Origin of the sequence: Microbacterium luticocti DSM 19459 (assembly GCF_000422405.1) — a bacterium.
Taxonomy (GTDB): Bacteria; Actinomycetota; Actinomycetes; order Actinomycetales; family Microbacteriaceae; genus Microbacterium; species Microbacterium luticocti.
Genome location: NZ_KE383823.1, coordinates 28,488 through 84,466, shown reverse-complemented (window position 1 = coordinate 84,466; position 55,979 = coordinate 28,488). Strand labels below are relative to the sequence as shown.

At 71.7% G+C, this 55,979-nt stretch carries 51 protein-coding genes (1 of these 51 only partly in view); 27 read left to right on the top strand and 24 right to left on the bottom strand.

Annotated elements, in window-relative coordinates; genetic code table 11:
- Positions 1-2,809, top strand: the 3' portion of a protein-coding gene (gene secA, locus H577_RS0113090; protein ID WP_029146326.1) for a preprotein translocase subunit SecA. 20 nt of this gene lie to the left of the window's left edge; the window shows 2,809 of its 2,829 coding nt (coding positions 21-2,829); the start codon falls outside the window, past its left edge; its stop codon occupies positions 2,807-2,809.
- A gap of 50 nt (positions 2,810-2,859) precedes the next feature.
- Complete coding sequence (locus H577_RS0113085) at positions 2,860-4,086, top strand: pyridoxal phosphate-dependent aminotransferase (protein WP_029146325.1); 1,227 nt, start codon at positions 2,860-2,862, stop codon at positions 4,084-4,086.
- Positions 4,087-4,148: 62 nt separating this feature from the next.
- Here H577_RS0113085 and H577_RS0113080 read toward each other — a convergent pair whose 3' ends face one another.
- Entirely contained in the window at positions 4,149-4,574 is a 426-nt protein-coding gene (locus tag H577_RS0113080; protein WP_036285148.1) for an Rv3235 family protein, read from the bottom strand.
- A 151-nt stretch (positions 4,575-4,725) separates the two neighbouring features.
- Here H577_RS0113080 and H577_RS0113075 point away from each other — a divergent pair, with 151 nt between their 5' ends.
- Entirely contained in the window at positions 4,726-5,328 is a 603-nt protein-coding gene (locus H577_RS0113075) for a hypothetical protein (protein ID WP_029146323.1), read from the top strand.
- Between the two features lie 183 nt (positions 5,329-5,511).
- On the opposite strand, the gene H577_RS0113070 is transcribed toward H577_RS0113075, so the two are convergent.
- Positions 5,512-5,793 (bottom strand): helix-turn-helix domain-containing protein, encoded by a 282-nt coding sequence (locus H577_RS0113070; RefSeq protein WP_029146322.1) that lies wholly within the window; start codon positions 5,791-5,793, stop codon positions 5,512-5,514.
- Between the two features lie 99 nt (positions 5,794-5,892).
- On the opposite strand from H577_RS0113070, the gene H577_RS0113065 reads away from it, so the two are divergent.
- Genes H577_RS0113065 through H577_RS0113055 form a run of 3 tightly spaced genes read left to right on the top strand, consistent with a single transcriptional unit; the run spans position 5,893 to position 9,311 of the window.
- Positions 5,893-6,552 carry an SAF domain-containing protein gene (locus H577_RS0113065; protein ID WP_051192027.1) on the top strand — a complete coding sequence of 220 codons (660 nt, stop codon included), beginning with the start codon at positions 5,893-5,895 and terminating at the stop codon, positions 6,550-6,552.
- Complete coding sequence (locus tag H577_RS16545) at positions 6,549-7,808, top strand: CpaE/TadZ family protein (protein WP_036285145.1); 1,260 nt, start codon at positions 6,549-6,551, stop codon at positions 7,806-7,808. The genes H577_RS0113065 and H577_RS16545 overlap by 4 nt, the downstream gene beginning before the upstream one ends.
- Positions 7,809-7,817: 9 nt before the next feature.
- Positions 7,818-9,311, top strand: a complete 1,494-nt coding sequence (locus H577_RS0113055) for a sensor histidine kinase (RefSeq protein ID WP_029146320.1) — start codon at positions 7,818-7,820, stop codon at positions 9,309-9,311.
- Positions 9,312-9,624: 313 nt separating this feature from the next.
- On the opposite strand, the gene H577_RS0113050 is transcribed toward H577_RS0113055, so the two are convergent.
- Positions 9,625-9,873, bottom strand: a complete 249-nt coding sequence (locus tag H577_RS0113050; protein WP_029146319.1) for a WhiB family transcriptional regulator — start codon at positions 9,871-9,873, stop codon at positions 9,625-9,627.
- 260 nt (positions 9,874-10,133) lie between these two features.
- On the opposite strand from H577_RS0113050, the gene H577_RS0113045 reads away from it, so the two are divergent.
- The gene (locus tag H577_RS0113045; RefSeq protein ID WP_029146318.1) at positions 10,134-10,529 is read left to right on the top strand and encodes a hypothetical protein; all 396 of its coding nucleotides are present in this window, start codon (positions 10,134-10,136) and stop codon (positions 10,527-10,529) included.
- Between the two features lie 217 nt (positions 10,530-10,746).
- Here the strand turns inward: H577_RS0113045 and bcp are convergent, their stop codons facing one another.
- From bcp to aroA, 3 genes are all read right to left on the bottom strand, one after another.
- The gene (gene bcp, locus H577_RS0113040; protein WP_029146317.1) at positions 10,747-11,214 is read right to left on the bottom strand and encodes a thioredoxin-dependent thiol peroxidase; all 468 of its coding nucleotides are present in this window, start codon (positions 11,212-11,214) and stop codon (positions 10,747-10,749) included.
- 307 nt (positions 11,215-11,521) lie between these two features.
- A complete protein-coding gene (rsgA, locus tag H577_RS0113035; protein WP_029146316.1) occupies positions 11,522-12,562 on the bottom strand; it encodes a ribosome small subunit-dependent GTPase A in 1,041 nt (346 codons plus the stop codon).
- Positions 12,563-12,575: 13 nt separating this feature from the next.
- Entirely contained in the window at positions 12,576-13,925 is a 1,350-nt protein-coding gene (gene aroA, locus H577_RS0113030) for a 3-phosphoshikimate 1-carboxyvinyltransferase (RefSeq protein ID WP_029146315.1), read from the bottom strand.
- A 35-nt stretch (positions 13,926-13,960) separates the two neighbouring features.
- On the opposite strand from aroA, the gene H577_RS0113025 reads away from it, so the two are divergent.
- Together H577_RS0113025 and H577_RS0113020 are read left to right on the top strand one after the other, a co-directional pair.
- Positions 13,961-14,617, top strand: a complete 657-nt coding sequence (locus tag H577_RS0113025) for a sigma-70 family RNA polymerase sigma factor (protein ID WP_029146314.1) — start codon at positions 13,961-13,963, stop codon at positions 14,615-14,617.
- Positions 14,614-14,859 (top strand): zf-HC2 domain-containing protein, encoded by a 246-nt coding sequence (locus H577_RS0113020; protein WP_029146313.1) that lies wholly within the window; start codon positions 14,614-14,616, stop codon positions 14,857-14,859. The genes H577_RS0113025 and H577_RS0113020 overlap by 4 nt, the downstream gene beginning before the upstream one ends.
- Before the next feature lie 44 nt (positions 14,860-14,903).
- Here H577_RS0113020 and H577_RS0113015 read toward each other — a convergent pair whose 3' ends face one another.
- On the bottom strand, positions 14,904-15,806 hold the full coding sequence (locus H577_RS0113015) for a diacylglycerol kinase (protein ID WP_029146312.1): 903 nt from the start codon (positions 15,804-15,806) through the stop codon (positions 14,904-14,906).
- The gene (locus tag H577_RS0113010; protein ID WP_084516241.1) at positions 15,803-17,584 is read right to left on the bottom strand and encodes an FAD-binding oxidoreductase; all 1,782 of its coding nucleotides are present in this window, start codon (positions 17,582-17,584) and stop codon (positions 15,803-15,805) included. Before H577_RS0113010 ends, H577_RS0113015 begins: the two co-directional genes overlap by 4 nt.
- Before the next feature lie 34 nt (positions 17,585-17,618).
- Here H577_RS0113010 and H577_RS0113005 point away from each other — a divergent pair, with 34 nt between their 5' ends.
- Together H577_RS0113005 and H577_RS0113000 are read left to right on the top strand one after the other, a co-directional pair.
- Complete coding sequence (locus H577_RS0113005; protein ID WP_036285142.1) at positions 17,619-18,185, top strand: TetR/AcrR family transcriptional regulator; 567 nt, start codon at positions 17,619-17,621, stop codon at positions 18,183-18,185.
- Positions 18,182-19,744: a glycerol-3-phosphate dehydrogenase/oxidase gene (locus H577_RS0113000; protein ID WP_029146309.1), complete on the top strand. Its 1,563-nt coding sequence runs from the start codon at positions 18,182-18,184 to the stop codon at positions 19,742-19,744. Before H577_RS0113005 ends, H577_RS0113000 begins: the two co-directional genes overlap by 4 nt.
- Positions 19,745-19,898: 154 nt before the next feature.
- Here H577_RS0113000 and H577_RS0112995 read toward each other — a convergent pair whose 3' ends face one another.
- Complete coding sequence (locus tag H577_RS0112995; RefSeq protein WP_029146308.1) at positions 19,899-23,627, bottom strand: multifunctional oxoglutarate decarboxylase/oxoglutarate dehydrogenase thiamine pyrophosphate-binding subunit/dihydrolipoyllysine-residue succinyltransferase subunit; 3,729 nt, start codon at positions 23,625-23,627, stop codon at positions 19,899-19,901.
- A gap of 177 nt (positions 23,628-23,804) precedes the next feature.
- Between H577_RS0112995 and guaB1 the strand changes: the two genes are divergently transcribed.
- From guaB1 to H577_RS0112980, 3 genes are all read left to right on the top strand, one after another.
- Positions 23,805-25,262, top strand: a complete 1,458-nt coding sequence (gene guaB1, locus H577_RS0112990) for a GMP reductase (RefSeq protein WP_029146307.1) — start codon at positions 23,805-23,807, stop codon at positions 25,260-25,262.
- Positions 25,263-25,489: 227 nt separating this feature from the next.
- Positions 25,490-26,812: a hemolysin family protein gene (locus tag H577_RS0112985; RefSeq protein ID WP_029146306.1), complete on the top strand. Its 1,323-nt coding sequence runs from the start codon at positions 25,490-25,492 to the stop codon at positions 26,810-26,812.
- The gene (locus H577_RS0112980; protein WP_029146305.1) at positions 26,809-27,879 is read left to right on the top strand and encodes a hemolysin family protein; all 1,071 of its coding nucleotides are present in this window, start codon (positions 26,809-26,811) and stop codon (positions 27,877-27,879) included. The genes H577_RS0112985 and H577_RS0112980 overlap by 4 nt, the downstream gene beginning before the upstream one ends.
- 154 nt (positions 27,880-28,033) lie before the next feature.
- On the opposite strand, the gene H577_RS0112975 is transcribed toward H577_RS0112980, so the two are convergent.
- Complete coding sequence (locus H577_RS0112975; protein WP_029146304.1) at positions 28,034-29,104, bottom strand: NADH:flavin oxidoreductase/NADH oxidase; 1,071 nt, start codon at positions 29,102-29,104, stop codon at positions 28,034-28,036.
- A 44-nt stretch (positions 29,105-29,148) separates the two neighbouring features.
- On the opposite strand from H577_RS0112975, the gene H577_RS0112970 reads away from it, so the two are divergent.
- The 5 genes from H577_RS0112970 to H577_RS0112950 all read left to right on the top strand — a co-directional run bounded on the left by H577_RS0112970 (position 29,149) and on the right by H577_RS0112950 (position 32,723).
- Positions 29,149-30,036: an ADP-dependent NAD(P)H-hydrate dehydratase gene (locus tag H577_RS0112970; RefSeq protein ID WP_051192025.1), complete on the top strand. Its 888-nt coding sequence runs from the start codon at positions 29,149-29,151 to the stop codon at positions 30,034-30,036.
- 167 nt (positions 30,037-30,203) lie between these two features.
- On the top strand, positions 30,204-31,466 hold the full coding sequence (locus H577_RS0112965; protein WP_029146302.1) for a glycosyltransferase 87 family protein: 1,263 nt from the start codon (positions 30,204-30,206) through the stop codon (positions 31,464-31,466).
- A gap of 20 nt (positions 31,467-31,486) precedes the next feature.
- Positions 31,487-31,645 carry a hypothetical protein gene (locus H577_RS17740; RefSeq protein ID WP_156876658.1) on the top strand — a complete coding sequence of 53 codons (159 nt, stop codon included), beginning with the start codon at positions 31,487-31,489 and terminating at the stop codon, positions 31,643-31,645.
- A gap of 9 nt (positions 31,646-31,654) precedes the next feature.
- Positions 31,655-31,969, top strand: a complete 315-nt coding sequence (locus H577_RS0112955; protein ID WP_029146301.1) for a thiamine-binding protein — start codon at positions 31,655-31,657, stop codon at positions 31,967-31,969.
- Positions 31,959-32,723 carry an NUDIX domain-containing protein gene (locus H577_RS0112950; protein WP_051192024.1) on the top strand — a complete coding sequence of 255 codons (765 nt, stop codon included), beginning with the start codon at positions 31,959-31,961 and terminating at the stop codon, positions 32,721-32,723. The genes H577_RS0112955 and H577_RS0112950 overlap by 11 nt, the downstream gene beginning before the upstream one ends.
- On the opposite strand, the gene metX is transcribed toward H577_RS0112950, so the two are convergent.
- The gene (gene metX / locus H577_RS0112945) at positions 32,720-33,928 is read right to left on the bottom strand and encodes a homoserine O-acetyltransferase MetX (RefSeq protein ID WP_029146299.1); all 1,209 of its coding nucleotides are present in this window, start codon (positions 33,926-33,928) and stop codon (positions 32,720-32,722) included. The genes H577_RS0112950 and metX overlap by 4 nt on opposite strands.
- Positions 33,929-34,266: 338 nt before the next feature.
- On the opposite strand from metX, the gene H577_RS0112940 reads away from it, so the two are divergent.
- Complete coding sequence (locus H577_RS0112940; RefSeq protein WP_029146298.1) at positions 34,267-35,208, top strand: hypothetical protein; 942 nt, start codon at positions 34,267-34,269, stop codon at positions 35,206-35,208.
- A gap of 75 nt (positions 35,209-35,283) precedes the next feature.
- Here the strand turns inward: H577_RS0112940 and H577_RS0112935 are convergent, their stop codons facing one another.
- Entirely contained in the window at positions 35,284-36,606 is a 1,323-nt protein-coding gene (locus tag H577_RS0112935) for a bifunctional o-acetylhomoserine/o-acetylserine sulfhydrylase (RefSeq protein WP_029146297.1), read from the bottom strand.
- Positions 36,607-36,754: 148 nt separating this feature from the next.
- On the opposite strand from H577_RS0112935, the gene H577_RS0112930 reads away from it, so the two are divergent.
- Both H577_RS0112930 and H577_RS0112925 read left to right on the top strand, forming a co-directional pair.
- Positions 36,755-37,531: an SDR family oxidoreductase gene (locus tag H577_RS0112930; protein ID WP_211217936.1), complete on the top strand. Its 777-nt coding sequence runs from the start codon at positions 36,755-36,757 to the stop codon at positions 37,529-37,531.
- A 29-nt stretch (positions 37,532-37,560) separates the two neighbouring features.
- Positions 37,561-38,253 carry a uracil-DNA glycosylase gene (locus H577_RS0112925; protein ID WP_029146295.1) on the top strand — a complete coding sequence of 231 codons (693 nt, stop codon included), beginning with the start codon at positions 37,561-37,563 and terminating at the stop codon, positions 38,251-38,253.
- Positions 38,254-38,775: 522 nt separating this feature from the next.
- Here the strand turns inward: H577_RS0112925 and H577_RS16540 are convergent.
- The 8 genes from H577_RS16540 to H577_RS0112885 form a co-directional block, all read right to left on the bottom strand.
- Positions 38,776-39,147, bottom strand: coding sequence for a protealysin inhibitor emfourin (locus H577_RS16540; RefSeq protein ID WP_211217935.1), 372 nt, complete (start codon positions 39,145-39,147; stop codon positions 38,776-38,778).
- Positions 39,125-40,219 carry a M4 family metallopeptidase gene (locus H577_RS0112915; protein ID WP_036285137.1) on the bottom strand — a complete coding sequence of 365 codons (1,095 nt, stop codon included), beginning with the start codon at positions 40,217-40,219 and terminating at the stop codon, positions 39,125-39,127. The genes H577_RS16540 and H577_RS0112915 overlap by 23 nt, the downstream gene beginning before the upstream one ends.
- 21 nt (positions 40,220-40,240) lie before the next feature.
- A complete protein-coding gene (locus tag H577_RS0112910) occupies positions 40,241-41,068 on the bottom strand; it encodes an ATP-binding cassette domain-containing protein (RefSeq protein WP_029146293.1) in 828 nt (275 codons plus the stop codon).
- Positions 41,065-41,853 carry an ATP-binding cassette domain-containing protein gene (locus H577_RS0112905; RefSeq protein ID WP_029146292.1) on the bottom strand — a complete coding sequence of 263 codons (789 nt, stop codon included), beginning with the start codon at positions 41,851-41,853 and terminating at the stop codon, positions 41,065-41,067. The genes H577_RS0112910 and H577_RS0112905 overlap by 4 nt, the downstream gene beginning before the upstream one ends.
- Positions 41,850-42,725, bottom strand: coding sequence for an ABC transporter permease (locus H577_RS0112900; protein ID WP_029146291.1), 876 nt, complete (start codon positions 42,723-42,725; stop codon positions 41,850-41,852). The genes H577_RS0112905 and H577_RS0112900 overlap by 4 nt, the downstream gene beginning before the upstream one ends.
- Entirely contained in the window at positions 42,722-43,672 is a 951-nt protein-coding gene (locus H577_RS0112895; protein ID WP_029146290.1) for an ABC transporter permease, read from the bottom strand. Before H577_RS0112895 ends, H577_RS0112900 begins: the two co-directional genes overlap by 4 nt.
- Positions 43,669-45,174: an ABC transporter substrate-binding protein gene (locus tag H577_RS0112890; RefSeq protein ID WP_029146289.1), complete on the bottom strand. Its 1,506-nt coding sequence runs from the start codon at positions 45,172-45,174 to the stop codon at positions 43,669-43,671. Before H577_RS0112890 ends, H577_RS0112895 begins: the two co-directional genes overlap by 4 nt.
- 90 nt (positions 45,175-45,264) lie before the next feature.
- Positions 45,265-46,194, bottom strand: coding sequence for an alpha/beta fold hydrolase (locus H577_RS0112885; protein WP_029146288.1), 930 nt, complete (start codon positions 46,192-46,194; stop codon positions 45,265-45,267).
- Positions 46,195-46,240: 46 nt separating this feature from the next.
- Here H577_RS0112885 and H577_RS0112880 point away from each other — a divergent pair, with 46 nt between their 5' ends.
- Both H577_RS0112880 and H577_RS0112875 read left to right on the top strand, forming a co-directional pair.
- Entirely contained in the window at positions 46,241-46,717 is a 477-nt protein-coding gene (locus H577_RS0112880; protein WP_029146287.1) for a carboxymuconolactone decarboxylase family protein, read from the top strand.
- A gap of 93 nt (positions 46,718-46,810) precedes the next feature.
- Positions 46,811-47,284 carry an SIP domain-containing protein gene (locus tag H577_RS0112875; protein WP_051192023.1) on the top strand — a complete coding sequence of 158 codons (474 nt, stop codon included), beginning with the start codon at positions 46,811-46,813 and terminating at the stop codon, positions 47,282-47,284.
- A gap of 120 nt (positions 47,285-47,404) precedes the next feature.
- On the opposite strand, the gene H577_RS0112870 is transcribed toward H577_RS0112875, so the two are convergent.
- The 4 genes from H577_RS0112870 to H577_RS0112855 all read right to left on the bottom strand — a co-directional run bounded on the left by H577_RS0112870 (position 47,405) and on the right by H577_RS0112855 (position 51,655).
- Positions 47,405-47,860: a hypothetical protein gene (locus tag H577_RS0112870; protein ID WP_029146285.1), complete on the bottom strand. Its 456-nt coding sequence runs from the start codon at positions 47,858-47,860 to the stop codon at positions 47,405-47,407.
- A complete protein-coding gene (locus tag H577_RS0112865; RefSeq protein WP_029146284.1) occupies positions 47,857-48,687 on the bottom strand; it encodes an arginase family protein in 831 nt (276 codons plus the stop codon). Before H577_RS0112865 ends, H577_RS0112870 begins: the two co-directional genes overlap by 4 nt.
- A gap of 67 nt (positions 48,688-48,754) precedes the next feature.
- Positions 48,755-49,528, bottom strand: a complete 774-nt coding sequence (locus tag H577_RS0112860) for a PspA/IM30 family protein (RefSeq protein ID WP_029146283.1) — start codon at positions 49,526-49,528, stop codon at positions 48,755-48,757.
- A 123-nt stretch (positions 49,529-49,651) separates the two neighbouring features.
- The gene (locus H577_RS0112855) at positions 49,652-51,655 is read right to left on the bottom strand and encodes a TPM domain-containing protein (RefSeq protein WP_029146282.1); all 2,004 of its coding nucleotides are present in this window, start codon (positions 51,653-51,655) and stop codon (positions 49,652-49,654) included.
- Positions 51,656-51,797: 142 nt separating this feature from the next.
- On the opposite strand from H577_RS0112855, the gene H577_RS0112850 reads away from it, so the two are divergent.
- The 3 genes from H577_RS0112850 (at position 51,798) to H577_RS0112840 (ending at position 55,904) form a co-directional block, all read left to right on the top strand.
- The gene (locus H577_RS0112850) at positions 51,798-52,634 is read left to right on the top strand and encodes a DUF3097 family protein (protein ID WP_029146281.1); all 837 of its coding nucleotides are present in this window, start codon (positions 51,798-51,800) and stop codon (positions 52,632-52,634) included.
- Between the two features lie 66 nt (positions 52,635-52,700).
- Complete coding sequence (gene trmB / locus H577_RS0112845) at positions 52,701-53,357, top strand: tRNA (guanosine(46)-N7)-methyltransferase TrmB (RefSeq protein WP_156876661.1); 657 nt, start codon at positions 52,701-52,703, stop codon at positions 53,355-53,357.
- Between the two features lie 195 nt (positions 53,358-53,552).
- A complete protein-coding gene (locus tag H577_RS0112840; protein ID WP_029146279.1) occupies positions 53,553-55,904 on the top strand; it encodes an arylsulfatase in 2,352 nt (783 codons plus the stop codon).
- Positions 55,905-55,979: the final 75 nt, after the last annotated feature.

The window sequence follows — 55,979 nt, the reverse complement described above, 5'->3', positions numbered from 1 at the left end:
ACTGCTCCGTGCCGGCGAGGGCCGCCTTCTGCGGCGGCTCCAGCAGGTCGTGAAGGCCGTGAACGCGCTCGAAGACGAGTACGCGGCCCTCACCGACGACGACCTGCGGGCTGAGACGGCGCACTTCCGCGAGCGGTACGAGAAGGGCGAGTCGCTCGACAAGCTCATGCCCGAGGCGTTCGCGGCGGTGCGCGAGGCCGCCAAGCGCACCCTGGGGCAGCGGCCGTACGACGTGCAGCTCATGGGCGGCGCGGCCCTGCATCTCGGCAACATCGCCGAGATGAAGACCGGTGAAGGAAAGACCCTCGTCGCGACCCTGCCCGCTTACCTCAACGCGCTCGCCGGCCAGGGCGTGCACGTGGTCACCGTCAACGACTACCTCGCCGGGTACCAGTCCGAGCTGATGGGCCGCGTCTTCCGCGCCCTGGGCATGACCACCGGCACGATCATCTCGGGCCAGACGCCGGACGTCCGCCGCCAGCAGTACGACGCCGACATCACCTACGGCACGAACAACGAGTTCGGCTTCGACTACCTGCGCGACAACATGGCCTGGCAGAAGCAGGACCTCGTGCAGCGCGGCCACTTCTACGCCATCGTCGACGAGGTCGACTCGATCCTCATCGACGAGGCCCGCACCCCGCTGATCATCTCGGGCCCGTCATCGGGTGAGGCCAACCGCTGGTTCACCGAGTTCGCCAAGATCGCGAAGACCCTCGAGCCCGGCGTCGACTACGAGGTCGACGAGAAGAAGCGCACCGTCGGCGTGCTCGAGCCCGGCATCGAGAAGGTCGAGGACTACCTCGGCATCGACAACCTCTACGAGTCGGCCAACACCCCGCTCATCTCGTTCCTGAACAACTCGATCAAGGCCGTCGCCCTGTTCAAGCGCGACACCGACTACGTCGTGATGAACGACGAGGTCATGATCGTCGACGAGCACACCGGCCGCATCCTCGTCGGACGCCGCTACAACGAGGGCATCCACCAGGCCATCGAGGCCAAAGAGGGCGTGCCGGTCAAGGCCGAGAACCAGACCCTCGCCACCGTCACGCTGCAGAACTACTTCCGCCTCTACGACAAGCTGGCCGGCATGACCGGTACCGCCGAGACCGAGGCGGCCGAGTTCATGTCGACGTACAAGCTCGGCGTCGTGCCGATCCCGACGAACAAGCCGATGATCCGCAAGGACCAGTCCGACCTGGTCTACAAGAACGAGCAGGCCAAGTTCGTCCAGGTGGTCGAGGACATCGCCGCCCGCCACGAGACCGGGCAGCCGGTGCTGGTGGGCACGGTCAGCGTCGAGAAGAGCGAATACCTCTCGCGGCTGCTGGCCAAGAAGGGCATCAAGCACGAGGTGCTGAACGCCAAGAACAACGCCCGCGAAGCCGAGATCGTCGCCCGCGCCGGGCGAAAGGGCGCGGTCACCGTCGCCACCAACATGGCCGGCCGTGGTACCGACATCATGCTCGGTGGCAACGCCGAATTCCTCGCCGTGCAGGAGATGAAGGCCAAGGGACTCGACCCCGTCGAGACCCCCGAGGAGTACGAAGCCGAGTGGGACGCCGTCTACGAGGCGGTGAAGGCGAAGGTGGATGCTGAAGCCGAAGAGGTCGTCAAGACCGGGGGACTGTATGTGCTGGGCACCGAGCGCCACGAGTCCCGGCGCATCGACAACCAGCTGCGCGGCCGGTCGGGCCGTCAGGGCGACCCCGGTGAGAGCCGGTTCTATCTGTCGCTGACCGACGACCTGATGCGGCTGTTCCAGTCCGGCGCGGCCGAGGCCATCCTGTCCCGCACCAACTTCCCCGACGACGTGGCCATCGAATCCAAGATGGTCTCGCGGGCGATCAAGAGCGCGCAGGCGCAGGTCGAGGCGCGCAACGCCGAGATCCGCAAGAACGTGCTCAAGTACGACGACGTGCTCAACCGCCAGCGCGAGGCGATCTACGCCGACCGCCGGCACATGCTCGAAGGCGACGACATCGCCGACCGGGTGGCACACTTCCTCGAAGACACCATCAACGCGATCATCGACGACCACACCTCGGTCGGCCACACCGAGAGCTGGGACTTCGACGCACTGTGGACCGAGCTGAAGACGCTCTACCCGGTGGGTGTGACGATCGACGAGGTGGTCGCCGAGGCCGGCACCAAGGGGCGGATCACCCCCGAGGGTCTCAAGCGCGAACTGCTCTCGGACGCCAAGATCGCCTACGCCAAGCGCGAAGAGACGCTGGGCTCGGCCGCGATGCGCGAGCTCGAACGCCGCGTCGTGCTGCAGGTGCTCGACCGCCGCTGGCGCGACCACCTGTACGAGATGGACTACCTCAAGGACGGCATCGGCCTGCGCGCCATGGCCCAGCGCGACCCGCTGGTGGAGTACCAGCGCGAGGGCTTCCAAATGTTCCAGACCATGATGGGCCAGATCAAAGAAGAGTCGATCGGGTACCTGTTCAACCTCGAGGTCGAGGTGCGCCGCGAGGCCGAGGGCGAGCTGGACGTCGAGGCCAAGGGCCTGGTGGCCCCGGCGCCCGAGACGGCGCGTCTGGAGTACTCGGCAGCCAACGACGCCGGCGAGGTCGAGGTGCGCAACGAACGCGGCCAGGTGCAGCAGGCGGCCACGAACCGCATGCGGCAGGAGGCCGCCGCCGCCGCGGCGGCAGCCGCGGCCCCGGCCGAGCAGGCACCTGCCGAGCCGGCCGCCCGTGGTGCGTTCGGCCAGCCCACGCAGGCGGCGCAGCGCCCGGCATCCGGGCCCGCGCCGCAGAACCGCGCGCAGCGCCGCGCCGCGCAGAAGAACAAGTAGCGCGCCGGCGCACGGCAGGGGCGGCCGCGTGGCGGGGCTATTCTGAACGGATGACCCCGCTGCGCCCCCTCGATCAGTCGACCAAGCTCAAAGACGTCCTCTACGAGATCCGCGGGGCCGCCCTGGTCGAGGCCGGCCGCCTGGAGGCCGACGGCCACCGCATCCTGAAGCTCAACACCGGCAACCCCGCCATCTTCGGGTTCGACGCGCCCTACCAGATCGTGCGCGACATGATCGAGGCGGTGCCGTACGCGCACGGCTACAGCGAGAGCCGTGGCATCATGCCCGCCCGTCGCGCCGTGGTCTCGCGGTACGAGCAGATCCCCGGCTTCCCGAAGTTCGACCCCGACGACGTGTACCTCGGCAACGGCGTGTCAGAGCTGATCACGATGACGATGCAGGCGCTGCTGGACGGCGGCGACGAGGTGCTCATCCCGTCGCCGGACTACCCGCTGTGGACCGCGATGACCAGCCTCGGCGGCGGCACCCCGGTGCACTACCGGTGCGACCCCGAGAACGACTGGCAGCCCGACCTCGACGACATCCGCAGCAAGGTCACCGAGCGCACCAAGGCGATCGTGGTGATCAACCCGAACAACCCGACCGGGTCGGTGTACACGCGCGAGACGCTGCAGGGCATCGTCGACATCGCCCGCGAACACTCGCTGCTGCTGCTGGCCGACGAGATCTACGACCGCATCCTCTACGACGGGGCGGAGCACATCAACCTCGCCACCCTTGCGCCCGACCTTCTGTGCCTGACGTTCAACGGCCTGTCGAAGACCTACCGGGTCGCCGGATACCGCAGCGGCTGGCTGGTCATCACCGGGCCCAAGCAGCACGCGAGCGGGTTCCTGGAGGGCATCACCCTGCTGGCATCCACCCGGCTGTGCCCGAACGTCCCGGCGCAGCACGCCGTGCAGGCGGCGCTGTCGGGGGTGCAGTCGATCGATGCGCTCATCGGTCCGACCGGCCGGTTGCACGAGCAGCGGGATGTCGCGTGGCAGGGCCTGGAGGCGATCCCGGGCGTCAGCTGCTACAAGCCGCAGGGGGCGCTGTACGCGTTCCCCCGGCTGGATCCCGACGTGTACGAGATCCGGGACGATGCGAAGTTCATCTACGACCTGCTCGTGGCCGAGCACGTGCTCGTGGTGCAGGGCACCGGCTTCAACTGGCCGACGCCCGACCACTTCCGCATCGTGACGTTGCCCGAGTCGCGGGTGCTCGCCGACGCCGTGGAGCGCATCGGCAACTTCCTCGCGTCGTACAAGCAGTAGGGCACCCCGCGCCCCGGCGCGGTGACGGGCCGCACGTGCCCGGCCCGTGTGTGCAGGCCGCCTCACAGCAGGGCGAGCGAGGTCGCCCGCCAGCGGTGGTCCAGTCCCTCGAGCCGCAGCGCGACCGCCCGGGTGCGGGCCGGGCCCCCGATCACCACCACGGCCTCGACGGCGTCGTCGGCGGGCATGGTGTGGTGCACCGAGCGGATGCTGTGCACCGGGCGAGTGGCCGTCACCCCGCGGGCGCTGCGCGCCCGGGCCGCCAGAGCCGCCCGGGTCGACACCGAACGGAACACGTCCTCGGTCATCCACCGCGCCAGCTGGTGCACGTCGCGCACCCCGGCGAGCACCTCGAGCACACCCTGCGTGAGGTTGCGCAGCAGCGGTTCCGGATCCGGAAGCGCCGCCGCCGGTGTTCGCTCGGGTGCGCACGGATCGTCTTCGCGCTCTGTCCGCAGGACCGCCTCGGCCGCAGGCATGCTCGCCATGGAATGCCTCTCTCCCTCTCCCGCCCCCCTCGGCGGAAGGATGTAGGACTACCCGACCCAGTAGAGCACACAGCCGATTCCCAGGGTCATGAGAACCCTCTCACCTGTGGATAACTCCCCATGCGGTGCTCCGATCGCGTACTGTCGCGTCGTGCGCTGGGATCGGTTCTTCGAGGACCTGGAAGATCAGCTCGACTCCGAGTGGGAGGCCGAGCGCGCCGCGTTGGACTCCGAGGCCGAGCGGCTGCGCCTGTCGCGCCTGCCGTTGACCGAACGGTTGCGCGGACTGTGCGGCCCCGACGCCCCGGTGATCTCGCTCGAACTGGCCGGCGACGCCGTGCTCACCGGCCGGGTCACCGCGGTCGGCGCGGACTGGGTGGGGGTCGCGCTCGCCGAGACCCGCGCCGGCGCGGCGCTGCTGCCGGTCGATGCGATCACCGGGCTCGGCATAGCCGAGGCCGACCTGCTGCGAAGCGCCCGCGCCGACGCCGGCGGGCACCGGGGACTGAGCGAACGGATGACGCTCGGATTCGTGCTGCGCGACCTGACCCGCCGCCGCGTTCCGGTCACCCTGCACCTGCGCACCGCTCGCGCGCTGACCGGCACGATCGACCGGGCGCTGGCCGACCACCTCGACCTCGCCCTGCATGAGCCCGACACCCCACGGCGCTCCGCCGCCGTCACCGGCATGCGCATCGTGCCGTTCGCGGCACTGGCCTGGGTGCGGCTGGAATCGCCCGCGCTCATGCGCTGAGCCCGCGGCATCCCGCCCGCACGGGCTCAACCTCGGTTCGTGTCGGATGGCTGCGATCGGGGCGGGACCGGTCGACATGGGGAGCTGCACCCCGCATCCGATTGTGGCGGCGCGTCCGAGCCTGCCGTGGCGAACGGCATCCCCGCGTCCGGCTGCGGCGGTGCGTCCCAGCCCGCCGCGTCGTCAGTCGGGTCGGCGCACGGCGCCTGTGCCCCACAGCTCGGGGAAGCTCGCGGCGTTCGACTGCCGCCACAGCGCCATGCGCCGGGTCTGCTCGGTCTGCTCGTCGAGATATGCCGTGACACTGGCCTCGTCGATGCGCCACTGCGGCGGGGTGCCCACGCGCACGCCGCGCAACTGTCCCTCCATCGCGAGGGCGATCACCTCGTCCACCGACACGCCGAGCGCCTCGGCGACCTGGGCGGGGGCGACGAGGCGTACCTCATCGAGCGGGCTGTCGGGCATGCACTCATTATCGCCGCCGCACGGCCCGCGGCCCTGCTCGCTCGGCAGCCTGTGGATAACTTCCGATGCCGATTCCGGGAAAGGTCCACGATGGAGGACATGAGTGCACTCGACAACCCGTCCGGCACGGCCGGTCCGCAGCGCGGGCCGACCATGCGACGGCGCCGCGGCTTCTGGACCGACACGCGTTTCTTCATCGGAATCGCGCTGATCGTGGCATCCGTCGCCGGTGTGTGGGCCGTGGTCGCCCTGTCGCGGCAGACCGCCCCGGTCTACGCCGCCGCGCACACCATCGTGCCGGGCCAGACCGTCACCGCCGCCGACCTCACCGTCGTCGACGTCGCCCTCGGCCATTCCGCCGACGCCTACCTGGCGCCCGGAAAGGCACCGCGCGGCGCGGTCGCCACCCGTACCGTCGAGGCCGGAGAGCTCGTGCCCGCCTCGGCGACCGTGCCGGCGGCGGAGTCCGACCTCACCACGGTGGTGGTGCGCACCGACGCCGACGTGCCCACTGCGGTGCGGGCGGGCGCGGTGGTCGAACTGTGGGCGGCGGCGCAGACCGAGCGCGGTGTCTACGACACCCCACGCGTCCTGATCCCGCGGGCCACGGTCGCCTCGGTGACGCGGGATGATTCGATGATCGGCGGCGGCAAGACCGCCCTCGAGCTGGCCATCCCACGTGCCGACGTCGCCGGCACGCTGGCGGCGATCTCGGCCGGGTCGGCGCTGTCGGTGGTCCCCGCCGGAGGTGCGCGGTGACCGGCGTCGTCATCGCCGTGACCGCGCCGCGCGGCACGGCACTGGCCGACCGGCTCACCCGCGCCGGCGTGCCGGTCGCGGCCGTGGTGCGGCCCGAAGACCCCGCCGACGGTGCCGCGGCGGGGCTGATGGATGCCGCAGACGCACTCGTCCTCGATGTGAGCACCCGCACCCTCGACGCCGACCTGGTCGCCGCCTGTGACCGCGGCGGAGTGCGCATCCTGCCGTTGTGCGCCGACGAGTCGGCGGCACGGCTGGCCGCCGCGTTCGGACTGGGGCCGTGCCTGCCCGCCGACGCAGACGGCTGGGCGGTCGCCGACGCCCTCGCCGCCCCGGCGGCGCCCGAGCTCGGGCCCGCTCCGGCGGCGCCTTCCGGCCCCGGAGTCGTGGCCGTGTGGGGTGCGGCCGGCGCGCCCGGGCGCACCACCCTGGCGATCGAACTGGCCGCTGAGCTCAGCCGCGGCGGCCGGCACGTGTGCCTGGTCGACGCCGACACGCACGCGCCGTCGGTGGCGATCATGCTCGGCCTGGCCGACGAAGGACCGGGATTCGCCGCCGCCTGTCGACAGGCCGAGCGCGGCGGCCTGGACGCCGCCGAACTGGAACGGATCAGCACACCGGTCGGTGTCGGCGACGGCCGGATCGACGTGCTGCCGGGTATCAACCGTCCGTCACGCTGGCCGGAACTGGGACAGCGGCGCGTGAGTGCCGCGCTCGAGGCGTGCCGGTCATGGGCGACGCACACGGTCGTGGACGTGGCATCCCCTCTGGAACGCGACGAAGAGATCGTGAGCGACCTCGCCGACGGGCCGCGGCGCAACGCCGCCACCCTGGCCGCGCTGCAGGCCGCCGACCGCATCGTCGCGGTCGTCGCCGCCGACCCGGTCGGGGTCGCCCGCTTTCTGCGCGCCCACGCCGAACTGCGCGCCATTGTGGGCACCACACCGGTGACCGTCGTGGCCAACCGGCTGCGGCCGGGCACGCTCGGCATCGATGCGCACGGGCAGATCCGGCGCACGCTGGAGCGGTTCGCCGGCATCCGCGACGTGTGGTTCGTGCCGCAGGACCCGCGCAGCGTGGACGCGGCGCTGTTGGCTGCGCGGCCGGTCGCCGACACCGCCCCCAAGTCCCCGCTCACGCTCGCCGTACGACGCCTCGTCGCCGAGGCTCTGGTGCCGCCGCCGGCGGCACGGCCGCGACGGGCCCGGTGGCGATCGCGTGCCATGATCCCGGCCGATGCACCGGTCGCACCATAGGCTGGTCGGGTGTCGACGCTCACCGATCTCGTCTATGCGCAGGGCCTCTCCGACGAGGCCGATGTGGAATGGCTGCACCGCCTCGCCGGCGACGGGCAGCTGCTGGCCGACCTGGCCTTCGCCGACATCGTGATGTGGGTGCCGACCGCCGACGACTCGTTCACGGCGGTGGCGCACACCCGGCCCGGGGGAGCGGCGACCCTGTTCTACCGCGACATCGTCGGTGAGAAGGTGCGGCCGCAGTGGCGGGCACAGGTGCGCTCGGCGTACACCAGCGGGCAGATCGTCGACTCGGCCTCGCCGGACTGGTTCGAAGAGACCCCCACCCGGGTGCGGGCGGTGCCGATCGTGCGGGAGCGGCCGCGGGCCGGGCAGAAACCGCACGTGATCGGGGTGCTCACCCGTCACACCAACCTCGGCGAGACGCGCACCCCCTCGCGTCAGCAGATCACGTTCAACGACTGCGCCGACGACCTGTTCGGCATGATCGCCTCGGGCGACTTCCCCGACCTGTCGGCCCCGACCGGGCCGCGTCGCGGCGCCCCGCGTGCCTCGGACGGGCTGATCCGGCTCGACGTCGACGGCATGACCACGTTCGCCAGCCCCAACGCCCTGTCGGCGTTCAACCGGCTGGGCTTCGACGACGAGCTCGAAGGCGTGCCGCTGGTCGAGGTGGTCACCCAGATCCTGCCCGAGAAGCGCCAGTTCGACGAGTCGCTGCCGCTGGTCGTCACCGGTCGGGCGCCGTGGCGCACCGACATCGAGGCGCGGGGGGTTACCGTGTCGCTGCGCACCATCCCGCTGCGCGACCACGGCACCCGCATCGGGGCGGTGGTGCTGTGCCGCGACGTCACCGAGATGCGCCACCAGGAGCAGGAGCTCATCACCAAAGACGCGACCATCCGCGAGATCCACCACCGGGTGAAGAACAACCTGCAGACCGTTGCGGCGCTGCTGCGCATCCAGGCCCGGCGCACCCACTCCGAAGAGGCGCGCGAGGCGCTCACGCAGGCGATGCGCCGGGTGTCGGCGATCGCCGTCGTGCACGACACCCTGTCAGAGGGCCTGGCGCAGAACGTCGACTTCGACGACGTGTTCCAGCGGGTGCTCAAGCTCGTCGCCGAGGTGGCGGCCGGCGCGGGCACGAAGGCCAAGACGCACACCACCGGGCGGTTCGGCACGCTGCCCAGCGAGTACGCCACCCCGTTGGCACTGGCGCTGACCGAACTGGTCACCAACGCGGTCGAGCACGGGCTGGCCGGGCAGGAGGGCGACGTCGAGATCATCGCCGATCGCACCGACGACCGACTCGAGGTGCGCGTGCGCGACTCCGGCGTGGGCCTGCCCGAGGGGCAGGTCGGGCAGGGCCTGGGCACCCAGATCGTGCGCACCCTGATCCAGGGGGAGCTGGGCGGCTCGATCGACTGGCACACGCTGCAGGGTCAGGGCACCGAGGTGACCATCGACATCCCGCTGCGTTACCTCGACCTGAACCTCGGTTGAGACCACGGAGACCCTCCACCACGGGCGCGTCGGTGTGGGGGAGCGTGGCGGATGTCGGCCTGGACCGGGCGACCTGAGACGGCGCGTCGAACCGGCGCAAGCGACCGGGGATGGTGGCATCCACCCGGTGCATACCGGGTGAGGCCATGCCGTCGCCCGGTGCCGTCCGGGTACGGCGACGCCGTCGCCCGCGGGCGGGGTGGGGCTACCGGGTCAGCGGGCGCGGCGAACGCGGGCTGCGCGGCGCGTGCAGGCGCGGCGACCGGGTCAGCCTGCGGGCGCGGCGCACGGGTCAGGAGGCGCGGCGCACGGGTCAGGAGGCGCGGCGGGCGCGGGCCGCGCGGCGTTTGAGGGCGCGGCGCTCGTCTTCGGACAGGCCGCCCCAGACGCCCGAGTCTTGACCGGTCTCGAGCGCGTACTGCAGGCAGATCTCGGTGACGGTGCACCGGGCGCACACGGCCTTCGCCTTCTCGATCTGCTCGACCGCCGGTCCCGTGTTGCCCACGGGGAAGAACAGCTCGGGGTCGACGGTGAGGCAAGCGGCTTTGTCGCGCCAATCCATGTGGGGGTGCTCCTTGAGTGAGGGATGTCACGTCGTGTCGGATACGGTTTCCGGCGCGGATTCGGGTTCCGCTAGCCTGGAAGTTGTGCGAGCGACTGCTCGCCCCACGCCGCTGTGGGAGCACACAACGTTGACAATGCTTTCACAGCGCGGCAGTCGAATCAAGGGTTTTGTGTGATGACTTGCCCTGCGTGCGCTGGCAGTTCGCCCAGCGCCGGATCGCATCGACGGGCGGCATCGCCGCGGAGAGGACAGGACGGATGCGGTCGAACACCGCGGCACGCACCGGCGGGATCATCCTCGCGTGCGAGGCCGTCGGCATCCTGTGCCTGGCGGGCTGGCAGGTCGTGGCGATGCTCGCCGGCGACACCGAGTCGCTCACCAGCGCGCTCGCCCTGCTCGTGCTGACCGTGATCGGCGCGGTCGCGGTCGCCGCGTTCGCGGTGGGCACACTGCGCGGGGTGTCGTGGGCGCGAAGCGGCGGGATCGTCACCCAGCTGCTCATTCTCGCGGTCGCTCTGGGTGCGGTCACCGGCGCCTACGCGCATCCGCTGATCGGTCTGGCGATCGCCGCGGTCGGAGTCGCCGGACTCGTGCCGCTCGTGTTGGCCGTGCGCCGAGCAGGCCGTGACCGTGCCGGCACCGACCGGTCCTGATGTTCCGGCACCGACCGGCCGTGACGCGCCCGGCGCAGGCTCAGTCGATGCCGTCCGGCCGTGGCGCGCACCGGCGCAGGCATCGGTCGATTCCGCCGGACCTGCCGCACCCCGGCGCACACATCAGTCGATGCCGAGTTGACGGCGCAGCCGGCCGTGATGCGCCCGCCGCACGCATCAGTCGATGCCGCCCGGCCGTGACGCGCCCGGCGCAGGCTCAGTCGATGCCGAGTTGACGGCGCAGCCGGGCCACGTGTCCGGTCGCCTTCACGTTGTACTGGGCGAGCACGATGCGGCCGTCCTCGTCGATCACGAACGTCGAGCGCAGCACGCCTTCGATCGTCTTGCCGTAGTTCATCTTCTCGCCCCACGCGCCGTACGCGTCGTGCACGGCATGGTCGGGGTCGCTCAGCAGCGCGAAGGCCAGTCCGTCGCGCTCGCGGAACTCCCGCAGCTTCGCGGGGGTGTCGCGCGAGACGCCCAGCACCGTGTACCCGGCGGCCGACAGCGACGCGAGACTGTCACGGAAGTCGCACGCCTCGGTGGTGCAGCCCGGGGTCATCGCGGCCGGATAGAAGTAGAGCACGACCTTGCGGCCGCGCAGATCGTGCAGGCTGACGTCGGTGCCATCCTGGTCGGCGAGTGTGAAGTCGGGTGCGGGGTCACCGGGCTGCAGCTGGGTCATGGTCCCAGCCTACGGCCGGCGGGTCGCAGGACGTGCCGGTGGGTGGGCGCCCAGGCGGCGCCTTCTGCGACCTGCTCGGAGCTGGGTCTCAGAACACGCCGGTAGAAGGCGGGCGGCGCGGCGTGTTCTGCGACCGGGCGCGGGGACGGATGCCGCAGCGCGGGCGGGTGCGGACGTCGGGCGGGGCAGCGTGTTCTGCGACCGGGCAGGCGACGGATGCCGCAGCGCGGGCGGGTGCGGACGTCGGGCGGCCGGAGGCGGAGCTCGGCGCGTGGCGACGGATGCCGCAGCCGGGCGGCCCCGGACCTCAGCGCTCGGCGAAGGTGGCCAGCAGCCGCTGCAGCGAGTCCAGCCGGCCGCGCGCGGTCGGCCCGAGGCGACCGTCCTCGACGGCCTCCACGATCGCACAATCGGGCGCGTCGGGCAGGTGCGTGCACCCGCGCGGGCAGGTCTTGGCCACCTCGGCGAGGTCGGTGAACGCGTCGAGGATGTGCGCCGGATCGACGTGACCCAGCCCGAACGAGCGCACGCCGGGGGTGTCGATCACCCAGCCGTTGCCGTCGGCGCCGTGATAGCGCAGCGACACCGTCGAGCTCGAGGTGTGCCGGCCACGGCCGGTCACCTCGTTGACGTGCCCGGTCGCACGCTGGGCATCGGGCACCAGCGCGTTGACCAGCGTCGACTTGCCGACCCCGGAGTGCCCCACGAACACCGTCGCGTGCCCGACCAGGGCGGCGCCGATCTCGTCGACCGGCATGGCGCCGCGCGCGCTGGTGAACACCCGCAGGTCGATGCCCTCGAAGTGCCGCAGGAACGCGGTCGGGTCGGCCAAGTCGGTCTTGGTCACCACCAGCAGGGGGCGGATGCCGGCATCCAGAGCCGCGACCAGGTAGCGGTCGACCAACCGCTCGCGGGGCTCGGGGTCGGCGGCGGCCACCACGATCAGCATCTGGTCGGCGTTGGCGACGATCACCCGCTCCACCTGGTCGGTGTCGTCGGCGCTGCGCCGCAGCAGCGTGGTGCGCTCCTCGATGCCCACCAGCCGGGCGAGCGTCCCCTGCTCGCCCGACGTGTCGCCGACCAGCCGCGCCCGGTCGCCGGTGACGATCGGCTGCTTGCGCAGTTCCCGCGCGCGCACCGCCAGCGCGGTGTGCTCGGCGGGGCCGTCCTCGTCGACGAGCACCGTGTAGCGACCACGGTCCACGCCCAGCACCCGCCCGATCACCGCATCGGTGTGGGCGGGCCGCCGCTTGGTACGCGGCCGGTTGCCCTTCGGGTTCGGCCGCACGCGCACGTCGGCCTCATCGAACTCGGGTTCGTCGTCGTCGGTGTCGTCGAGCCAGCTCATCATGACCGTGCCGCTAGGCCGCGGCATCCCCCGACTCGTCACCGAGCATGCGCGCCCACAGCTGCGGGAACTGCGGCATCGTCTTGGCCGTGGTGCCGATGTCGTCGACCTCGACGCCGGGCACCGCCAGCCCGATCAGCGCTCCCGTGGTGGCCATGCGATGGTCGTGGTACGCCCGCCACAGGCCGCCGTGCAACGGGCGCGGCACGATGCGGATGCCGTCGTCGAGTTCGTCGGCCTCGCCGCCCAGCGCCCGCAGGTTCAACACCAGAGCGGCCAGCCGGTCGGTCTCGTGCCGGCGGATGTGGCCGATTCCGCGGAACGTGCTCACCCCGTCGGCCAGCGCCGCCAGCCCGACGAGGGTGGGGACGAGCTCTCCGGCGGCCGACAGGTCGAGGTCGACGCCGGTGAGGCGCTCGCCTGCGCTCACGTGCAGGGCGCCCCCGCGGCGGTGTGCACGGCCGCCGAACAGCGGCAGCAGTTCGGGCAGCAGCGCACCCGGCTGCGTGGAGTGCACCGGCCAGCCGGTGACCGAGACCCGGCCCGAGGCCACCATCGCGGCGGCCAGGAAGGGCGCGGCGTTGGACAGATCGGGTTCGACGGCGACGTCCTTGCCCCGGATGGGCCCGGCGGGCACCACCCATTCGGTGGGGCTCGGCCGTTCCACCACGACGCCGCGGCGACCGAGCGCTTCGATGGTCATGTCGATGTGCGGGATGCTGGGCAGCCGGTCGCCCTCGTGGATCAGATGCAGCCCCACGTCGAAGCGGGGGGCGGCCAGCAACAGCCCCGACACGAACTGGCTGGACGCGCCGGCGTCGATGGTGACCTCGCCGCCGCGGATATGGCCGTGCCCGCGCACCGTGAACGGCAGCGCCCACCGGCCGCCGTCGTCGATGTCGACGCCGAGCTCGCGCAGCGCACGGATCATCTCGCCCATGGGGCGGTGCAGCGCCGTGGCATGCGCGGCGAGGGTGACCTCGCCGTCGACCAGGCCCGCCAGCGGTGCGACGAACCGCATCACGGTGCCGGCCTGACCGCAGTCGATGTCGCCGCCCGGGGCGAACGGGGCCACCGGGGTGACCGCCAGGTCGTCGCCGAACGCGCCGTCGCCGGGCTCGGCGTCGATCTGCACACCCAGGGTGCCAAGCGCCGCGATCATGCGCACCGAGTCGTCGGAGTGCAACGGAGCGCGCAACCGGCTCGGCCCCTCGGCCAAGGCGGCGAGCACCAGTTCGCGGTTGGTGAGCGACTTCGATCCGGGCACGCTGACCACGGCGTCCAGCTCGCGCCGGGCGGTCGGAGCCGGCCAGGGGCGGGGCCCGGTCGCGGCCTGATCGGGGGAATACCGGTCGTCGGTCATCGGTTCCACCCTAACGAACCCGTGGGAGGAGCCGGATGATCGCCACCCTGACGCGCACAGACGCGTCCCTGCGCGCGCCCGTAGACTGGCGGGCGATGGACGACCAGTCTGAAGCCGCAGTCGGCACGCGCGCGCAGTTCGAAGAGCAGGCGCTCCCGTTCATGGACCAGCTGTACGCGGCGGCCATGCGGATGACCCGCAACCCGGCCGACGCCGCCGATCTGGTGCAAGAGACGTTCGTCAAGGCGTACGCGTCGTGGCACACCTTCCGGCAGGGCACGAACCTGAAGGCGTGGCTGTACCGCATCCTCACCAACACGTACATCAACACGTATCGCAAGAAGCAGCGCGAGCCGTATCAGAGCCCGATCGACGACCTCGAGGACTGGCAACTGGGCGGCGCCGAGTCGACCACGTCCACCTCGGCCCGGTCGGCCGAGGCCGAGGCCATCGACCACATGCCCGCATCGATCGTGAAGGATGCGCTGCAGTCGATCCCCGAGGACTTCCGGATGGCGGTGTACCTCGCCGACGTCGAGGGCTTCGCCTACCAGGAGATCGCCGACATCATGAAGACGCCGATCGGCACGGTCATGAGCCGTCTGCACCGGGGCAGGCGCATGCTGCGCGACCTGCTCGCCGATTACGCACAGGAGCGTGGGTACACCACCGCATCAGGGAGCACGAAATGACGGACTGCGGCTGCGAGAAAGCCAGGAAGGACCTCGAGGAATACCTGCGCCACGAGGTGTGCAAGACCGCCGAGGCCGACATCCGAGAGCATCTGGACAACTGCCCGGGATGCCGCGACGAGGCCCTCGTGTCGCGCACCCTCACCGAGGTGCTGGCGCGGTCGTGCAAGGAGGCCGCCCCGGAGGAGTTGCGCGAGCTCGTGCTGGCGAAGCTGCGTGACGCGCACACCGTCTCGGCCTGAGCCCGACCGTCTCGGCCTGAGCCACCGTCTCGGCCTGGCGCCGGTCACGACGCCGTGAACACGCGCAACGCGCCGGGAACGGCATCCACCCGCACCGGCAGCGGGCCGACGGGGTCGCCGTCGGCGTACGTGGTCACGTCGGGTGCGTCCAGCCGGATGCCGCGCACCCGATGGGTCGCCACCTCGGGCAGCGCCGTGTGCTCGCCGCGGTACAGCTTCGGCAGCAGGCGCAGCAGGTGCGCACGGCCCGCCGGGTGCACGACGGTCACGTCGAGCAGCCCGTCGGCGATGTCGGCGGACGGGCAGATCGGGATGCCACCGCCGTAGCTGCGCCCGTTGCCCACCGCGACGAGCACCAGATCCTGTCGCAGCCGCATCGTGGTGCCGTCGGGCAGGTCGAGCTCGAGCGTGAACGGCACCGCGCGCAGGGTGACGAACTCGCGCAGCAGCGCGATCGTGTACCGCGACGACCCGCGCGGCCACCGCATCCGGTTCGCCCGATCGTTCACCCGCGAGTCGAACCCGCTGGCCAGCACCGTGCCGAACAGGGTCGTGCCGCCGTCGGCGCGCACCACCCGCGCCAGATCGACGGTGCGGGTGCGCCCGGCGACCACGGCGTCGGCGGCGGCGTGCACGTCCAGCTCGTGCAGGCCGACCGAGGCGGCGAAGTCGTTGCCGGTGCCCACCGGCACGATCCCCAGCGGCACGGCGGTGCCCGCCAGCTCGGTCAGCGCCAGCGCGACGGTGCCGTCCCCGCCGGCCACGAGCACCGCGTCGACCCCGGCATCCAGTGCGATCCGCAGCAGCTGCGTCGACTCGGCGGCCGACCCGCCCGAGACGATCGAGACGGTGATCCCGTGCGCGCGCAACCGCTCCGCGGCGCGCCCGGCTGCGTCGGTGGCGGTGCCGGCGCGCGCGGCCGGATTCACCAGCAGCGCGACCCTCATCCGGCCTCATCCGCCGCGATGAGCACGCCCGGGTTCATGATCCCGTGCGGGTCGAGCGTGTGCTTGACCGAGCGCAGCACCGCGACCCCGAGCGGCCCGATCTCGTCGGCGAGGAATGGGCGGTGGTCGCGGCCCACCGCGTGATGGTGGGTGATCGTGGCGCCGGATGCCACGACCGCGCGGGACGCGGCATCCTTCGCCCGCGCCCACTGGGCGAGTGGGTCGGCGTCGGCGGCGGCCGCGACCGTGACGTACAACGACGCGCCGGCCGGGTACACGTGCGAGATGTGGCACATCACCACCGGTGAGCGCAATTGTGAGCGCAGGGCCGTGGTGACGGCGTCCTTGAGGGCGGGAAGGTCCGCCCAGGTGGTGGCGGTCTCAAGGGTCTCGGCCAGCACGCCGACATCCAGCAGCGCGTCGCGCAGGCCCGGGGACGAGAAGCGGCCGCGCTCCCACGACCGGGCGGGCTCGTCGCCGCGGTCGCGGCCGCCGTGCGCCGCGCACACCGCGGCGGTGCGCTCTCGCGCCTGTGCGGCCTGCGCGGCGGTCTCGGCCTCGAACGTGGCGACGGCCAGACATCCGCGCAGCCGGGTGAGGTGGCCGCCCAGCGCCGCGTTCACGCGCGTCTCGGTGGCATCCGAGAGCCGGATGACGGTGGGACGGATGCCACGCTGCACCAGCTCGCGCAGGGCCGCGGCGCCCGACTCGAAGTCGGGGAACGTCCACGCCCCGTAGCCGGTGGCCGCCGGGCGGCGACGCACCCGTACGGTCAGCTCGGTGATGACGCCGAACGCCCCCTCGGAGCCGAGGATCAGCTCGCGCAGGTCGGGCCCGGCAGCGCTGCGCGGCGCGCGGCCGAGGTCGAGGTCGCCGACCGGGGTGGCCACGCGCAGCCGGTGCACGAGGTCGTCGAAACGGCCGTAGCCGCTCGAGGCCTGACCGCTGGAACGGGTGGCGGCGAAGCCGCCGAGCGAGGCGAACTCGAAGCTCTGCGGAAAGTGCCCGAGCGTCAGTGAGTGCGCGGCGAGCAGCTCTTCGGCCTGGGGGCCGGTGGTGCCCGCGCCGAAGGTGGCCAGCAACGAGGTCTCATCGAGCGCGATCAGCGCCTGGGTGCGCGACAGGTCGAGCGCGAGCACCGGACGCACCCGGGCGGTCGTGGCATCCGTCCCGCCGCACGGGGTGACGCCGCCGACCACGCTCGTGCCGCCGCCGAAGGGCACCACGGCGATGCCGCGGTCATCGCACACCCGCAGCAGGGCGGCGACCTCGGCGTGTGTGCGCGGCAGGGCGACGGCGTCGGGGGCGGGATCGGTCACGCCCAGCCGGCGGCGCAGCAGGTCGGGGGTGCTCTTGCCGCCCAGGTGGCGGCGCCGTACCTCGTCGTCGCAGGTCACCTCGGCGGTCTCGCGCAGCGCGGCGAGGTCGTCGTCGCTCAGTCTGACCGGCGGCAACACCGGGGGAGCCGGCCGGGGGAGCGGATGCGGGCGCCCCCGCAGCAGCGCGGCGGCGATCGCCTTCGCGCCGGGCGGCAGGGTCGTCGGGTGCGAGCCGTCGCCCCACACATCCCAGCGCAGCGGGGCGCGCGGGGCCGGCACGGCCAGCGGCCGGGGCTGGTCGGGCGCGGGCGCGGGTCGGGCGGGTGCGGTCGCAGGCACGGCGCCTGCGGTGTGCGCGGGCGCAGACTGGTCGGGCGCCGTGTGCGGCGGCTCGGGTCGGGCGGGTGCGGTGTGCGCGGGCTCGGGTGCGGCCGGCGTCGTCGCCTCCTCCGAAGACATGGCGACAGTATGACATGAAACGTATATTTGTCACATGGTCGACGCCGCCACGGCGATCCTCGACGCCGCGCTGCACGAGGTGCAGGCGCACGGGATCCGCCGCACCACCGCCTCCGACATCGCCCGACGCGCCGGTGTGGCGCGTCAGACGCTGTACCGGCACTGGCCCGACGTGCAGACGCTGCTGGCCGCACTGGTCACCCGCGAACTCGTCGCCGTGCTGCCGCCGCCGGTGCCGCCCGGCGACCTCGACGCGCTGGTGGACATCCTGGTCGACACCGCCGAGCGCATCCGCCGCATGCCGCTGCTCGCACGTCTGCGCGACAGCGACCCGGAACTGCTCGCCCGCTATGTGCTGCAGCGGCTCGGCACGAGCCAGCACCTCATCCACGACGAACTCGCCGCCCGCATCGCCGCTGCTCAGGCGGCGGGCGTGGCGCGGGCGGGGGATGCCGCGGCCCTCGCCGCGATGACGCTGTTGATCGCGCAGTCCGCCGTGCTGTCGGCGCCGCTGGTGACCGAATGGCTCGACGAGGAGGGCTGGCGCCGTGAACTGGCTGCGGCGCTGCGCGGACACCTCGACGCCGGGGGCCGACGATGAGGGTGCTCGGTCGGACGCCGCACCCGACCGCGCTGAACGCCGCGCGCCGCCGCCGCGAGCTGGCCGCGCTCGGCGACGACCCCACCGTCGACGTCCTTGTCATCGGCGGTGGCATCACCGGTGCGGGCATCGCGCTGGACGCGGCATCCCGTGGCCTGCGCACGGTGCTCGTCGAACGGCACGACCTGGCGTTCGGTACCAGCAGGTTCAGTTCCAAGCTCGTGCACGGCGGCCTGCGCTACCTCGCGGCCGGGCAGTTCGGCATCGCGTACGAGAGCGCCGCGGAGCGCCATCTGTTGATGGCCCGCATCGCGCCGCACCTGACCGGGTCCCTCGCACAGGTGCTGCCGCTGCACGACGACGGGTATATGTCGCGCGGAGCATATATCGGTCTCGGTTACGTCCTCGGTGATGGCCTGCGTCGGGCCGTCGGCACGCCCGGCGCCGTGCTGCCGGCGCCGGGGCCGGTGAGTGCCGACGAGGTGCGCCGGCTCGCGCCGGGCGTGCGCACGTCCGGACTGCACGGCGGCGTGCGCGGGTGGGATGGCAGGCTCGTCGACGATGCCCGGTTGGTCGTGGCGGTCGCCCGCACCGCCGCCGGCTACGGTGCGCGGGTGCTGACCCGCGTCGAGGCGGTCGCGGCGACCGGTGACGGTGCCGTGCTGCGCGATGTGCTCACCGGCGAACGCCTGGCGGTGCGCGCCCGCGCGGTGCTGAGTGCGACCGGCGTGTGGGCCGGTGGCCTCGATGCTTCGGTGCGGCTGCAACCCAGCCGCGGCACGCATCTGGTGGTGGATGCTGCGCGCCTGGGCGCCGGTGACGTGTCACTGACCGCACTGGTGCCGGGCTCGTCGAGCCGTTTCGTGTTCACGGTGCCGGCCCCGCACGGGCGTGCCTACATCGGGTTGACCGACGTGCCGGTGTCCGGGCCCGTTCCCGAGGTGGCCCGGGCGACGGATGCCGAGATCGACATGCTGCTGCAGGTGATCGGCACCGTGCTGGATAGGCCGCTTCACCGCGGAGACGTTCTCGGTACGTTCGCCGGTCTGCGGCCGTTGCTGGCGGGGGATGCCGACGAGCCCAGCGACCTTTCACGGCGGCACGCGATCATCCCCTCGTCGACCGGGGTGTTGTCGGTGGTCGGTGGCAAGCTCACCACTTACCGGCGCATGGCGCAGGACGGTGTGGACGCCGCCCTGCGTCACGCGGGTCTGCCTGCGCTCGCCTGCCGCACGCACGAGGTGCCGCTGGTCGGTGCCTGGCCCCGCGCGCGGCTCGGCGAGATCGCCGCGCCGGCGCGGCTCGTGCACAGGTACGGCGCGGAGGCGCCCTACCTCTCGCGGTTCGGAGGCGGTCCGGATGCCGCCTGCGGTGTCACCGCGGCGGAGCTTGCGTGGGGCGTCGCCGTCGAGGGGGCGTTGACCCTCGACGACCTGCTCGATCGGCGCACCCGGCTCGGACTGGTCGCAGCCGATCGCGACCGGTCCGGGCCGGCTGCGGCATCCGCCTTCGGACGCGCCGGCGTCGACCCGGTCGGAGATGCCGTCGCCGCCGAGTGAGTTCGGCGCCACAGCCTCGGACACGGTCGTCGGGCACGGCCGTCGGGCACGACCGTCGGGCACGGGCACGTCTGAGAACCTGCGACATCCCGACGCCGGCGTGTTCTGAGACGGCTGTCGGCCCCTCACATGTGCGAGGGGCCGACAGTGCAGGTCAGAACGTGGTGGCCTGGTGCAGGATCTCGGCGGCCTCGGCGGCGTGCACCTTCGGCGACCCGGTCGACGGCGACGCCGACGCCGCGCGCGAGATGCGGCGCACCGGCCGGTCCAGATGCGCGGCCACCTCGAGGGCGATGAACGGCCACGCGCCCTGGTTCTCGGGCTCTTCTTGCACCCACACCAGTTCCGCCTCGGGGTACTGGGCGAGCACCTCGCGCAGTCGCTGGATCGGGGCCGGGTAGTACTGCTCCATGCGCACCAGTGCGATCTGCGGGTTCGGGTTCTTGTCGAGCTCGGCGCGCAGATCCCAGTGGATCTTGCCGGAGTGCAGCAGCACCCGCTTCACGCCGGGCTTGTCGATGCCGCGGTCATCGTCGAGCACCGGCTCGAACCGGCCGGTGAGGAAGTCGTCGACCGGACTGGTCGCGCCGCGCAGCCGCAGCATCGACTTCGGCGTGAACACCACCAGCGGCCGGCGCGGACGCGCGTACGCGTGCCGGCGCAGCAGGTGGAAGTAGGACGCCGGGGTCGACGGGCGCGCGACGGTCATGTTGTTCTGCGCGCACAGCTGCAGGTAGCGTTCGATGCGCGCCGACGAGTGGTCGGGGCCCTGACCCTCGTACCCGTGCGGCAGCAGCAGCACCACGCTCGACTGCTGCCCCCACTTCTGCTCGGCCGACGAGATGAACTCGTCGACGACCGACTGGGCGCCGTTGCCGAAGTCGCCGAACTGCGCCTCCCACAGCACCAGCGCGTCGGGGCGCTCCACCGAGTAGCCGTACTCATAGGCCATCGCGGCGTATTCGCTGAGCAGCGAGTTGTACACCCAGAACCGGCCCTGGTTCGCCGACAGGTTGGTCAGCGGGATCCACTCCTGACCGTTCTGGCGGTCGTGCAGCACGGCGTGGCGTTGACCGAAGGTGCCGCGCTGTGAGTCCTGACCGGCCAGACGCACGGCGGTGCCCTCCAGCAGCAGCGTCCCGAACGCGAGCAGTTCGCCGAACGCCCAGTCGATGTCGCCGCTCCGGCTCATCTCGCGCCGCTTCTGCAGCAGCTTGTCGAGCTTCGGATGCACGGTGAAACCGTCCGGCTTGTTCACGAACGCGTCGCCGATCGTCTCGATCGACTCGCGCGGCACGCCGGTGGTGTCGGGCTCGCCTGCGTATGCGGTCGCGGCCGTGCCGGTGGCATCCGCCGTCACCACCGGGGACGTGCCGGTCTCGGCGGCATGCGTCTCGGCGAAGGCAATCTCGAGGCGGTTCTGGAAATCCTTCTTGACGGTCTCGTACTCGTCCTCGGTGATGTCGCCGCGGCCGACCAGCGACTCGGTGTACAGCCGGCGCACCGAACGCTTGGCCTCGATGAGGTTCGTCATCAGCGGCTGCGTCATCGACGGGTCGTCGCCCTCGTTGTGTCCGCGACGGCGGTAGCAGACCAGGTCGATCACGATGTCGCGGTGGAACTCCTGGCGGTAGCGGAACGCCACCTCGGCCACGTGCACCACGGCCTCGGGGTCGTCACCGTTCACGTGCAGGATCGGCGCCTGGATCGTCTTGGCCACGTCGGTGGCGTACACCGACGTGAAGCCGTCGTTGGGCAGGGTCGTGAATCCGACCTGGTTGTTGACCACCACGTGGATGGTGCCGCCGGTGCGGAAGCCGCGCAGCTGCGACATCTGCAGCGTCTCGACCACGACACCCTGGCCGGCGAACGCGGCGTCGCCGTGCACGAGGATCGGCAGGTAGGTGAACGAGCCCATGGGCTTGCGGTCCTGCTTGGCGCGCACGATGCCCTCGAGCACGCCGTCGACGGTCTCAAGGTGCGACGGGTTCGCGGCCAGATGGATGGGCAGCTGCTGGCCGTTGTCGGCGACGAACGCACCGTCCATGCCCAGGTGGTATTTCACATCGCCCGAGCCGGACTTGTTGCCGACGGCGACCGACCCTTCGAACTCGCGGAACACCTGACCGTAGGTCTTGCCGGAGATGTTGGTGAGCACGTTCAGCCGGCCGCGGTGCGCCATGCCGATGGCGGCGCCGTCCAGGCCGGCCGTCGCCGCGCCCTGCAGGATCTGGTCCAGCAGCGGGATGAGCGACTCACCGCCCTCGAGGCTGAACCGCTTCTGTCCGACGTACTTGGTCTGCAGGAAGGTCTCGAACGCCTCGGCCTCGTTGAGCTTGCTGAGGATGCGCAGCTGCTCGTCGTGGCTGGGCTTCTGGTACTTGACCTCCATGTTGTCCTGGAACCACTTGCGTTGGACCGGGTCCTGGATGTGCATGTACTCGATGCCGATGGTGCGGCAGTACGAGTCGCGCAGCACGCCGAGGATGTCACGCAGCTTCATCTGGCGCTTGCCGCCGAAGCCGCCGGTGACGAACTCGCGGTCCAGGTCCCAGAAGGTCAGGCCGTGGCTTTCGATCTCGAGGTCGGGGTGGGTGCGCTGCACGTATTCCAGCGGATCGGTGTCGGCCATCAGGTGGCCGCGCACCCGGAACGAGTTGATCAGCTCCTGCACCCGTGCGGTCTTGTCGACCCGCTCGGCCACGTCGACCTTGATGTCCTGCGCCCAGCGGATCGGAGCGTAGGGGATGCGCAGCGCGGCGAAGATGTCGTCGTAGAAGCCGCGCTCACCGATCAGCAGCTCGTGCACCTTCTTGAGGAACTCGCCCGACCCGGCACCCTGGATGACACGGTGGTCGTACGTGCTGGTGAGCGTGATCGTCTTGCCGATACCGAGCTCGTTGAGCGTCTTCTCGCTCGAACCCTGGAACTCGGCCGGGTACTCCAGGGCGCCCGCGCCGATGATGCAGCCCTGGCCGGACATCAGCCGCGGCACCGAGTGCACGGTGCCGATGCCGCCCGGGTTGGTCAGCGAGATCGTCGTGCCCGCGAAGTCGGTGGCGGTCAGCTTGTTCGCCCGCGCCCGCTTGACCAGGTCTTCGTACGAGGCCAGGTACTCGCCGAAGGTGAGCGTCTCGGCGCGCTTGATGCTCGGCACCAGCAGCGCACGGGTGCCGTCCGGCTTGGGCACGTCGATGGCGATGCCGAGGTTGATGTGCGCCGGCGCGACGACCGACGGCTTGCCGTCGACCTCGGCGTAGTACACGTTCTGGCTCGGGAAGTCCTTCAGCACCTTGATGAGCGCCCACCCGATGATGTGGGTGAAGCTGACCTTGCCGCCGCGGGTGCGGGCCATGTGGTTGTTGATCACGATCCGGTTGTCGATCATGAGCTTGGCCGGGATCGTGCGCACGCTCGTCGCGGTCGGCACCGTGAGCGAGCGGTCCATGTTCGCGGCGAGGGTCTTGGTCATGCCGCGCAGCGGCGTGACGACATCCTCGTCGCCGTCGTCGGCCCCGTCGTCACCGGTCGAGGGCCGCACCTTGGGCGCCTGCGCCGGGATCGGCTGCGGCGCCGCCGGCTTGGCGGTGGTGCGCGCCACCGGCTGCTGCCCGATCACCGGCACCGGTGCGGTCACCGGGTTCGCGTCGGCGGAGGGGGTGGTCACCGGGGCGACCGTGGTGGCCGTGTCACCGGAGGCCGCGGTGCCGCTCGAGGCGACGCCGGTGTCGACCGGGTGATAGTCCTCCAGAATCGGCCACCATGACTTGTCGACGGAGTTCCTGTCCTTCGTGAACTGCTCGTAGAGTTCGTCCACGAGCCACTCATTGGCCCCGAACTCTCCCTCGCTCGAAGTCCCGACGCCGCTGGTCTGGCTCGACACGTTCGTTCGCCTGCTTTCCTCGCTGAGATCTGGAGTTGTACGGGGCTGTCACAGCCCGTGCACACGACTGTCAAGCGTAGCCCAGACACCTGGACGACCGCTCGGGGCGCGACCGTGTATACCGGGCACGATTCGGCATCACTTTCGTGCCCGGAAGGAATGGCTAGCCTTGACGCCATGGAGTTCTACGGCGAGCAGCCCGCGGTCGATCTGACCTACTCGGATGTGTTCCTGGTGCCGCGCAGATCCGACGTGTCCAGCCGCCTGGACGTCGACCTCGCCCCGGGCGACGGTACGGCGGCGACGATCCCGCTGGTCTCGGCCAACATGAACTCGGTGACCGGAGCCCGCCTGGCCGCCACGCTCGCCCGCCGTGGCGGGCTCGGGGTGCTGCCGCAGGACATGCCCTTGCAGGAACTGGATGCGGCGATCCGGTGGGTGAAGGCGCAGCCGGTGCCGTGGGACACGCCGATCGTGCTGCCGGCGCACGCGACGGTCGCCGATGCGGCGCGACTGCTGCCACCGCTGGAGGGCTACGGCATCGTGGTGGCCGACCGTCCCGTCGAAGGAATGTCGATCGACGACGTGCGCGGCGTGGTGCCGGCCAGCCGGCTGGGCACCGCACTGCCCGACGCACGCCTGGGCGACCTGGTGCACGCGCGGCCGACCGCGATCGACGCCGAGGACGTGGCCGACGCACGGCACGCGTTCGACCTGATCGTCGACAGTGGCGCCGAGACGGTGTGCGTGCTCGCGCACGGCGCGCTGATCGGCACCCTGTCGCGGCGCAGCGCGCTGCGGGCGACGCTGTACACGCCGGCGGTCGACGCCGACGGCCGGCTGATCGTGGCGGCCGCGGTCGGCATCAACGGCGACACCCAGGCCAAGGCGAAGGCGCTGATCGCGGCCGGGGTGGACGTGCTCGTGGTCGACACCGCGCACGGCCATCAGGACGGGATGCTGCATGCGCTGCAGGACGTGGCCGCGGTGGCCGGTGGCATCCCGATCGCCGCAGGCAACGTCGTCACCGCCGAGGGCGTGCACGACCTCGTCGCCGCGGGCGCCTCGATCGTCAAGGTCGGGGTGGGGCCGGGCGCGATGTGCACGACCCGGATGATGACCGCGGTCGGCCGGCCGCAGTTCTCGGCGGTGCTCGAGAGCGCGCAGGCGGCGCGGCTGATGGGCGCGCACGTGTGGGCCGACGGCGGGGTGCGCTACCCGCGCGACGTGGCGCTGGCGCTGGCCGCCGGTGCGTCGTCGGTGATGATCGGTTCGTGGTTCGCGGGCACCGTCGAGGCGCCCGGTGAACTGCAGACGGATGCCTCGGGCCGCGCGTACAAGGAATCGTGGGGCATGGCCTCGACCAAGGCGGTGCGCGCCCGTTTCGGGCGCCTGGACGTCTACGAGCGGGCGCGCAAGGAACTGTTCGCCGAGGGGATCTCGTCGTCGCGGATCTACCTGGACCCGCTGCGACCGGGCGTCGAGGACCTCGTCGACATGATCACCTCGGGGGTGCGGTCGTCGTTCACCTACGCCGGCGCGCGCACGCTCGCCGAGTTCCAGGACCGGGCACGGGTGGGCCTGCAGTCCGCCGCCGGGTACGAGGAGGGCAAGGCGCTGCCGGTCAGCTGGTAGCGCCCGGCGTGCCGCCTACGCGACCGCGCGGAGCCCGAGTCACGCGACTGCGCCTGTTCGCAGCATCCGCGCCATCGATCGACGGCGCGCTCGCCGATATGTGGCGCAGTGGTGTGAACGGGATGCCGCACGGGGCCCTGCCGTAAACTTGTCGGCACGATGGACGACCCGCCGAGTTGCAGACGCCCGCCCCACGACCCCGCATCCTTGCACGGGGGTGACGCGTGATGGACTACGTCATGCTGGGCGTGGGGCTCTTGCTCACGGTGGGCACCGGCCTGTTCGTGGCCAGCGAGTTCGCGCTGGTCAACCTCGACCGCGCCGACCTCGAGGCCCGGCAGGAGCGCGGTGAGACGCGGCTGCGCCTCACGATCGCGGCGCTGCGCAAGACGTCCACGCACCTGTCGAGCGCGCAGCTGGGCATCACGCTCACGACGCTGCTGACCGGGTACACGATGGAGCCGGCGATCTCGAACCTGCTGCGCCCGCTGTTCGATGCGTGGGGCATGCCGGATGCCGCATCCCGGCCGGTCGCGGCGGTCATCGGTGTGGCGATCGCCACGATCCTGTCGATGATCCTCGGCGAGCTCGTGCCGAAGAACTTCGCCCTCGCCCTGCCGCGGCGCACGGCCAAGCTGGTGCTGCCGTTCCAGGTGGCGTTCACCGCGGTGTTCCGTCCCGCGGTCGCCGTGCTCAACGGCTCGGCCAACGGTGTGCTGCGTGCGATGGGCATCGAGCCCAAAGAAGAGCTGTCGGGTGCCCGCACCGCGTCGGAGCTGTCGAGCCTGGTGCGCCGCTCGGCCAGCGCCGGAGTGCTCGAGCAGGACACCGCCACCCTGCTCGACCGCAGCCTCACCTTCTCGCGCCTGACCGCCGCCGACGTGATGACCCCCCGGCCCAGCATGCACGCGGTGGCCGCCGACGACAGTGCGGATGACGTCATCCAACTCGCCCGCCGCACCGGGCACAGCCGCTTTCCCGTCTACGACGACTCGATGGACGACATCGTCGGCATCGTGCACCTGAAGGCGGCCGTCAGCGTGCCGCGCGAGCGCCGCGCCGACGTGCCGGCGGCCGCACTGGCGTCCGAGCCGCTGCGGGTGCCCGAGGCGGTGCACCTGGACGGGCTGCTCGCCGAGCTGCGCTCACGTGGCTACCAGCTGGCGATCGTCGTCGACGAGTACGGCGGCACCGCCGGCATCGTGACCCTGGAAGACCTCGTCGAAGAGATCGTCGGCGAGGTGCTCGACGAGCACGACCGGCGCCGTGCCGAACTGGTGCGCGGCGGTGAGACGGTCACGTTCCCCGCCGACTGGCGCCCCGACGAACTGCGCGACCGGGCCGGGGTGCGCGTGCCCGAGGGCGACGCGTACGACACCGTCGGCGGCTACATCATGAGCGTGCTCGAGCGCATTCCGCAGGTCGGCGACGAGGTGCACATCGAGGACGGCACGCTCGCCGTCACCCGCATGGACGGCCGCCGCATCGACCGGGTCACTTTCACGCCGGTGCCGCATCCGGTTCAGCCCGAGGACGGGGGCCGGCGATGAGCGACTGGGCCGGGATCGTCTGGCTGGTCATCCTGCTGGCGTGCAACGCGTTCTTCGTGGCCGCCGAGTTCGCCGTCGTCTCGGCGCGCCGCTCGCAGATCGAGCCGCTCGCCGAGCAGGGCTCGCGCGCGGCCAAGACCGCCCTGTTCGCGATGGAACACGCCACGCTCATGCTCGCGACCACGCAGCTGGGCATCACGATCTGCTCGCTGCTGATCCTGAACGTGTCCGAGCCTGCGATCCACCATCTGCTCGCGGTGCCGCTGGGGCTGACCGGCGCCGGTGAGGCGGTGGTGGATGTCACCGCCTTCGTGATCACCCTGCTGCTCGTGTCGTACCTGCACGTCGTGTTCGGCGAGATGGTGCCGAAGAACCTCGCCTTCTCGATCCCCGACCGGGCCGTGCTCATGCTGGCGGCGCCGCTGGTGTGGATCTCGAAGCTGTTCCACCCGGTCGTGGTCGCGCTGAACTGGATCGCCAACCACATCGTGCGCCTGTTCGGGGTCGAGCCGAAGGACGAGGCATCCTCGACCTTCACCCTCGACGAGGTCGCGACCATCGTGAACCGGTCGCGCATCGAGGGCGTGCTCGACGACAGCTCGGGCACCGTCGCCGCCGTGGTCGAGTTCACCGACAAGAAGGCCGCCGACATCGCCGTGCCGCTGCACGAGCTGGTGACGCTGCCGCGCACCACGACACCGGCCCAGATCGAGCGTGCGGTCGCCCAGCACGGGTTCTCGCGGTACGTGATCGTCGACGAGGCCGGTCGGCCCACCGGATACGTGCACCTGAAGGACGTGCTGCGGGCGGCCGAAGACCCGGACGCGCCCGCCGATGTCGCCCGACCGATCCCGGCAAAGCGCATCCACCACATGGTTCCGGTGCTGGCCACGACCGACCTCGAGGACGCCCTGGCCCTCATGCGCCGCGCCGGCCGCCACCTCGCCCAGGTGCGCGACGCGGACGGGCACATCACCGGGGTGCTGTTCCTCGAGGATGTCATCGAGGAGTTGATCGGCGAGGTGCAGGATGCCACCCGCCGCGGTCACCGCGGAAACGGGCGCTGACCCGGGTCGAGGCCGCCGCCGCGCGAGCGGGTGCTGACCTGGGTGAGGCCGGTGCCGCGCGAGCGGGCGCTTACCTGGGTGAGGCCGGTGCCGCGGGATCGGGCACGGCTGCGCCTCGCGCCGCCGCCGTCACCGCGATCGTCGTCGATGCGGCTCAGCGCCGCGGGCGCGCCCGCAGGTACTGGGCGGGCCAGTAATCGATGTCGACGCCGAGCTCGCCCGCCGCGCGCAGCGCGAAGTGCGGGTCGCGCAGCCACTCGCGCCCAGCCATGATCGCGTCGGCGTTGCCCGCGGCGAGGATCTGCTCCGCCTGAGCGGCGTCGTCGATCATCCCCACGGCGCTCACCGCGACGCCCGCCTCACGCCGCACGCGGGCGGCGTAGCCGACCTGGTACCCGGGCCCCACCGTGATGCGCTGGTGTGCGACGAGCCCGCCGCTGGAGATGTCGAACATGTCGGCGCCGTGCTGGGCGGCCATACGCGCGACGTGCACGGTGTCGGCGACATCCCATCCGTCGTCGGCGGCGTCGGTCGCCGAGAGACGGACCAGCACCGCGGCGTCGGGCGCCGCCGCGCGCACCGCGTCGACGACGCGCAGCAGCAGCCGCGCGCGATTCTCGAGCGACCCGCCGTACTCGTCGTGGCGCCGGTTGCTGAGCGGCGAGAGGAACTGGTGCAGCAGGTAGCCGTGCGCACCGTGCACCTCGAGGACGGCGAAACCGGCCGCGACGGCCCGCTGTGCTGCGGCACCGAACGCCGCCACGATCTCGTCGATCCCGTCGGCATCGAGCGCGCGCGGTGTCGCGAACCCGTCGTACGCGATCGCCGACGGTGCGACCGTCGGCCACCCGCCGTCGGCGATCGGCACCGACCCTGACCGCGGGTCGAAGGGGCGCCAGGTCGACGCCTTCCGTCCGGCGTGGGCGAGCTGGATGCCCGGGACCGCGCCGCGAGCGCGGATCGCGGCGGCGATGGGCGCCCATGCGTCGCGGTGCGCGTCGCTGTAGATCCCGGTGTCCTCAGGTGAGATGCGACCCTCCGGGAGCACGGCCGTCGCCTCGGCCATGACCAGACCCGCACCGCCGCTCGCGAACTGCGCGAGGTGCACGTGGTGCCACTCCTGCGGCATCCCGTCGACCGCGCTGTACTGGCACATCGGCGACACCCAGAGCCGGTTGCGGAACACGATGTCGCGGATCTGCAGGGGCGAGAAGAGGATGCTCATTCGGGTGCTCCGGGTGGCGGGACGCCGCGAGGTAGGGTGGCGCCATGGTCGACGCGCACGATGCTCGCGAATGGTCGATGGGTGATGCGGCGGCGTACCTGCGCGCGCCGGTCGCCGATGATGACAAGTATTCCCGAGGTGTCGTGGGCGTGCGCACCGGGTCTGACACCTACCCGGGGGCCGCGGTGCTCGGAGTCGAAGCGGCATGCCGTGCGGGCGCGGGAATGGTGCGATATCTGGGCCCGCGACGGGCGAGCGAGTTCGTGCTCCACCGCCGGCCCGAGGTCGTGACGGCGCACGGACGCGTGCAGGCGTGGGTGACGGGCTCGGGGATGGATGTCGCAGCCAGGCCCGCTCCCGTGACGGCGGTGCTGCGCCACATCGCTGCGGGCGCGCTGCCCGTCGTGATCGACGCGGGGGCTCTCGACCTCGCTCCCGATGCGTCGGCGCCGGTCGTGGTGACGCCGCATGCGAGCGAGCACGCCGCGCTGCGGCGACGTATCGGCCTCGACGATGCGACGCCGAAGAGCGACGACGCGCGGGCGGCGCAGGCGGCCGAGACCGCCGCGGCGATCGGGGTCGCGGTGCTGCTGAAGGGCGCCGTCACGATCGTGGCGACACCCTCCGGCTGGACGACGCGGGTCTCGTCCGGAACCGCCTGGCTCGCCACCGCCGGCACGGGCGACGTGCTCGCCGGAGCGTTGGGAGCACTGGTCGCCGCGGCCCAGGCGCGTCGGGAGGCGGACGGCGGGACGCTGGATGCCGAGGCTCTCGGCCCGCTCGCCGCGACGGCGGCCTGGGTGCACGGCCGCGCGGGCGCGATCGCGGCCGAGCGCAACGGCGGCGGACGAGGGACCGGCCCGATCACTGCGCTCGACGTCGCCGACGCGCTGCCCGCGGCGATCGCGGCAGTGCTCGCCACGCCGGAGTGATGGCGGCTGCCGCCTCGTCCCCCGATGCGGCGGCAGGATGAGGCACGCCCTCACCGCGATTGAAACGGGCTCGGCGCGCCGCCGGCGGCGACATCCTTCGTGGCGAGCCGCCGCATGCCCGAGGCATCCCACAGTCTGCGCTGAAGGCACCACTCTAGACTTGCGGGATGTCGAGGCGGGCGATTCTGTGGGTGGCGTTCGCCCTCGTGCACGTCGGGGTCGCCACGCTCGGTTTCGTGCTGCCGAATCAGCCGATGGGCGACGTCTACCTCGTGTACGAGCCCTGGTCGAACAGGGCCCTCGACGGCGCCGGCATCGTCGGCATCACCGAGGGGTGGGTGTACCCGCAGCTCGCGCTCGTGCCGATGGTGCTCGCACACGGGCTGTCCTGGATCGGCGGCTACACGATCGGCTGGGTGCTGCTCGTCACGCTGTGCGACGCGCTCGCGTTCGGCCTGCTGGTCGGGCGGGCGCGCTCCCGCGGCCGTTGCGTGGCCGCGTGGTTCTGGCTCGCGTCGATCGCGCTGCTCGGGCCGATCGCGCTGTACCGCATCGACGCGATCACGGTGCCGCTGGCGATCGCCGGATGCCTGTGGCTGGTGGGTCGGCCGTGGCTCGGCTCGATCCTGCTCGCCGTCGCGACCTGGATCAAGGTGTGGCCGGCGGCGCTGCTGGCCGCCGCCGTGATCGCCGTGCGCCGTCGGCTCGCCGTCGTCGGCGGAGCCATCGTGGTGTCGACGCTGACGCTGGGCGCGGTGGCGGCGGCGGGCGGGCTGCGGTACGCGTTCGGTTTCATCGGCGACCAGACCGGCCGCGGGCTGCAGCTGGAGGCGCCGATCAGCACGCTGTACCTGTGGCGCGCCGTCGCCCGGATCGACGGCTCGTTCATCTACTACGACCCCGACATGCTGACGTTCCAGGTCACCGGACCGAACGTCGACGTGGTCGTCGCGCTGATGACGCCGCTGCTCGTGCTGGCGGTGGGGGCCGTTGCCGTTCTCGGTGCGATGAAGGCGCGGCGGGGCGCATCCTTCGCCGTGCTGTTCCCGCCGCTCGCGCTCGCCCTGGTCACCGGGTTCATCGCGTTCAACAAGGTCGGGTCGCCGCAGTATCTCACCTGGATCGTGGTGCCGCTGGTGACAGGCCTCGTGCTCGACCGGCGGCGTTGGCGGTCGCCCGCCGCACTGGCGCTGCTGATCGCGGCGCTTACCCAGCTGGTGTATCCGCTCACCTACAGCGGACTGCTCGCCGCGCAGCCGCTGCCGGCGGCCCTGCTCACCGCGCGAAATCTGCTCGTGGTGGTGCTGTTCGTCTGGGCGGTGGTGCGCCTGGCGCGCGTGCCGGTGCGGTCCGCGTCGGGTGTCGCGGCGGCGAGGGATGCCTCGCTCCGCGCGGCGCGGTCGCGTCCCGCCTCGCGGTCGGTGCGGTAGGTGCGAGAGCGTCTGGGCTCGTGACCGGCGCGGTCGCGTCGAGCCTCGTGACCGGCGCCGCGGCGTCGAGCGTCGTGACTGGCGCGGTGGCGTCGGGCCTCGTGACCGGTGCGGTGGCGTCGGGCCTCGCGCCCGGCAGGGTCGCGTCGAGCCTCGCGCCCGGCACGGTCGCGCGGTAGCGTCGAGGCATGCTCATCGCGTTCTCTGTCGCCCCCAGCGGAACCGGCCGGTCGGACGGGTCGGTGCACGACGCCGTCGCCGCGGCGGTCCGTGTCGTCCGTGAGTCCGGCCTGCCGCACCGCACGACCTCGATGTTCACCGAGATCGAGGGGGAGTGGGACGAGGTCTTCGATGTCGTCAAGCGCGCCACCGAAGCGGTGATGCCGTTCGGGTCCCGCGTGTCGCTGGTGCTGAAGGCCGACATCCGTCCCGGGTACACCGGCGAGCTCGACGCGAAGGTGGAGCGGCTGGAACGCGCACTCGGCGAGCCGGATGCCGACTGAGCCGGGCTCGGACCCGGGCGCCGACCGCGCCTTGCGCGACCTGCGGTCTGCGGTGGATGCGGCACCCGCCGACGACTCCGAGCTGCGCGTGGCCGGAACCGCGGTGCTGGTGCGAGGCGGCGACGCCGGACCCGAGGTGCTGATGATCGAGCGCCCCGACCGCGGCTCGTTCGCCGGCGCCTGGGTGTTCCCCGGCGGGGGTGTCGAGCCGGCCGACCTGCGCGCCGGGGACGCCGAGCAGTCCGACGCACGCCGGGCTGCCGCGCGCGAGACCGCCGAAGAGGTGGGACTTCGCATCGCGCCCGAGCACCTGCATCCGTTCAGCTGCTGGACCCCGCCACCGGGCATCCCCAAGCGCATCCGTACGTGGTTCTTCGTCGGCGCCGTCACCGATTCGGTGGTGACGCCGGCCGTGGCCGAGGTGGTCGAGGCGGCGTGGGTGCGTCCGGCCGACGTGCTCGACCGGCATGCTGCAGGCCGGGTCGTGCTCTACCCGCCCACCTGGGTGACGTTGTACGGGCTGACGGGCGCCTCCGACGCGGCGGAACTCGTCGCGCGGGCGCGAGCAGCCGGTGTGCGCACGTTCCACACCCGGGTGCGTCGCTGCGAGACGGGCACGGTGTTCTGCTGGGAGCCGGATGCCGCGCACGATGCCGGGCCGGACGCCACGGGTGCCGCGACCCTGGATGTGCCCGGGCCACGCCACCGGCTGCTGACCGACGCGTTGCCCTGGCGGTACGTGGTGTCGGATTAGGCTTCGAGCAGCCGGCGCAGGTGCGCGCCGACCCGGTCGGTCTCGATGAGAAAGCCGTCGTGGCCGAAGTCGCTGGCCAGCACGACCGCCTCGTCGCCGTCGAGGGTGTTCGGGATGCCGCGGGCGATGCGGTGCTGGCCCTCCACCGGGAACAGCCGGTCGGTGTCGATGCCGAGCACGAGCGTGGTGGCCGTGACCCGGGCCAGCGCATCCTCGATGCCGCCGCGGCCGCGGCCGACGTCGTGCGAGTCCATCGCCTCGACCAGCCGGATGTAGCTGTTCGCATCGAACCGCCGGGTGAACTTGTTGCCGTGGAAGTCGAGGTAGGACTCCACCGCGAACCGGCCGTCGTCGCCGAGCGGCGACACGTCGGACTGCCACGAGCGCCGGAACCGCATGTTCAGCTCGGCGGGGCTGCGGTAGTTCAACAGCGCCATCCGCCGGGCCAGGGCCAGCCCGCGGTGCGGGCCGTTGCCCGAACCTGCGTCGTAGTACTCGCCGTCGGCGAACCGCGGATCGATCTGGATCGCCTCCAGCTGCACCGAGTTCAGGGCGATCTGGTCGGCCGTGTTGAACGGCGGTGCCGACAGCACCGCTAGCCTGCGCACCCGTTCCGGCGTCGAGATCGCCCACTCCAGCGCGTGCATGCCGCCCATCGAGCCGCCGACCACCGCCGCCCACACATCGATGCCGAGCAGGTCGGCCAGCCGCTGCTGCGCGGCGACCTGGTCGCGGATCGTCAGGTAGGGGAATCGCGACGCCCACTCATAGCCGTTCGGGCCGATACTGGCCGGACCGGTCGAGCCCTGGCATCCGCCCAGCATGTTGGGCGCGACCACGAACCACCGGTCGGTGTCGATGGGGCAGCCGGGTCCGACCACGTCCTCCCACCAGCCGGCCGTGGGATGCCCGGGCCCGGCCGGTCCGCGCACGTGGCTGTCGCCGGTGAGGGCGTGCAGGATCAGCACGGCGTTGTCGCGCGCGTCGTTCAGCTCGCCCCAGGACTCGTAGGCCAGGCGCACGAACGGCAGCTCGGCGCCCGTCTCGGTGCGGAACGTGCCGAGCCCGGCGAACCGGCGGTTGCCGACCGGGTCGCCGTCACGCCACGCCCCGGTCGCCGGCGGGCGGCCGAGCAGCGATCGGGCGTCGGCCTCCGTCACCGGCGCGCTGGGCACCGTGTCTTCGGAGGTCTGCTGCCAGTCCATGGGTCCATTCTTCCGTGTCGGCGCCGGTGGCCCCGGCCTGTTACGGGTGTCGGGTGACGCTCGGGCGGCGGTGCGCGCTCCGGTGGCGGGCTGACGGCGGTGCGCTCGTCGGCGGCACGCCGACAGCGGTGCGCTCTCCCGCGTCATCCGGTCCCACCTTCGGAGGATCGCACGAACCTCGGACCGTTCGGGCCGAAACCCTCCGAACCTCGTGGCATCCTCCGAAGTCTGTGAGCCAGAAACCCGGGTGCGGGCACAACGCAGCCGCGGTGCCGACGACGGATGCCTCGGGCCGGCCCGTCGGCGCAACGTCGGGGGTGCGGCGTAGCCTCGCGCGCATGGACGCAGCGATGGAGTATCTGATGTCCGGCGACCCGGCGATCCGCTGGCAGGTCATGCGCGATCTGCTCGACGCACCCGCCGACGAGGTCGCCGCCGAGCGCGCGCGGGTCGCCCGCGAAGGGTGGGGCGCGCGTCTGCTCGCAGAGCAGGGGGAGGACGGCCTCTGGGACGGCGGTGTGTACCGGCCCGGCTGGGTCGACGAGTCCCGCCCGATGTACGACGCCTGGACGGCGACGCACTTCAGCCTGCAGCAACTCGTCGATCTCGGGGTAGACCCGACCGATCCGGCCGTACGCACGGCGATCTTGCGCGTGCGCGAGAACGTGCGGTGGGATGCCGGTGAACCGTACTTCGCGGGCGAGACCGAGCCATGCCTCAACGGTGTCGTGCTCACCATCGGCGCGTACTTCGGCGAGGCCGACGAACGCCCCGTGCACTCATTGCTCGCCCGGCAGCTGCCCGACGGCGGGTGGAACTGCTGGGCCGAGTACGGCGCGCGGGTCGCGTCGTTGCACTCGACGATCTGCGCGCTCGAGGGACTGCGCGACTGGGAACAGGCCACCGGCGGGACCGCCGTCGTCCGTGCGGCGCGGCATCGCGGAGAGGAATACCTGCTCGAACGAGGACTGATGCGCCGCCGCAGCACGGGCGAGATCATCGATCCGCGGTTCACGATGGCCTCGTATCCGGTGCGATGGTTCTACGACGTCCTGCGCGGCCTCGAGTACATGCGTCGCGCCCGGCCCGAGCGCGACGCACGCTGCGCCGAGGCCGTCGAGCTCATCCGTTCCCACAGTGACGGCGACGGACTGTGGCACCTCGAGAACGTCCACGAGGGCCCGACGCTGTTCGACATGGAAGGGGTGCCCGAGGGCCTTCCGAGTCGCTGGGTCACGCTGCGGGCGCTGCGCGTGCTGCGCTGGTGGGATGCGGCATGACCGTCGCCAGGGTGCGCAGACGACGGATGCCTCGGGCCGGCCCGTCGGCCGAGCCGAGGCATCCGCAGGCCGGGCTCAGACGCGCGCGGCCTCACGCACCTCGTGCGCCGCGGCCAGAGCCTGGGCGAGGTCGTCCTTCAGGTCGTCGACGTTCTCGAGGCCCACCGACAGGCGCACGAGACCCGGGGTCACGCCGCTGGAGAGCTGCTCCTCAGGCGAGAGCTGCGAGTGGGTGGTCGAGGCCGGGTGGATCACCAGCGAACGCACGTCACCGATGTTGGCGAGGTGGCTGAACAGGGTGAGGTTGTCGACGAACGCGCGGCCGGCGTCGACACCGCCGGTCAGCTCGAACGACAGCACCGCCCCCGCGCCCTTCGGCGCGTACTTCTGGGCGAGCGCGTGCCACGGCGAGCTGGCGAGGCCGGCGTAGCTGACCGACGCGACGTCGTCGCGTGATTCGAGCCACTCGGCGATCTGCTGTGCGTTCTGCACGTGTCGCTCGATGCGCAGCGACAGCGTCTCGATGCCCTGGATGAGCTGCCAGGCGCTGTTCGGCGAGATCGCCGGGCCGAGGTCGCGCAGCAGTTGCACCCGCGCCTTGATGATGAACGCGATGCCGTCGCCGAGCACCCCGGTGTAGCTGACGCCGTGGTACGACGGGTCGGGCTCGGTGAGCCCAGGGAAGCGGTCGGCGTGCTGCGACCACGGGAAGGTGCCCCCGTCGACGATGGCGCCGGCGATCACCGTGCCGTGGCCGCCGAGGAACTTCGTGGCCGCGTGGATGACCACATCCGCGCCGTGCTCGAACGGGCGGATCAGGTACGGGGTCGCGATGGTGTTGTCGACGAACAGCGGCAGCCCGTTCTCGTGCGCGATGTCGGCGACGGTGCGGATGTCGAGCACGTTGATCTTCGGGTTGCCGATGGTCTCGGCGAAGAACAGCTTGGTGTTCGGCCGCACCGCGGCGCGCCATGCCTCGGCGTCGTCCTGATCCTCGACGAAGGTGGTGTGGATGCCGAGCTTCTCGAGTGTGTAGCGCAGCAGGTTGTAGGTGCCGCCGTACAGTGCGGACGAGGCGACGACGTGGTCGCCCGCGCCGGCGACGTTGAGGATCGCCAGGGTCACCGCCGACATGCCCGACGCGGTCAGCAGTGCTGCGGTACCGCCCTCGAGCGCGGCGAGGCGCTGCTCTACGACGTCCTGCGTCGGGTTCTGGATGCGGGTGTAGATGTTGCCGACCTCGGCCAGCGAGAACAGGTTCGCGGCATGCTCGGTGTCGCGGAACACGTACGAGGTGGTCTGGTAGATCGGGGTGGCGCGGGCCCCCGTGACGGGGTCGGGCTGGGCGCCGGCATGGATCTGAGCGGTCTCGAACCGCCAGTTCTCGGGTGCGGACATCGGGTTCTCCTCGGGTTCGGCGTCGGCCTGGGATCGCGGGGCGACAGGTTCGAGAGTACGGATGCGGCCTCGTTGTCAACAACGAGGGGGAAATGTGACGTAACGTGCCGGCGCGACGTGCCCGAGGCGGCGGCGTTACCGTGGAGTCATGACCAGACGAGCAGTGGTGACCGGGGCCAGCACCGGGATCGGCGAGGCGACCGTGCGGGCGCTGCGTGGCGGTGGGTGGGATGTCGTGGCCGTCGCCCGGCGGGCGGAGCGCTTGGCGGCACTGGAGTCCGAGACCGGGGCGGTGGCGTACGCCGCCGACCTCACCGTGCCGGCCGACGTCGACGCGCTTGCTGAGTGGCTTGACGGGTCGGGGCCGGTGCACGCGCTGGTGCAGGTGGCCGGCGGCGCCCGCGGCGCCGACCGGGTCGAGGACGGCAGGCCCGAGGACTGGCGGTGGATGTTCGAGGCGAACGTCATGGCCACGCAGCGACTGGTCGCGGCGCTGCTGCCGCTGCTGCGGCGGGCCGCGGCATCCGACTCGCACGCCGACACCGTGTTCGTGACCTCGACCGCCGCACAGGGGGCGTACCCGGGCGGGGCGGGATACAACGCCGCGAAGGCGGGGGAGTCGATGCTCGTGCACGCGCTGCGGCTGGAGCTGAACGGCGAGCCGATCCGGGTCGTCGAGATCGCGCCGGGTCTGGTGCACACCGAGGAGTTCACGCTCAACCGCCTCGGCGGCGACCGGGCCGCGACCGAGAAGGTGTACGAGGGCGTCGAGGCGCCGCTTCGCGCCGCCGACGTCGCCGACGTGATCGCGTATGCGATGAACGCGCCCGGCCACGTGAATCTCGACCTGGTGACGATGCGCCCGGTCGCCCAGTCTGCACAGCACCTGTTGGCACGCGGGCCGCTGCGTGTGAAGGGCGAGTGACGGGCGCCGCGACCGCCTACGCTGGTCGCGTGGCGATGACCCTTCCCGAACTGGCCGATGCCGGACTGATCGACGCCGGGTGGGCGCGCGAACTCGCGCCGGTCGCCGGCGACATCGCGGCGCTGGGCGACCGGCTGCGTGCCGAGGTCGCCGCGGGGCGGCACTACCTGCCGGCCGGCGACCGCGTGCTGCGGGCGTTCGCACGGCCGCGCTCGGACGTGAAGGTGCTCATCGTCGGACAGGACCCGTACCCCACCCCGGGGCATCCGATCGGCCTGTCGTTCGCGGTCGACAGGCATGTGCGGCCCCTGCCGCGCAGCCTCGCGAACATCTACCAGGAACTGCGCGACGACCTCGGCATCCCGCCGGCCGCGCACGGCGACCTGTCGGCGTGGAGCGACCAGGGCGTCATGCTGCTGAACCGTGTGCTCACCGTCGCGCCCGGGGCCCCGGCATCCCATCGCGGCTGGGGCTGGGAGAAGGTCACCGAGCACGCGATCCGGTCACTGGTGGATCGCGGCGGGCCACTGGTGGCGGTCCTGTGGGGGAGGGATGCCGCGAACCTGCGGCCGCTGCTGGGGAACACGCCGATCATCGCATCGGCCCACCCGTCGCCGCTGTCGGCGAGCCGTGGGTTCTTCGGTTCGCGGCCGTTCTCCCGCGCGAACGAACTGCTGGCGGCGCAGGGCGCGGACCCCGTGGACTGGCGCCTTCCCGACTGACGGACGGGCGCCCGGGTGTCACGAGATCAGGAGATATCGCGGATGCAGGAGGTTTCCGGCCAGATCGTCCTGATGCGGTGATATCTCCTGACCCGGTGCTGCGGGGTCGGGGCTGTCACGAGATCAGGAGATATCGCGGACGCAGGAGGATTCCGGCCAGATCGTCCTGATGCGGTGAGATCTCCTGATCTGGTGATGTCGACTGATCCGGTGATATCGGCTGATCCGGTGATGCGGAGCCTGGGCTGTCACGAGATCAGGAGATATCGCGGATGCAGGAGGTTCCGGCCAGATCGTCCTGATCCGGTGATATCTCCTCATCTGGTGATGTCGCCTGATCCGGTGATGCGGGGTCTGGGCCACGAGATCAGGAGATATCGCGGATGCAGGAGGATCCGGGCCAGATCGTCCTGATCCGGTGATGTCGCCGGATCCGGTGACGGGATGCTGCGGCCGGGCGGATGCCGAGTGGCCGGGCGGATGCCGAGTGGCCGGGCGGATGCTCAGTGGCCGGGCGGATGCTCAGTGGCCGGGGTCGTCGGCGGGGCGGCCGGGGTCGTCGTCGGGGCGACCTGGGTCGGGGCGGTCGCGTTCGAACGCCTGCACCTCGGTGACGAGGTCGCGCCAGGGCCCCTGCAGCCGGGTCTCGGGCAGCTCGGTGCGGTGGTCGTCGTCGCCGAGCCGGGCTTCGATCCGCCAGACGAACCGGTCGGCGCCGCCGGCGTCCGCCTCGCCGGGCTCGTTCCACGGACACTGCCGGATCAGCGCGACCCAGTGCCCCCGTTCGGGCTCGGGCGGTTCGGCGCGCCACTGCCGGCGCAGCCCGGCGATCCCGCCGCTGCGCACCACCGTCACCTCGACGACGGGCGGTTCACGATCCTGCGGTGTCTGCATCGGTGAGCACGCCGACGCCCGTCCAGGCCGAGCGCACGGCGGCGACCTCCTTCGATTCCTCACCGTACTCCGCCGCGGCGGCGGTGAGGGTCGCTGTCGCGAACGTCGCGAAGTCGGCGTCGCGCGGCAGCGAGCCGCCGGTCACCGTGCGGTACCAGATCAGACCTGCCGTCTGCCAGGCCTTGCCGCCGATGGCGGTCGCCGTCAGATAGAACGCGTGGTTCGGGATGCCGGAGTTGATGTGCACGCCGCCGTTGTCGTCGGTGGTCTGCACGTACCCGGCCATCGTCGCCGGCTGCGGGTCCTTGCCCAGCACGTCGTCGTCGTAGGCGGTGCCCGGCGCCTTCAGCGACCGCAACGCCACCCCCTGCACCTGGTCGGTGAAGATCCCCTCGCCGACCAACCACGACGCCTGATCGGCGGTCTGGCCGAGATGGTACTGCTCGGTCAGCACCCCGAACACGTCCGAGATCGACTCGTTGAGCGCCCCGGACTGCCCCTGGTAGTCCAGGCCACCGCTGGACTCGGTGACCCCGTGCGTCAACTCGTGCGCGATCACCGTGATCGACCCGGTGAACCCGGTGAACACGTCACCGTCGCCGTCGCCGAACACCATCCGTTCGCCGTTCCAGAACGCGTTGTCGTAATCCTGGCCGTAGTGCACGGTGGCATCCAGTGCCAGACCGTGCCCGTCGATCGAGTCGCGGTGGTAGGCGTCCCAGTAGAAGTCGAAGGTGATGCCCAGCCCGTCGAACGCCTGGTTCACCGTGGCATCGGCCACCGGCGCCTGGTCTTCGGTGCGCACCACGTCGCCCGGCAGCGTCTCGGTGTTGTGCGCGTCGGCGATCGTGCGGTCGGGCGACGGGGCGGTCTCTGCCACGAGCGTGCCGCCGTCCACGCTCAACTCGAGCGCGGTACGGTGCGGCCGATAGCTGCGCGGTGCGAGCAGAGTGTGGTGCGCGGCCCGCGCGGCCCGCGCCAGATGCGGCTTGTCGGTGGCCGCCACCCGATCGAGCAGGAACGGCGGAACGATCCCGTACCACGTGCCCAAGCCCACACCTGCGTTGTCCATATCCCGAGGGTAACCCCGGGTTCAGACACCGGCACCCGGGTCGATGACCGGAATGGATGCCAGCAACCGCCGCGTGTAGGCCACCTGAGGCTCCAGCAGCACCTTCTCGGTCGGTCCCTCCTCGACGATGCGGCCGTCCTTCATCACCACGACCTCGTCGCACAGGCTCTGCACGACGCCGATGTCGTGCGAGACCATGATCAGGGTCAGCCCGTCGCGCTGACGCAGCCGGCGCAGCACCTCGAGGATCTGCGCCCGCACGGTGACATCCAGCGCCGACAGCGGCTCGTCGCCGATCAGCAGGCGGGGGCGGTGCACGATCGCCCGCGCCAGCGCGATGCGCTGCCGTTGCCCGCCCGAGAACTCGTGTGGGAAGCGGTTCGCCATCTCGGGCTCGAGTCCCACGTCGACGAGCACGTCGCGCACCCGGTCGCGGCGGCCGGCCGAGCCCGGAGCGCCGTCGCCGGAAAGACCCAGCGCCCACAGCGGCTCGCCCACGATCCGTCCCACGCTCATCCGAGGGTCCAGCGACGCGTACGGGTCCTGGAACACGATGCCCGTCTGCCGGCGCAACCAATGCAGCGCACGGGCGCCGGAGGTGGCATCCACCGCCTGCCCGTCGAAGACCACGGTGCCCGAGGTCGGCGCGTCCAGCGCCAGCAGCAGCCGCATCAGCGTCGACTTTCCCGACCCGGACTCGCCGATCACGCCCATCGCGGTGCCCTCGCGCACGTCGATGTCCGCGTCGGCCAGCGCCGTGGTGACCGCACGCGGCCCGAACATCCTCACGCGCGGCCCCCGGTAGCGCCGGGTCAGTCCGCGTGCCTGCAGCAGAAAGGATGACGTCATGCCCGGCCCTCCGGCTTCCACACCGTCGCGGTGGCATCGCGCAGCAGCCCCTGCGCCACCGGCGAGGTGGGGGCGGTCAGCAGGGTGCGCACCGGCGCCTGCTCCACCACCCGGCCGTGATCGAGCACCACGGCGTCGGCGGCGATCTGCGACAGCACCGCGAGGTCGTGGGTGATGAACACCAGCGACATGCCGTCGTCGGCGACCAGGCCCTGCAGCAGGTCGAGGATCTCGGCCTGGATCGTCACGTCCAGCGCCGTCGTGGGCTCGTCGGCGATCAGCAGCCGCGGCCGGCACGCCAGTGCCATGGCGATCGCGACCCGCTGCCGCTGCCCGCCCGAGAGCTGGTGCGGGTACCGGTCGACGATCCGCTCCGGATCGGGCAGGTGCACCCGGGCCGCCTCGGCGATCGCGCGCCGGCGGGCCTCGCGCCGTGAGATGCGCTCGTGGATGCGCACCGCCTCGGCGATCTGCCGGCCGACGGTGCGGATCGGGTTCAGGGCGGTGCGCGGCTCCTGGAAGACGATGCCGATCTCGTCGCCGCGGATGCCGGCCAGCTGCCGGTCGGGCATGCCGATCAGTTCGCGATCGTTCCACCGGATGCTGCCGGTCGCGCGCGCCCCGTCGGGCAGCAGACCGAGGATCGCGAGTGCGGTCAGCGACTTGCCCGATCCGGACTCGCCGACAAGACCCAGCCGTTGCCCGTCGGCGACGTCGAACGAGACGCCGTCGACCACGCGGCGGCCGCCGATGTGCACAGTCAGGTCGCGCACGCGCAGACTCATGCGACCACCTCCGGCTGTGGCATCCGCGCGCCGTCGTCACGGCGCGACAAGGTGGGGTCGGTCGCCTCGCGCAGCGCGTCACCGAGCAGGTTCAGGCCGAGCACAGTGAGCGTGATCGCCAGCCCTGGCCACAGCACCGACAGCGGGTGCACGGTGAGGAACTGCTGCAGCTCGGCCAGCAGCAGCCCCCAGCTGGGCTGGGTGACCGGCGCCCCCACACCCAGGTACGACAGGCCCGCCTCGGCGAGCACGGCGACGGCCATGCCCCACGACAGCTGCACGATGAACACCGGCGCCACGTTCGGCAGCAGATGTCGGTACAGGTTCTGCGCCGGGGTGAGTCCGCTGGCCCGCCCGGCCAGCACGAAGTCGCTGTGCAGTACGCGGCGCAGCTCGGGCCGGGTGACCCGGGCGATGTTCACGCCGAAGCCGATGCCGACCGCCCAGATCACCACCCACAGCGACCGCCCCCAGATCGCCGAGATCATCAGCGCGATCAGCAGCACCGGGAATGCGATGAGGATGTCGACCAGCACCGCCACCGACTCGCGCACCCACCGGGCCGCCAGGGCGCCCAGCGATGCGAGCGCGATGCCGACCACGGTCGCGATCAGCGCCGCGCCCACCGCGACGAACACGGTCGTACCCGCCCCGCGCATGAGAAGGCTCAGGATGTCACGACCCGAGCCGTCGGTGCCCAACAGGTGCGGCCAGCCGGGGCCCTGCCACCGCGCCGCGATGTCGACGTGCTGCGGGTCGAACGGGGTCCAGACCCAGGCGATCAGCGCCGTGGCCACGACCACGGCCGCCACCACCAGGCCGAACCGCCCGGTGGACAGGCGCCAGAGCCGGCGCAGCCAGGAGCCGGTCATGCCGCCTCCCGTTGCCGCGGGTCGATGGCGCGGTGCACCAGGTCGACCGCGAACCCGATCACCAGCACGAACCCGGTGAGCACGAGCAGTTCGCCCTGCACTTTGACCAGGTCGCGGTTGCCGACGTCGGCCACCAGCATCCGTCCGATGCCCGGCAGCGAGAACAGCTGCTCGATGACGACGGCCCCGACGATGATGCCGGCCACCTGCAGGCCGAGCACCGTGATCACCGACAGCGCCATGCTGGGCAGACCGTGCCGGATGAGCGCCTGGGTGCGGGTGAGCCCCTTGGCGGCGGCGGTGCGCACGAAGTCCTGGCCCACCGCCTGCAGGGTGGCGCTGCGCACGAACCGCAGCAGCATGGCGCCCTCGACGATCCCGATCGTCAGCGCCGGCAGCAGTAGCGACCGCAGCGCGAGGCCGGGCTGATGCCACCCGGCGCGGGGAAAGCCCTGCGCCGGCAGCCAACCCAGCCACACCGCGAACACCACGACGAGCATCATGCCCGCCCACACCACCGGCACCGCGGCCAGTGTCTGCGCGGCGACGTTCAGCGCGGTGCCGCCCGCCCGGGCGCGCAACACGGCGGCCAGCACCCCCAGCGGCACCGCGATCACCAGGGCGATCGCCATCGCCAGAAGACCGAGCGGCACGGTGACCTGCGCCTTCTGCACCAGCTCGCCCAGCACGGGGCTGCCGGTGATCAGCGACCGGCCGAAGTCGCCGCGCAGCACGCCGCCGATCCAGGTGGCGTACTGCACCGGCAGGGGATCGCCCAGGTGGAGCTGCCCGCGGATGGCCGCGACCTGCTCGGGGGTGCTGTTGGTGCCGGCGATGAGCTGAGCCACGTCTCCGGGCAGCACCCGGAGGGTGAGGAAGATCAGCACGCTGGCGACGAACAGCCCGACCACGAGCAGGGTCAGTCGCGTCAGCGCGTAGCGGATCACTCCGTGCTCTTGGCGATCTCGGCGAGGTTGAGGCGTTCGTTGACGTTCACGGACGGCATACCGGTGATGTTAGTGCCCACCGCGACCACGGACGCGCCGTTGTACACCCAGTCCGCGGCCATGTCCTCCGACACGATGCGGGCGGCCTGCCGCAGCAGGTCGGCGGCTTCGTCCTCGCTGGTCGCGCTGAGCGAGTCCTGGTACAGCTGCTGCACCTTCGGGTTGTCGTAGGTGAAGTAGTAGTCCGGGTTCGCCCAGTTCTCGAAGTCGCGGGCCTCTGTGTGCAGCACGAAGCTGAGGTCGTAGTCCTTGTTGACGTACACGTCGTTGAGCCAGGTGGGGAACTCCACCGAGTTCACCTTGAGGGTGATGCCGACCGCGTGCAGGTCCGAGACGAGGATCTGCGGGATGGTGGTGCCGTAGCCGTTGTAGATCGTGAGCGTCAGCGTGATGTTCTCGGCACCGGCATCCTTCAGCAGCTGCTTCGCCTTCGCCGGGTCGTACGGCACCAGCGACGACAGGTCTTCGTAACCGGGGTCGAGCTCGGGGATCGGTCCGTACAGCGTCTGGCCGGCGCCGAGCGCGGTGATGACGGCCTTGTGGTCGATCGCCTGCCGGATGGCCTGGCGCACCCGCTTGTCCTTCAGCCACCGGTTGTGGCTGTTCATCGCCAGGGTGCCCTTGTCGGTGGACTTTCCGAGCACGAGGCGGAAGTCGCCGTTCTGCTCGATCTGCTGCTTCAGGTTCGCGTCGAACCCGGTGACCACGTCGACCTCGCCGGCCTGGGCGGCGTTGAGCGCGGCCTGCGTGTCGGGGATGTAGTCGAAGACGATCTCTTTGACCTTCGCGGGCGTGCCCCAGTACTTGTCGTTGCGTTCGAAGGTGATCGAGTCGCCCTGCTTCCAGCCGGCCAGAAGGAACGGGCCGGTGCCGTTGGTCGCGGTCTTGTAGTCGACCGTGTCGCCCTTTTTCAGGATGACGCCTGCCCGGCCGGTCAGGTTCCACAGCAGCTGCGAGTCGGGCTCGTTCATCGTGATCGTGATGGTCTGACCGTCTGCGGTGACGTCCTTGACACGGGCCAGCGTGTCGGCGTCGGTCCAGCCCTTCTGGGTCTTGTGCTGGGTCAGCGACCACACCACGTCGTCGGCGGTCAACGGCTGACCGTCGGCGAAGGTGACGCCCTCGCGCAGCGTGAACGTGTAGGTCAGCCCGTCGGGTGAGACCTGGTACTCGCTGGCCAAGGCCGGAACGATCTTCTGCTCGGGCGTGCGCGAGACCAAGCCCTGGTACACGTTGTCCATCAGGATCTGGTCGAGCGCGGCACCCGAGGTCTGTCGGATGTCGAGGTTGCTCGGCTCGAGCACCAGCCGGATCGCGACCGAGGCGTCGGGGTCGGGGGTCCCGGTGCCTGTGGGGGTCTGAGAGTCGCCGGTGCAGCCGGTCAGCGCGAGCGTGGCCGTGGCGACCAGGGCGGCGGCCGCCAGCAGGGTGCGACGAAGCATGGGGGTTCCTTTCGCGGGCTGGCACAAGCCTAGACGGCGTGCGGGGAGGTCACCGAGTCATCTCGACCGGTGACGGATGCGCGGGGCCGCTCACCCGGCGTCGGCGAGCGCGCGCAGCATCCGGCCGAGCCGGGCGGGCATCTCTTCGTGCACGTTGTGGCCGGTAGGCACCGTCACCACCTGGGCGTGGGGCAGCCGCCGGGCGAAGTCGTCGGCTTCGGCGCCGGTCACATAGCCGTGGTCGCCGCGGATCAGGGTGATCGGCGCGGTGACCGCGTGCAGGTCGGCCCACCCGGCATCGGCGAGCACGGTGGCCACCGCGTCGGGCGCGCCCGAGGCGGCCCGGGCGGCGGCCAGGTGGGCGAAGTGGTGCTTCCACTCCACCCGTCCGTCGGCACGCACCCGCGAGTTGAGGTAGACGCCGCGGGTCGCGGCGGTGCGCGAGCCGCCCAGGCCGAAGCTCAGCGCCCGCTCCACCAGCTCGTCGCGGCTGGCCCAGTCGGTGGGGCCGGCGAAGAACCGGGCGATCTGCTGCGCGTTGCCGGCCGGGTCGATGCCGGGGGTGATGTCGACGACGACGAGCGAGCGCACCAGGTCGCCGGCCTGGGCGGCCACCGTCGCGGCGGTCAGCCCGCCCAGGGAATGGCCGACCAGCAGCTGGGGGACCGTGGTCCACGCGCGCATCCCGGCCACGGCGTCCGGTGCGAGCGTCGAGGCGACGTAGGCGAGGTCGTCGCGCCACGACGAGTCGCCGTGGCCGGGCAGGTCGACGGCCAGGGCGGGCAGGCCGAGCGCGAGGATCGTGGTGTCCCAGGTGTGCGCGTTCAGGCCCGCCCCGTGCAGGAAGGTCACCACCGGGCCGGCGTCGGGCCGGTCCGTCGGCGCGTAGCGCAGCGCCGACAGCCGCCGTCCGTCGGGCAGGGTCAGTGTCAGCCGCTCGGCTGCGGGCACCGGGCCGGCGATGCCGATCTCGGCCGCCTGGGCGGGCAGGAACGAGAACTCGTCGAAATCGTCGTCGATCACCGGCCCATTCTGGCACCTCGGACGCGGCCGCTAGGCTGGCGCCATGAGCGAGCAGCCCCGCGTGCACCTGTCCCGTTCGGCCAAACCGGCCTACCAGGCCCTCGACGCGTTCGCGAAGACCGTGCGGCAGCAGGCCGGCGACGCCGGGCTCGACGACCGGATGGTCGAGCTGGTGCAACTGCACGCGTCGCAGCTGAACGGCTGCGCCTATTGCGTGCGCGTGCACGTGGAGCGGGCGGTGGCGGCCGGGCTCGACGCCGACGTCATCGCGCAGTTGGCCACGTGGCGCGAGTCGGGGGTGTTCACCGACCGTGAGCGGGCCGCACTCGAACTCACCGAGTCGTTCACGTTCATCCACGAGGCCGGCATCCCCGACGACGTGTACGACCGGGTCGGCGGCATCCTCTCCGAGCGGGAGTACGTGGCGCTGAGCTGGCTGATCGTGTCGATCAACTCGTTCAACCGCATCGCGATCGCCGGCCGTTACCCGGTTCCCCCGCGCTCCGCGACCGGGGAGTGAGCCCGCATCGGTCGCACACGGGACCCCACGCAGTCGTACACGGAGCTCACACAAGGGTAGGCATGCCTAACCTTGCGCTAGACTGGCCTGGTCATGACCACCGACGCCTCCACCCGCACCCCGATCAGCGCCGTCGCGCGCCGTCGCGCACGCCGCGGCGTTGTGCAGCATCTCATCGCCGCCGACGAGTCGTCGCTCGGTGAACTGCAGGCGCTGCTGGCCACGCTGCCGGTGTGCGCCACCGGGCGGGTGTTCGTCGAGGTGCCGGATGCCTCGTGGATCGGTGCGCTCGCCGCACCCGGCCGGATGACGGTGACCTGGTTGGACCGCTCGGCCCGCAGCGGTGAGCCCGGGTCGGGACGCGCGTGCGCGCGCGGTCAGGCGCTGACGCGTGCGGTCTCGGCGTGGGCCGACGAGATGATGTGCGCCCCGGGGGACGCCACCCGCGTGTTCCTGCTGGGCGGGTACCTCGGCACCGCACAGATCGTCGAGCACCTGGCCGAGCGGCTGGGCCGGGCCCCCGGTTCGGTGCACGCACCGCAGTGCTACGGGCTCGGCACCCGCTGATCGCATGATCGCCCGTCGCGCGCGCTGACCGCGTGACCGCCCGTCACCCCGCTGACCGCATGATCGCCCGTCGCGCGCGCTGACCGCGTGATCGCACGTCGCGCCCGTTGACCGCGCCGGTCACGCCCCGCGCGGCACATAGTTGCCGTCTTCGAGACCGGCCTCGATCTCGAACCGGTTGCGCAGCGGGTCGCGCCCGGCCAGCAGGTACAGCACGGGCATCAGAAAACCGTAGCGGCGCCATTGCCGGGCGTGCACGGCCTCGTGGCGCAGCACCGCGTCGGTGGGGTCGTCGTCGCCGGTGAGGAAGCAGCATCCCACGCACACCCCGCCCCGGCGGAAGGTGCGCTTCGGCATGCCGCGGAACACCCACAGCCCGTGCCGCCGTTCGATGCGTCCGGTGCTCCAGATCGCGCCCCACACCCAGCCCACGGCCGTGCCGTACACCGCGCCGGCGTGGCTGATCGGCGAGTCCAGCAGCGCCGCCGGAATGAACCGATCGATCCGGCGGCCGCGCGCCACCGCCTGCTCGGCGCGTTCGGCCCAGCCGGGCTCGGGGGCGGGGATCGGGCTCATGCCAGCGCCCCGACCAGGCGCAGGATCGCGCCCAGGTCGGCCACGGCGTCGGCCGGCGTCGGGGGTGAGAACCCGGTGATCGCCGACCCGCACAGCCTTGCCGACTGCCGCAACGCCTGGATGCACGCGGTGACCGCGGCCACGTCGGGGCCGAACGGCTCGGGGTCGCTCAGCCCGACCATCGCGGACGGGTCGAGCACGTCGAGGTCGATGTGCACGAACACGGACGTCGCGTCGCCGACGGCCGCGACCACGGCTGCCGGGGTCAGCTCGTCGGCGGTGATCACACTCAGCCCCAGCCTGGCGGCGACGCGCTCTTCGATCGGGTCGATCGCGCGCACCCCGGCCAGCACCACCCGTGAGGGGTCGAGGCCGTGCTCGGCGGGGCGGGGCACGGCGTCGTCGACGAGGGCCCGCACCGCCATCGTGTCGAACGCGCCGGTGGGGGAGGTGTCGGCGTCGTGCAGGGCTGCGTGCGCGCTGAACCACACGACCGCCGCACCCGGGTCGGGAGCGGCGGTGGTCGCTCCGGTCGCGGCCAGCGCCGCCGTGGTGGCCACACCCGCATCGCCGCCGACGCTGAGCACCGGTTCGCCCGAGTCGGCGAGCTCTGCGAGGGCGGTCAGCTGCACGCGTGCGCAGTGCTGCAGCGCGCTGAGCCGGTGCACCCCGGAATCGAGCGACTCGCCCGCCTCCAGCGGCACCTCCACGGTCTGACAGGCCGCGCGGGGCAGGTCGCCGGCGATCGCCTGGGCGCCGTCGACGAGCTGCATCGCCCGCGCCGACGACGAGCCCTGCCATTGCGGCACGACGAGGAAGCGGGTCATGCAGACCTCCCGTTCGGGATGCCGCGGGAGGGTGCTCCCGCGGCATCCGGGTCACGCATCGTGGGTGTCACGCACCCGGCGTGTAGGGAACCGACGGGGCGTCGATGGCGCCCTGCGCGGGCGCGGCCTGCCCGCCGGTCTTCAGCGCGGCCAGCCGCGCCTCGACCTCGGTCAGCTCGCCCATGTCGTCGAGCTGGTTGAACTGCGCGTCCAGGCTCGAGGCGGCCAGCTCCTGCTTGCCGGTGGCCAGCGCCTCTTCGCGGCGGATCTTCTCTTCGAACCGGCCGAGCTCGCTGGTCGGGTCCATGACGTCGATCGACTTGACGGCGTCGGCGACCTTGTTCTGCGCCTCGGCGGTCTTCTGCCGCGCGACCAGTTCGGCCGACTTCGCCTTCAGCTGGTCGAGCTTCTGCTTCATGCCGTTCAGGCCGTCCTTGAGCTGCTCGACGGTCTTGTTCTGCGCGGCCAGCTGCGGCTCGGCGGTCTTCGCCTCGTTCTCGTGCTGGATCTGGCGCTGCAGCGCCACCTTGGCCAGGTTGTCGAACTTGTCGGCCTCGGCGCCGTTGCCGCCCGCGCGCAGCTCGTCGGCCTTGCGGCTGGCGGCGAGGGCCTTGCGACCCCATTCGGCGGCGGCCTGCACGTCCTCTTCGTGGTCGCGCTCGAGAAGGCGCAGGTTGCCGATCGTCTCGGCGATCGCCGACTCGGCGTCGGCGATGTTGTTGGTGTAGTCCCGCACCAGCTGGTCGAGCATCTTCTGTGGGTCCTCGGCGGAGTCCAGCAGCGCGTTGATGTTGGCGCGCACGAGCGTGGAGATCCGTCCGAAGATGGACTGCTTTGCCATCGGTTTGCCTTTCTGTCGGGTGTGTGAGGTCTTCTGTTCCGGGTGTGTGTCGCTCGTCGAGGTCGTGTCGTTCGTCGCAAGGTCGCGTCGGGTCTGCCGTGCTCTTCCGGTCTGGTCGCGGGTTCAGAACCGCCCGCCGCCGCCGATCCGCCCGCCGCCACCGATGTGGCCGCCGCCGCCGATCCGCCCGCCGCCGCCACCGAATCCGCCGAACCCGCCGCCACCGAATCCGCCGACGCGCCCGCCGCCGCGCCCACCGCTGAGCAACGAGCCGAGCACGATGCCGCCGAGCACGGCGCCCATGTTGGTGCCGCCGCTCGTGCCGGACGCGGCACCGAACCCGCCGAAACCGCCCACGTCGTTCTGTGCGGCCTGCAACGCGAGCCCGGCGAGCTGGTCGGCCCGCTGCGCGTGCACCAGAGCCTGTGCCGGATCGGACGCCTGCATCTGCTGGGCCTGCACGAGTTCGGCGCCGGCTTGGGCGAGCCGGGTGCGGGCATCGGCGCCGATCGCACCGCGGCGGGTGGTGAGGAAGTCCTCGGCCGCCGAGACCTGGGCCTGAGCCCGCATGAGCGTCTGGCCGAGCACCTGCTGTGCGCGGCGCTGCTGCTCCTGCGCGTCGCGCACGCCCTGCACCACCTGGTCGATCTGGGTGTTCACCGCCTGCAGCGCCTTGAGCGTGGCCAGCGGATGCCGGGTGCCGGCCGCCAGGTCGGCCTTGGCGGCATCCACCTGGCTGCGGGTGGCGGCGACGGCCTTGGCCACGGCCCCGTCCTGGTCGGGAAGGCCGGACGCGGCGGCGATGTCGCCCTCGAGCTCTGGGATGAGCGCGGCGATCTGCTTCTCGGCCTCGGCGAGGTCGCCGCCCAGTGAGGTGATCGCCTGTTCCAGCTGGGCGGCCTGATCGGCGGCCTGATCGGCGGCACGGATCGCCACCGCCGCCTCACCGGTCTTGCCGGCCGTGACGGCGGCGTCCGCCGCCGCCAGCTGCTCATCGGCGAACGACAGCCGGTCGCGGGCCTGGGTCACGTTGTCGGCCACCGTGGTCAGGGCCTCGGGGGCGTACCCGGTCTGCAGCTGCGCGAGGGCGGAGGCCGCGGCATCCACCCCGTCGGCGGCCTGCTGCCGGCGCTGCCGTGCGGCGGCCAGGGCGGCGGGGGCGTTCTGCTCCAGCTTGCGCAGCTGGTCGAACGCGGCCGCCTTCTCGTCGAGGTTGTGGGCGGCATCCTCGCACAGCTGGATGATCTGCGTGTTCCAGGTGCGCACCTCGTCGGGCGTGTCGGCCTCGGTGTCGTCGAGCTTCTGCTTGAGCGCGAACGCCTGGTCGAGGGCGGCCTTGGCCTGCGCGAGCGCCGTGGCGAACTCGGCGGTGGCATCGTCGCCGAACTCGGCGCGGGCGAAGCCCAGTTCTTGTTCGCTGGTGCGCACGGCGTCGTCGGTCTGCACCAGCGCCGAGCCGGCCCTGCGGGCGAGCTCTTTCGGGTCCAGCTTCTGCAGCGCGGGCCCGGTCGCCGTGGCCTTTTTGCGGCGGGCGCGCACCAGCACCACGACGAGCACGATCGCGACGATGATCACGAGCACGATCAGAACGGCCGTGGCCACGCCGCCCGAGCCGCCCGAGCCGGCGGAGGACGTCCCCGAGCCCGAGCCGCCGCCGGCGGCATCCGTCAGCCCGTCGGCCGTTGCGGCGACCGCCCCCGCCCAGTCGCCGCTGCGCAGCTCGGGCTGCACCTGCTGCTGGCCGATCTCGATCAGCTGGTCGGCCGAGACCGGGCCGTCCGCGGAGCCCGACAGGTAGTACTGCCGCGAGCCGACGGCGACTGCGAGCAGGTACTGGTTCGAGCCGAGACCGTTGTCGGTCGCGACCTGGTCGGTCCATTCCTGCGCCGACGACGGGTCGGTGAACGTGTCGACGTAGACCGCCCACAACTCCATGTCGGTCTCGTCGGCGAAGCGCTGGGCGGCCTTCTCGGCGTCGGCCAGCTGCGACTCGCTGAGCACCCCGGCGTCGTCGAGCACGTAGTCCGCGCCGAGCATCACCGGCGCGGTGGCGGTGGCCGCCACGGCCGGGCCGATCACGAGGGCCGCGCACACCGCGACGATCGCCATGAGCCGACGTCCGCGCATCGGTCCCCCTTCTGCCCGCGTGCCACGCCCGTGCGGGCCCCTTCCGCGAGTCTATGCAGAGGGGGCGACACTGCGGTAGGGGGCGCGTGTCGGCCGGCCGCGGCGCCCGGCGGCGGATAGGATCACCGGTTCGGGAGGCGAGATGGACGACCGCTACGGCACGGACGTGCTGGCATCGGGGTGGCGCGACCGGCACCGGCGCGAGCTGGACCGGATCGAGGCGACGCCCGGAGCGGTCGTCGAGGTCGCCGAGGACGGCTTCTGCGGCGCCGTGGTTTCGACCGGTCAGGGCCTGGTCGAGCTGGAGGACCGGCACGGCCGGCGCCGGATGTTCCCGCTCGGCCCCGGGTTCCTCGTGGACGGCCAGGCGGTGATCCTGACTCCGCCGATGGCGAAGGTCGACCACGCGCCGCGGCGGACGGCATCCGGTTCATTCGCCGCCGCCGACGCGCGTGCCCGCGTCGCCCGCGCGAGCCGCATCTTCGTCGAGGGCAGGCACGACGCCGAACTGGTCGAGAAGGTGTGGGGTGACGACCTGCGTGCGGAGGGCGTCGTCGTCGAGTACCTGCAGGGCGTCGACCTGCTCGACGCCGCGCTGCGCGAGGACCCGCCGTCGCAGGCGCGGCGGTACGGGGTGCTCGTCGACCACCTGGTGCCCGGCTCGAAGGAGGCGCGCATCGCCGAGGCCGTCGAACGCGGACCGCACGGGGCGCACGTGCGCATCGTGGGGCATCCGTTCGTGGACGTGTGGCAGTGCGTGCGTCCGGCCGCGCTCGGCATTCCGGCCTGGCCGGTCGTGCCGCGCGGCGTGGAGTGGAAGGTGGGGGTGTGTCGGGCGTTCGGCTGGCCCGCCGCCGACCAGGCCGACATCGCACGGGCGTGGCAGCGCATCCTCGCCCGGGTCGGGTCGTACCGCGATCTGGAGCCGGCACTGCTCGGGCGGGTCGAGGAGCTCATCGACTTCGTCACCTACCCTTGACGGGTGCATGAGCCCGATCCCGCCTTCCGCAAGCAGCCCGTCTCGTTCGTGCGCCGCAGCGGCCGGATGAGCCCGGCGCAGGAACGCGCCTGGTCCGAGCTGTCGCCGCGGTACCTGATCGAGGTGCCGCGGGCGGTCGCCTCCACGAGCGTGGCGCACGGATCCGAGCTGGATCCGGCCGAGGTGTGGGGACGCACCGCCCCGCTGATCGTCGAGATCGGGTCGGGACAGGGGCACGCGATCGTGCACGCCGCGGCAGCGCGGCCCGAGGCGGACTTCCTCGCGGTCGAGGTGTTCAAAGCCGGCCTTGCCCGCACCATGAAGGACGCCGACGCGGCCGGAGTGGGCAACCTCCGGCTGGTCGAGGCGAACGCGCCCGAGGTGCTCACGCACCTGGTGCCGGCGGCATCCGTCGACGAACTCTGGGTGTTCTTCCCCGACCCCTGGCACAAGAAGCGGCACACCAAGCGCCGGCTGGTCACGGCCGAGTTCGCCGCCCTCGCCGCGCGCGCGCTGAAGGCGGGCGGGATGCTGCGGCTGGCCACCGACTGGGAGGACTACGCGCTGCAGATGGCAGAGGTGATGGATGCCGCGGACGGCTTCGCGCGTGCGTTCGAGGGCGAGTGGGCGCCTCGCTTCGACGGGCGCGTGATGACCGCGTTCGAGCGCAAGGGCCGGGCCGCCGGCCGCGAGATCCGCGACCTCGCGTACACACGGATCTGACCATCGGGGACGGGCTCTGTACCACGCGGCGACGGCGGGCCGGGGCGTTGTGATGCCGGCGCCGGGCCGGGGGATTCTCCTGTCTCGCCCGCCGTTGCGCCCGGCTCTACGATGAGACACCACGCACAACATCGGAGGGTCGCGCATGTCATCCACGGCACAGCAACGGTCGGTCATGGCGGAAGGGCGGCGCCGATGACGCCGGCGTTCGGCGGGCGGATCGCCACCGACGTCCGCGACTCGGTTCCGGACTGGGCGCCGTACCTGGAGCCGTCCGCACCCGAGGGTGCCCCGAACATCCTGTTCATCGTCTGGGACGACATCGGGTACGGCGCCTGGGACCTGTACGGCGGCCTCATCCAGATGCCGACCATGCGGCGCATCGCCGAGCGCGGCGTGCGCTTCTCGCAGTTCCACACCACGGCGTTGTGCTCGCCGACGAGGGCTTCGCTGCTGACCGGCCGCAACGCCCAGAGCAACGGCATGGGCACGATCGGCGAGATGGCCGACGGGTTTCCGGGACTGTCGTGCCTGATCCCGCGCGAGAACGGCATGCTTCCCGAGGTGCTGCGCGAGCACGGCTACAACACGTTCGCACTCGGCAAGTGGCACTTGAGTCCGGCGGTGGAGATGGGCATGGGGGCGTCCAAGCGCACGTGGCCGCTCTCGCGGGGATTCGACCGCTTCTACGGATTCCTCGGCGGCCTGACCGACCAGTGGTACCCCGACCTGACCTACGACAACCACCCGGTCGAACCGCCCGCCCGTCCCGACGAGGGCTACCATCTGTCGGCCGACCTGGCCGAGCGGGCGCTGGAGTTCCTGCGCGATTCCCGCTCGGCGGCACCGGCGAAGCCGTGGTTCGCCTACCTCGCCCCCGGTGCCGGCCACGCACCCCACCATGCGCCCCGGGAATGGAGCGACCGGTATGCGGGTGCCTTCTCGATGGGATACGAGCGGTATCGCGAGATCGTGCTCGAGAACCAGAAGCGGCTCGGGTTGGTGCCCGACGACACGGTGCTGCCGCCGCTGAATCCCTACCGGGATGCCGCGGGCCCCGACGGTCAGTCGTGGAACGAGAGCGATCTGGTGCGGGAATGGGACTCGCTCTCGGCCGATGAGCGCCGCCTTCTGGAGCGGCAGGCCGAGGTCTTCGCCGGGTACCTCTCCTACACCGATCACCACCTCGGCCGGGTTCTGGACTTTCTGGAAGAGACCGACCAGATCGAGAACACGCTCATCGTCGTGATCAGTGACAACGGTGCGAGCGCCGAGGGCGGGCCGGCCGGCTCGGTGAACGAGAACCGCTGGTACAACGGCATCCCCGAGGACCTCGACCTGAACCTGTCGCTGCTGGGCGACCTCGGCCTCGAGAACACGCATCCCCACTATTCGAACGGGTGGGCGATGGCGTTCAACACGCCGTTCAAGATGTACAAGACGTACGCCTCCCTCGAAGGCGGGGTCGCCGATCCGCTGCTGGTGTCGTGGCCCGCCCGCGTCGCAGCCCGCCCCGAGCCGTGCCACGAGTACGTGCACGTGATCGACGTGGTGCCCACGGTGCTCGAGGCACTCGGCATCCAGGCGCCCCGGACGGTGGCCGGCATCGACCAGTCCGAGATCGAGGGCGTGAGCTTCTTGCCCGCGCTGGTCGACCCGGCGGCGACGACGGATAAGTCGGTGCAGTTCTACTCGATGCTCGGCACCCGCGGCATCTGGTCGCAGGGCTGGCATGCCAGTGCCGTCCACGCGCCGACGCCGTCGGGCTGGGGACGGTTCGACGAGGACCGGTGGGAGCTGTATCACCTCGACGAGGACCGCAACCAGCTGCACGACCTGGCTGCGGAGCATCCCGAGAAGCTCGACGAGTTGAAGCGTCTCTGGGACGAGCTGGCGCGGCGCTACAACGGTTACCCGATCGACGACCGCAACTCGGAGGAGATCCTCGCCGTCGAACGGCCCAACATGACCGGGCTCACCGACACGCTCGTGCTGTACCCCGGATGCGCACCGATCTCGGAGCACGGCGGCGGCGTCGAGCTGCCGCACCGGTCCTTCGGCATCACCGCGGATCTCGAGATCGACGACCCCGCGCAGGTCTCCGGGGTCGTCTACTCGCTCGGCGCCCGATTCGGCGGGCACGCACTCGTGGTGCGCGAGGGTGCGCTGCGATACATCTACAACTGGCTGGGCGAACTCGAACAGGAACTCGTCTCGACGGTGCCGCTTCGCTCGGGGCGCCATGTCGTCGAGGTGCGGTACGAGATCGACGGGCAGGTCGACGGATCACCGCACGGGATGGCCACCCTGACGATCGACGGCGAGACGGCCGCACGCCAGCGCATCCGCACCCAGCCGGGGTACTTCAGCCTCGCGGGCGAGGGCGCGACGGTGGGCCGCGAGGTGGGGCAGCCGGTCTCGGCGAGCTACGCGCCGCCGTTCCCGTTCACCGGCGGAACCATCCATCACGTGGTGGTGCGGCTGCTCGGCACCGGCACGACCCGGGACGCCGACGCCCGCGTGGGCGAGGCGTTCGCCCGGGATTGACGTGGGCGCACGCTGACGCGCCGCGCCGAGCCTCGGCGGCGGGGACCCCGCCTGACGCAAACACTGAGATGCGAG

Bases quoted from the DNA above. Each gene is read 5' to 3' on its own strand.
- H577_RS0113085 (WP_029146325.1), top strand. From the start codon at position 2,860: ATGACCCCGCTGCGCCCCCTCGATCAGTCGACCAAGCTCAAAGACGTC.
- H577_RS0113080 (WP_036285148.1), bottom strand. From the start codon at position 4,574: ATGGCGAGCATGCCTGCGGCCGAGGCGGTCCTGCGGACAGAGCGCGAA.
- H577_RS0113070 (WP_029146322.1), bottom strand. From the start codon at position 5,793: ATGCCCGACAGCCCGCTCGATGAGGTACGCCTCGTCGCCCCCGCCCAG.
- H577_RS0113065 (WP_051192027.1), top strand. From the start codon at position 5,893: ATGAGTGCACTCGACAACCCGTCCGGCACGGCCGGTCCGCAGCGCGGG.
- H577_RS0113050 (WP_029146319.1), bottom strand. From the start codon at position 9,873: ATGGATTGGCGCGACAAAGCCGCTTGCCTCACCGTCGACCCCGAGCTG.
- H577_RS0113045 (WP_029146318.1), top strand. From the start codon at position 10,134: ATGCGGTCGAACACCGCGGCACGCACCGGCGGGATCATCCTCGCGTGC.
- bcp (WP_029146317.1), bottom strand. From the start codon at position 11,214: ATGACCCAGCTGCAGCCCGGTGACCCCGCACCCGACTTCACACTCGCC.
- rsgA (WP_029146316.1), bottom strand. From the start codon at position 12,562: ATGAGCTGGCTCGACGACACCGACGACGACGAACCCGAGTTCGATGAG.
- aroA (WP_029146315.1), bottom strand. From the start codon at position 13,925: ATGACCGACGACCGGTATTCCCCCGATCAGGCCGCGACCGGGCCCCGC.
- H577_RS0113025 (WP_029146314.1), top strand. From the start codon at position 13,961: ATGATCGCCACCCTGACGCGCACAGACGCGTCCCTGCGCGCGCCCGTA.
- H577_RS0113020 (WP_029146313.1), top strand. From the start codon at position 14,614: ATGACGGACTGCGGCTGCGAGAAAGCCAGGAAGGACCTCGAGGAATAC.
- H577_RS0113015 (WP_029146312.1), bottom strand. From the start codon at position 15,806: ATGAGGGTCGCGCTGCTGGTGAATCCGGCCGCGCGCGCCGGCACCGCC.
- H577_RS0113010 (WP_084516241.1), bottom strand. From the start codon at position 17,584: ATGTCTTCGGAGGAGGCGACGACGCCGGCCGCACCCGAGCCCGCGCAC.
- H577_RS0113005 (WP_036285142.1), top strand. From the start codon at position 17,619: ATGGTCGACGCCGCCACGGCGATCCTCGACGCCGCGCTGCACGAGGTG.
- H577_RS0113000 (WP_029146309.1), top strand. From the start codon at position 18,182: ATGAGGGTGCTCGGTCGGACGCCGCACCCGACCGCGCTGAACGCCGCG.
- guaB1 (WP_029146307.1), top strand. From the start codon at position 23,805: ATGGAGTTCTACGGCGAGCAGCCCGCGGTCGATCTGACCTACTCGGAT.
- H577_RS0112985 (WP_029146306.1), top strand. From the start codon at position 25,490: ATGGACTACGTCATGCTGGGCGTGGGGCTCTTGCTCACGGTGGGCACC.
- H577_RS0112980 (WP_029146305.1), top strand. From the start codon at position 26,809: ATGAGCGACTGGGCCGGGATCGTCTGGCTGGTCATCCTGCTGGCGTGC.
- H577_RS0112975 (WP_029146304.1), bottom strand. From the start codon at position 29,104: ATGAGCATCCTCTTCTCGCCCCTGCAGATCCGCGACATCGTGTTCCGC.
- H577_RS0112970 (WP_051192025.1), top strand. From the start codon at position 29,149: ATGGTCGACGCGCACGATGCTCGCGAATGGTCGATGGGTGATGCGGCG.
- H577_RS0112965 (WP_029146302.1), top strand. From the start codon at position 30,204: ATGTCGAGGCGGGCGATTCTGTGGGTGGCGTTCGCCCTCGTGCACGTC.
- H577_RS0112955 (WP_029146301.1), top strand. From the start codon at position 31,655: ATGCTCATCGCGTTCTCTGTCGCCCCCAGCGGAACCGGCCGGTCGGAC.
- H577_RS0112950 (WP_051192024.1), top strand. From the start codon at position 31,959: ATGCCGACTGAGCCGGGCTCGGACCCGGGCGCCGACCGCGCCTTGCGC.
- metX (WP_029146299.1), bottom strand. From the start codon at position 33,928: ATGGACTGGCAGCAGACCTCCGAAGACACGGTGCCCAGCGCGCCGGTG.
- H577_RS0112940 (WP_029146298.1), top strand. From the start codon at position 34,267: ATGGACGCAGCGATGGAGTATCTGATGTCCGGCGACCCGGCGATCCGC.
- H577_RS0112935 (WP_029146297.1), bottom strand. From the start codon at position 36,606: ATGTCCGCACCCGAGAACTGGCGGTTCGAGACCGCTCAGATCCATGCC.
- H577_RS0112930 (WP_211217936.1), top strand. From the start codon at position 36,755: ATGACCAGACGAGCAGTGGTGACCGGGGCCAGCACCGGGATCGGCGAG.
- H577_RS16540 (WP_211217935.1), bottom strand. From the start codon at position 39,147: ATGCAGACACCGCAGGATCGTGAACCGCCCGTCGTCGAGGTGACGGTG.
- H577_RS0112915 (WP_036285137.1), bottom strand. From the start codon at position 40,219: ATGGACAACGCAGGTGTGGGCTTGGGCACGTGGTACGGGATCGTTCCG.
- H577_RS0112910 (WP_029146293.1), bottom strand. From the start codon at position 41,068: ATGACGTCATCCTTTCTGCTGCAGGCACGCGGACTGACCCGGCGCTAC.
- H577_RS0112905 (WP_029146292.1), bottom strand. From the start codon at position 41,853: ATGAGTCTGCGCGTGCGCGACCTGACTGTGCACATCGGCGGCCGCCGC.
- H577_RS0112900 (WP_029146291.1), bottom strand. From the start codon at position 42,725: ATGACCGGCTCCTGGCTGCGCCGGCTCTGGCGCCTGTCCACCGGGCGG.
- H577_RS0112890 (WP_029146289.1), bottom strand. From the start codon at position 45,174: ATGCTTCGTCGCACCCTGCTGGCGGCCGCCGCCCTGGTCGCCACGGCC.
- H577_RS0112880 (WP_029146287.1), top strand. From the start codon at position 46,241: ATGAGCGAGCAGCCCCGCGTGCACCTGTCCCGTTCGGCCAAACCGGCC.
- H577_RS0112875 (WP_051192023.1), top strand. From the start codon at position 46,811: ATGACCACCGACGCCTCCACCCGCACCCCGATCAGCGCCGTCGCGCGC.
- H577_RS0112870 (WP_029146285.1), bottom strand. From the start codon at position 47,860: ATGAGCCCGATCCCCGCCCCCGAGCCCGGCTGGGCCGAACGCGCCGAG.
- H577_RS0112865 (WP_029146284.1), bottom strand. From the start codon at position 48,687: ATGACCCGCTTCCTCGTCGTGCCGCAATGGCAGGGCTCGTCGTCGGCG.
- H577_RS0112860 (WP_029146283.1), bottom strand. From the start codon at position 49,528: ATGGCAAAGCAGTCCATCTTCGGACGGATCTCCACGCTCGTGCGCGCC.
- H577_RS0112855 (WP_029146282.1), bottom strand. From the start codon at position 51,655: ATGCGCGGACGTCGGCTCATGGCGATCGTCGCGGTGTGCGCGGCCCTC.
- H577_RS0112850 (WP_029146281.1), top strand. From the start codon at position 51,798: ATGGACGACCGCTACGGCACGGACGTGCTGGCATCGGGGTGGCGCGAC.
- trmB (WP_156876661.1), top strand. From the start codon at position 52,701: ATGAGCCCGGCGCAGGAACGCGCCTGGTCCGAGCTGTCGCCGCGGTAC.
- H577_RS0112840 (WP_029146279.1), top strand. From the start codon at position 53,553: ATGACGCCGGCGTTCGGCGGGCGGATCGCCACCGACGTCCGCGACTCG.